Source organism: Actinoplanes sp. NPDC020271 (assembly GCF_044388125.1).
In the GTDB taxonomy this organism is placed as follows: Bacteria; Actinomycetota; Actinomycetes; order Mycobacteriales; family Micromonosporaceae; genus Actinoplanes.
The window spans coordinates 56,527-107,162 of sequence record NZ_JBIRWQ010000033.1 but is presented as its reverse complement, the minus strand read 5'-3'; the positions used below and the strand labels follow the sequence as shown (position 1 = coordinate 107,162).

Annotated in this window: 42 protein-coding genes and 3 riboswitches (1 of these 45 running past the window's edge); of the genes, 27 read left to right on the top strand and 15 right to left on the bottom strand. The window is 69.1% G+C overall.

The features are described 5' to 3' along the window. Nucleotides 1–179: 179 nt before the first annotated feature. A riboswitch (ZMP/ZTP riboswitch) is annotated at nucleotides 180–270 on the top strand. Nucleotides 271–290: 20 nt separating this feature from the next. Next, nucleotides 291–1,730 (top strand): glycine hydroxymethyltransferase, encoded by a 1,440-nt coding sequence (locus ACH442_RS42295; RefSeq protein ID WP_396343792.1) that lies wholly within the window; start codon nucleotides 291–293, stop codon nucleotides 1,728–1,730. Between the two features lie 198 nt (nucleotides 1,731–1,928). Here the strand turns inward: ACH442_RS42295 and ACH442_RS42290 are convergent, their stop codons facing one another. Beyond that, nucleotides 1,929–2,432, bottom strand: a complete 504-nt coding sequence (locus ACH442_RS42290; RefSeq protein ID WP_396343791.1) for a metallophosphoesterase family protein — start codon at nucleotides 2,430–2,432, stop codon at nucleotides 1,929–1,931. Nucleotides 2,433–2,821: 389 nt separating this feature from the next. Between ACH442_RS42290 and ACH442_RS42285 the strand changes: the two genes are divergently transcribed. Beyond that, nucleotides 2,822–4,978, top strand: a complete 2,157-nt coding sequence (locus ACH442_RS42285) for a discoidin domain-containing protein (protein ID WP_396343790.1) — start codon at nucleotides 2,822–2,824, stop codon at nucleotides 4,976–4,978. 53 nt (nucleotides 4,979–5,031) lie between these two features. Here ACH442_RS42285 and ACH442_RS42280 read toward each other — a convergent pair whose 3' ends face one another. After that, on the bottom strand, nucleotides 5,032–6,546 hold the full coding sequence (locus ACH442_RS42280) for a hypothetical protein (protein WP_396343789.1): 1,515 nt from the start codon (nucleotides 6,544–6,546) through the stop codon (nucleotides 5,032–5,034). Between the two features lie 352 nt (nucleotides 6,547–6,898). Between ACH442_RS42280 and ACH442_RS42275 the strand changes: the two genes are divergently transcribed. From ACH442_RS42275 to ACH442_RS42265, 3 genes are read left to right on the top strand one after another with little or no spacing between them, the layout of a single operon-like run. Further along, nucleotides 6,899–7,921 carry a sugar ABC transporter substrate-binding protein gene (locus ACH442_RS42275; protein ID WP_396343788.1) on the top strand — a complete coding sequence of 341 codons (1,023 nt, stop codon included), beginning with the start codon at nucleotides 6,899–6,901 and terminating at the stop codon, nucleotides 7,919–7,921. A 3-nt stretch (nucleotides 7,922–7,924) separates the two neighbouring features. After that, nucleotides 7,925–8,938: an ABC transporter permease gene (locus ACH442_RS42270; protein WP_396343787.1), complete on the top strand. Its 1,014-nt coding sequence runs from the start codon at nucleotides 7,925–7,927 to the stop codon at nucleotides 8,936–8,938. After that, on the top strand, nucleotides 8,935–9,717 hold the full coding sequence (locus tag ACH442_RS42265) for an ATP-binding cassette domain-containing protein (protein ID WP_396343786.1): 783 nt from the start codon (nucleotides 8,935–8,937) through the stop codon (nucleotides 9,715–9,717). Before ACH442_RS42270 ends, ACH442_RS42265 begins: the two co-directional genes overlap by 4 nt. A gap of 22 nt (nucleotides 9,718–9,739) precedes the next feature. Here the strand turns inward: ACH442_RS42265 and ACH442_RS42260 are convergent, their stop codons facing one another. Further along, complete coding sequence (locus ACH442_RS42260; protein ID WP_396343785.1) at nucleotides 9,740–10,882, bottom strand: hypothetical protein; 1,143 nt, start codon at nucleotides 10,880–10,882, stop codon at nucleotides 9,740–9,742. Between the two features lie 169 nt (nucleotides 10,883–11,051). Here ACH442_RS42260 and ACH442_RS42255 point away from each other — a divergent pair, with 169 nt between their 5' ends. The 5 genes from ACH442_RS42255 to ACH442_RS42235 are packed head-to-tail and all read left to right on the top strand — an operon-like array spanning nucleotide 11,052 to nucleotide 17,034. Continuing rightward, nucleotides 11,052–12,932 (top strand): putative bifunctional diguanylate cyclase/phosphodiesterase, encoded by a 1,881-nt coding sequence (locus ACH442_RS42255; protein WP_396343793.1) that lies wholly within the window; start codon nucleotides 11,052–11,054, stop codon nucleotides 12,930–12,932. Continuing rightward, nucleotides 12,929–13,834 carry an ABC transporter substrate-binding protein gene (locus ACH442_RS42250; RefSeq protein ID WP_396343784.1) on the top strand — a complete coding sequence of 302 codons (906 nt, stop codon included), beginning with the start codon at nucleotides 12,929–12,931 and terminating at the stop codon, nucleotides 13,832–13,834. The genes ACH442_RS42255 and ACH442_RS42250 overlap by 4 nt, the downstream gene beginning before the upstream one ends. Before the next feature lie 40 nt (nucleotides 13,835–13,874). Then, entirely contained in the window at nucleotides 13,875–14,489 is a 615-nt protein-coding gene (locus tag ACH442_RS42245; RefSeq protein ID WP_396343783.1) for a TetR family transcriptional regulator, read from the top strand. Next, nucleotides 14,486–15,466: an ATP-binding cassette domain-containing protein gene (locus ACH442_RS42240; RefSeq protein ID WP_396343782.1), complete on the top strand. Its 981-nt coding sequence runs from the start codon at nucleotides 14,486–14,488 to the stop codon at nucleotides 15,464–15,466. The genes ACH442_RS42245 and ACH442_RS42240 overlap by 4 nt, the downstream gene beginning before the upstream one ends. Continuing rightward, nucleotides 15,463–17,034, top strand: a complete 1,572-nt coding sequence (locus tag ACH442_RS42235) for an ABC transporter permease (protein ID WP_396343781.1) — start codon at nucleotides 15,463–15,465, stop codon at nucleotides 17,032–17,034. The genes ACH442_RS42240 and ACH442_RS42235 overlap by 4 nt, the downstream gene beginning before the upstream one ends. Before the next feature lie 95 nt (nucleotides 17,035–17,129). On the opposite strand, the gene ACH442_RS42230 is transcribed toward ACH442_RS42235, so the two are convergent. From ACH442_RS42230 to ACH442_RS42215, 4 genes are all read right to left on the bottom strand, one after another. Further along, nucleotides 17,130–18,788 (bottom strand): Na+/H+ antiporter, encoded by a 1,659-nt coding sequence (locus ACH442_RS42230; protein ID WP_396343780.1) that lies wholly within the window; start codon nucleotides 18,786–18,788, stop codon nucleotides 17,130–17,132. 71 nt (nucleotides 18,789–18,859) lie between these two features. Further along, on the bottom strand, nucleotides 18,860–19,366 hold the full coding sequence (locus tag ACH442_RS42225) for a DUF4142 domain-containing protein (RefSeq protein WP_396343779.1): 507 nt from the start codon (nucleotides 19,364–19,366) through the stop codon (nucleotides 18,860–18,862). A 77-nt stretch (nucleotides 19,367–19,443) separates the two neighbouring features. Continuing rightward, a complete protein-coding gene (gene ahcY / locus ACH442_RS42220; RefSeq protein WP_396343778.1) occupies nucleotides 19,444–20,904 on the bottom strand; it encodes an adenosylhomocysteinase in 1,461 nt (486 codons plus the stop codon). A gap of 18 nt (nucleotides 20,905–20,922) precedes the next feature. After that, nucleotides 20,923–21,002: riboswitch (S-adenosyl-L-homocysteine riboswitch) on the bottom strand. Nucleotides 21,003–21,033: 31 nt separating this feature from the next. Next, nucleotides 21,034–21,912: a hypothetical protein gene (locus tag ACH442_RS42215; RefSeq protein WP_396343777.1), complete on the bottom strand. Its 879-nt coding sequence runs from the start codon at nucleotides 21,910–21,912 to the stop codon at nucleotides 21,034–21,036. A gap of 97 nt (nucleotides 21,913–22,009) precedes the next feature. Between ACH442_RS42215 and ACH442_RS42210 the strand changes: the two genes are divergently transcribed. The 5 genes from ACH442_RS42210 (at nucleotide 22,010) to ACH442_RS42190 (ending at nucleotide 27,204) form a co-directional block, all read left to right on the top strand. Further along, nucleotides 22,010–22,618 (top strand): LacI family DNA-binding transcriptional regulator, encoded by a 609-nt coding sequence (locus ACH442_RS42210; protein WP_396343776.1) that lies wholly within the window; start codon nucleotides 22,010–22,012, stop codon nucleotides 22,616–22,618. A gap of 48 nt (nucleotides 22,619–22,666) precedes the next feature. After that, nucleotides 22,667–22,993: a YciI family protein gene (locus ACH442_RS42205; protein WP_396343775.1), complete on the top strand. Its 327-nt coding sequence runs from the start codon at nucleotides 22,667–22,669 to the stop codon at nucleotides 22,991–22,993. Next, on the top strand, nucleotides 22,986–24,161 hold the full coding sequence (locus ACH442_RS42200; RefSeq protein WP_396343774.1) for an RNA polymerase sigma factor: 1,176 nt from the start codon (nucleotides 22,986–22,988) through the stop codon (nucleotides 24,159–24,161). Before ACH442_RS42205 ends, ACH442_RS42200 begins: the two co-directional genes overlap by 8 nt. A 65-nt stretch (nucleotides 24,162–24,226) precedes the next feature. After that, a complete protein-coding gene (locus tag ACH442_RS42195) occupies nucleotides 24,227–26,209 on the top strand; it encodes a glycosyl hydrolase family 28-related protein (protein WP_396343773.1) in 1,983 nt (660 codons plus the stop codon). 107 nt (nucleotides 26,210–26,316) lie between these two features. Next, on the top strand, nucleotides 26,317–27,204 hold the full coding sequence (locus tag ACH442_RS42190; protein ID WP_396343772.1) for an NAD-dependent epimerase/dehydratase family protein: 888 nt from the start codon (nucleotides 26,317–26,319) through the stop codon (nucleotides 27,202–27,204). A 145-nt stretch (nucleotides 27,205–27,349) separates the two neighbouring features. Here ACH442_RS42190 and ACH442_RS42185 read toward each other — a convergent pair whose 3' ends face one another. Both ACH442_RS42185 and ACH442_RS42180 read right to left on the bottom strand, forming a co-directional pair. Then, a complete protein-coding gene (locus ACH442_RS42185) occupies nucleotides 27,350–27,793 on the bottom strand; it encodes a MarR family winged helix-turn-helix transcriptional regulator (RefSeq protein ID WP_396343771.1) in 444 nt (147 codons plus the stop codon). A gap of 3 nt (nucleotides 27,794–27,796) precedes the next feature. Beyond that, nucleotides 27,797–28,213: an SRPBCC family protein gene (locus ACH442_RS42180; protein WP_396343770.1), complete on the bottom strand. Its 417-nt coding sequence runs from the start codon at nucleotides 28,211–28,213 to the stop codon at nucleotides 27,797–27,799. 91 nt (nucleotides 28,214–28,304) lie between these two features. Between ACH442_RS42180 and ACH442_RS42175 the strand changes: the two genes are divergently transcribed. Then, nucleotides 28,305–29,804: a hypothetical protein gene (locus tag ACH442_RS42175; RefSeq protein WP_396343769.1), complete on the top strand. Its 1,500-nt coding sequence runs from the start codon at nucleotides 28,305–28,307 to the stop codon at nucleotides 29,802–29,804. A 65-nt stretch (nucleotides 29,805–29,869) separates the two neighbouring features. Here the strand turns inward: ACH442_RS42175 and ACH442_RS42170 are convergent, their stop codons facing one another. Continuing rightward, on the bottom strand, nucleotides 29,870–31,309 hold the full coding sequence (locus tag ACH442_RS42170; RefSeq protein WP_396343768.1) for an MFS transporter: 1,440 nt from the start codon (nucleotides 31,307–31,309) through the stop codon (nucleotides 29,870–29,872). Between the two features lie 126 nt (nucleotides 31,310–31,435). Here ACH442_RS42170 and ACH442_RS42165 point away from each other — a divergent pair, with 126 nt between their 5' ends. Continuing rightward, entirely contained in the window at nucleotides 31,436–32,539 is a 1,104-nt protein-coding gene (locus tag ACH442_RS42165; protein ID WP_396343767.1) for a Gfo/Idh/MocA family protein, read from the top strand. 34 nt (nucleotides 32,540–32,573) lie between these two features. Then, nucleotides 32,574–34,532, top strand: coding sequence for a hypothetical protein (locus ACH442_RS42160; RefSeq protein ID WP_396343766.1), 1,959 nt, complete (start codon nucleotides 32,574–32,576; stop codon nucleotides 34,530–34,532). Between the two features lie 108 nt (nucleotides 34,533–34,640). Here the strand turns inward: ACH442_RS42160 and ACH442_RS42155 are convergent, their stop codons facing one another. Next, nucleotides 34,641–36,260: a rhamnogalacturonan lyase B N-terminal domain-containing protein gene (locus ACH442_RS42155; protein WP_396343765.1), complete on the bottom strand. Its 1,620-nt coding sequence runs from the start codon at nucleotides 36,258–36,260 to the stop codon at nucleotides 34,641–34,643. Between the two features lie 226 nt (nucleotides 36,261–36,486). Here ACH442_RS42155 and ACH442_RS42150 point away from each other — a divergent pair, with 226 nt between their 5' ends. The 4 genes from ACH442_RS42150 to ACH442_RS42135 are packed head-to-tail and all read left to right on the top strand — an operon-like array spanning nucleotide 36,487 to nucleotide 39,503. Next, a complete protein-coding gene (locus ACH442_RS42150) occupies nucleotides 36,487–36,894 on the top strand; it encodes a molybdopterin-binding protein (RefSeq protein ID WP_396343764.1) in 408 nt (135 codons plus the stop codon). Further along, on the top strand, nucleotides 36,891–37,652 hold the full coding sequence (gene modA, locus ACH442_RS42145; RefSeq protein ID WP_396343763.1) for a molybdate ABC transporter substrate-binding protein: 762 nt from the start codon (nucleotides 36,891–36,893) through the stop codon (nucleotides 37,650–37,652). Before ACH442_RS42150 ends, modA begins: the two co-directional genes overlap by 4 nt. A gap of 13 nt (nucleotides 37,653–37,665) precedes the next feature. Next, nucleotides 37,666–38,454 (top strand): ABC transporter permease, encoded by a 789-nt coding sequence (locus ACH442_RS42140; protein ID WP_396343762.1) that lies wholly within the window; start codon nucleotides 37,666–37,668, stop codon nucleotides 38,452–38,454. Beyond that, a complete protein-coding gene (locus tag ACH442_RS42135; RefSeq protein ID WP_396343761.1) occupies nucleotides 38,451–39,503 on the top strand; it encodes an ABC transporter ATP-binding protein in 1,053 nt (350 codons plus the stop codon). Before ACH442_RS42140 ends, ACH442_RS42135 begins: the two co-directional genes overlap by 4 nt. Nucleotides 39,504–39,678: 175 nt before the next feature. Here ACH442_RS42135 and ACH442_RS42130 read toward each other — a convergent pair whose 3' ends face one another. From ACH442_RS42130 to ACH442_RS42115, 4 genes are all read right to left on the bottom strand, one after another. After that, nucleotides 39,679–40,764 (bottom strand): hypothetical protein, encoded by a 1,086-nt coding sequence (locus tag ACH442_RS42130; RefSeq protein WP_396343760.1) that lies wholly within the window; start codon nucleotides 40,762–40,764, stop codon nucleotides 39,679–39,681. Between the two features lie 119 nt (nucleotides 40,765–40,883). Further along, complete coding sequence (locus tag ACH442_RS42125) at nucleotides 40,884–42,080, bottom strand: serine/threonine-protein kinase (protein WP_396343759.1); 1,197 nt, start codon at nucleotides 42,078–42,080, stop codon at nucleotides 40,884–40,886. A 246-nt stretch (nucleotides 42,081–42,326) separates the two neighbouring features. Beyond that, a complete protein-coding gene (locus ACH442_RS42120; RefSeq protein WP_396343758.1) occupies nucleotides 42,327–42,980 on the bottom strand; it encodes a heme oxygenase (biliverdin-producing) in 654 nt (217 codons plus the stop codon). 456 nt (nucleotides 42,981–43,436) lie between these two features. Beyond that, the gene (locus ACH442_RS42115) at nucleotides 43,437–44,207 is read right to left on the bottom strand and encodes a S1 family peptidase (protein ID WP_396343757.1); all 771 of its coding nucleotides are present in this window, start codon (nucleotides 44,205–44,207) and stop codon (nucleotides 43,437–43,439) included. Nucleotides 44,208–44,436: 229 nt separating this feature from the next. On the opposite strand from ACH442_RS42115, the gene ACH442_RS42110 reads away from it, so the two are divergent. From ACH442_RS42110 to ACH442_RS42090, 5 genes are all read left to right on the top strand, one after another. Next, the gene (locus ACH442_RS42110) at nucleotides 44,437–45,189 is read left to right on the top strand and encodes a sugar isomerase domain-containing protein (protein ID WP_396343756.1); all 753 of its coding nucleotides are present in this window, start codon (nucleotides 44,437–44,439) and stop codon (nucleotides 45,187–45,189) included. A 70-nt stretch (nucleotides 45,190–45,259) separates the two neighbouring features. After that, nucleotides 45,260–46,438: a glycoside hydrolase family 16 protein gene (locus ACH442_RS42105; protein WP_396343755.1), complete on the top strand. Its 1,179-nt coding sequence runs from the start codon at nucleotides 45,260–45,262 to the stop codon at nucleotides 46,436–46,438. Between the two features lie 162 nt (nucleotides 46,439–46,600). Continuing rightward, the gene (locus ACH442_RS42100) at nucleotides 46,601–47,032 is read left to right on the top strand and encodes a hypothetical protein (RefSeq protein WP_396343754.1); all 432 of its coding nucleotides are present in this window, start codon (nucleotides 46,601–46,603) and stop codon (nucleotides 47,030–47,032) included. A gap of 68 nt (nucleotides 47,033–47,100) precedes the next feature. Continuing rightward, a riboswitch (cobalamin riboswitch) is annotated at nucleotides 47,101–47,318 on the top strand. Nucleotides 47,319–47,448: 130 nt separating this feature from the next. Then, nucleotides 47,449–49,911, top strand: a complete 2,463-nt coding sequence (locus ACH442_RS42095) for a ribonucleoside-diphosphate reductase subunit alpha (protein ID WP_396343753.1) — start codon at nucleotides 47,449–47,451, stop codon at nucleotides 49,909–49,911. Continuing rightward, a protein-coding gene (locus tag ACH442_RS42090; RefSeq protein ID WP_396343752.1) for a ribonucleotide-diphosphate reductase subunit beta crosses the window boundary here: on the top strand, nucleotides 49,911–50,636 show its 5' portion. The gene runs 270 nt beyond the window's last position; 726 of the gene's 996 nt are visible here — the first part of the coding sequence; it begins with the start codon at nucleotides 49,911–49,913; its stop codon lies off the right edge, out of view. Before ACH442_RS42095 ends, ACH442_RS42090 begins: the two co-directional genes overlap by 1 nt.

Sequence of the window (50,636 nt, the reverse complement as noted above, 5' to 3'; positions counted from 1 at the left end):
TGGTACTGCACTCGGGAGGGTGTGGGAGAGTAGGACGCCGCCGGACTCAACTTCGAGAAACGCCCACCCGGGTAACGGGTGGGCGTTTCTTTTTGTCTGAAATTCGGGGCCAATCGAGTGACGGTGGCCCCTGAGGCCGGCAACGAGTGTGACCGTCGCGTCCGAGGTCGGTATGCTGGGCGGCGGGCCGTGACTGGCGCGTTCGGATGGTTGACCATCGGGGAGCGGCCTCGTCGAGACGACGACATGCCGTGCGCCTGGGCCTCTTCACTACGTGATAGGGAGGTCCCATGTCTGAAGCTAACTCTGTTGAGCTGAATGCTGAATCCGTAGCTTTCCGTTCCGCCCTCGAGGTGGTCCGGTCCGTCGAGCCACGCATCGCCGACGCGATCACGAAGGAGCTGACGGACCAGCGGGAGTCGCTGAAGCTGATCGCCAGCGAGAACTACGCGTCGCCGGCCGTCCTGCTCGCCATGGGTAACTGGCTCTCTGACAAGTATGCTGAGGGCACCATCGGGCGCCGCTTCTACGCCGGCTGCCAGAACGTGGACACCGTCGAGTCGGTCGCCGTCGAGCACGCGAAGGCGCTGTTCGGCGCGCCGTATGCGTATGTGCAGCCGCACTCCGGCATCGACGCGAACCTGGTCGCCTACTGGGCCATCCTCGCCGACCGCGTCGAGGTGCCGTATCTGAAGAAGTTCGAGAAGCGGCAGATCAACGACCTGACCGACGCCGAGTGGGCCGAGCTGCGGCAGGCGTTCGGCAACCAGCGGCTGCTCGGCATGTCGCTGGACGCGGGCGGTCACCTCACCCACGGTTTCCGGCCGAACATCTCCGGAAAGATGTTCGACCAGCGGTCGTACGGGGTGGACCCGGCCACCGGGCAGATCGACTACAAGGCGCTGCTGGAGTCGGCCAAGGAGTTCAAGCCTGCGGTGATCGTGGGCGGCTACTCGGCGTACCCGCGGAAGGTCAATTTCGCGAAGATGCGCGAGATTGCCGATGAGGTGGGCGCGACCTTCATGGTCGACATGGCGCACTTCGCGGGTCTGGTCGCCGGTGGGGTCTTCACCGGGGACTACAACCCGATCCCGCACGCGCACATCGTCACCACCACCACGCACAAGAGCCTGCGTGGCCCGCGTGGTGGCGCCGTGTTCTGCCAGCCGGAGCTGTCGTCGCAGGTCGACCGCGGCTGCCCGATGGTGCTCGGTGGCCCGCTGCCGCACGTGATGGCGGCGAAGGCGATCGCGTTCGCGGAGGCGCGCCGGCCGGAGTTCGCGACGTACGCGCAGCAGATCGTCACCAACAGCCAGGCGCTGGCCGAGGGTCTGCTCAAGCGTGGGGTGCAGCTGGTTTCCGGTGGCACCGACAACCACCTGGTGCTGCTCGACGTGCACCCGTTCGGGCTGACCGGTCGTCAGGCCGAGCAGGCGCTGCTGGACAGTGGCATCGTCACCAACCGCAACGCGATCCCCTCCGACCCGAACGGTGCCTGGTACACGTCCGGCATCCGGGTCGGCACCCCGGCCCTGACCAGTCGTGGCCTCGGCGCCGCGGAGATGGACCAGATCGCCGAGCTGATCCACACGGTGCTCGCCGGCACCACTCCCGATCCGTCGTCGAAGGCGAAGTTCACGCTGGACGCGGGGCTGTCGGACCGGATCTCGAAGCAGGCGTCGGAGCTGCTCGCGCCGTTCCCGCTCTACCCGTCGGTCAGCCTCGGCTGATCCCCGTCACGCGCAACCGCCCCCGTGGGAGTCATCCTCGGGGGCGGTTTGCTGTGGGCTGAAGACCGCGGCACTCCGCTGTCCGTTGCGAAGCCGCTGCGGCGCGCGGTCGCTGCGGCGCTCGCCCCGCCCGGCCGGCTCCCAGGGTTGTTTCGGTCCTCTCGAAGGACTGCTGATGCCCATCCGGGCCGGCTGGGGTCATCCGCGGGATGAGAGGCGGTGGAGGGTGACCTCGGTCAGCCGGCCGGCGGTGACCTCGGCGGTCATGTAGGTGGCGTAGGGCTGGCGGCGCCGGTCGGTCGGTGATCCCGGGTTGAGCAGCCGCAGTCCGGTCTCGGCGGTGGTGTCCCACGGGATGTGGGAGTGGCCGAAGACCAGGACGTCCACGTCGGGGAAACGTGCGGAGCACCGTTTGTCGCGCCCGTCGGCGGAGCCGGTCTCGTGGACGATCGCGAAGCGCACACCTTCCAGCTCGACCCGGGCGATCTCGGGGAGGCGTTTACGTAGGTCACCGAAGTCGTTGTTGCCGTAGCAGCCGGCCAGGCGAGTCGCGCGTTCCTCGATTCGGTCGAGCAGGCTCACGTCCACCCAGTCGCCGGCGTGCAGGACGACGTCGGCCTCGTCGATGGCGGACCAGACCTCGGCCGGTAGATCGCGGGCGCGCTTCGGCACGTGGGTGTCGCTGATCAAGGTCAGTCGCATGGGTTCATCCTGCCGCTTGCCGACCGCGTGACCGGGAGGTGTGGCGGGGACCCGCCGACCGTTGTTCCGGTGGGAGCGAGACCATCGACTGGGATGAACATCCACATTCGTACTATATAAGTGTTTTCGCAAGGCTCGGCGGAACCGGTTTCGGAAGAGCTGTTATCGACGTTCGTGAAACACGTCATGACGATTGTTAAGAACGCATTGAGCTGCGCTTATGTCGCGGACGGCGGCGCGTGCGGGGTGAATCGAGGGTCACCCGGTACCGGTACCGGAACCTCGCAACATCCTGGACATCGATTGGTAACGACTCTTAGCGTCGTGGCACCGGGTGAGCGCTCTCCCAGTCCTGGTTCCCCCTCCCGTCCTCCCCCTAGGAGACCCCCATGAGACGCTCCCGCTGGCGGAGCAGCGCGATAGTCGGCCTCACGGCCGCAGTCGTCGCCGGTTACGCCGCCGTCACCATCTCCGGCGCGTCCGCCGCCGAGTCGCTGCTGTCCCAGGGCAAGCCCGCCACCGCGTCCTCCACCGAGGCGGCCGGCGCCTACCTCGCCTCGGAGGCCGTCGACGGCAATCTCGGCACGCGCTGGTCGTCCGCCTTCTCCGACCCGCAGTGGCTGCAGGTCGACCTGGGCAGCACCAGCACGATCTCCCGGGTCGAGCTGAACTGGGAGACCGCGGCCGCGAAGGCGTTCCAGATCCAGGTCTCGGACAACGCCTCCACGTGGACGTCGATCTACTCGACCACGACGTCGGCCGGCGGCAACCAGAGCCTGACCGTCACCGGCTCGGGCCGGTACGTCCGGATGTACGGCACTCAGCGCACCACCGCCTACGGCTACTCGCTCTACGAGTTCAAGGTCTACGGCGGCGGGACGACCACCACCATCCCGGGTGGGGGCAGCCTCGGCGCGAACGTGACCGTCTTCGACCCGAGCATGTCGAGCGCGTCGATCCAGGCCACGGCCGACGCGATCTTCAAGCAGCAGGAGACGAACCAGTTCGGCACCCAGCGCAACCTGATCGCGTTCAAGCCGGGCACCTACAACGGCCTGAACATCCAGGTCGGGTTCAACACCTCGGTGATCGGTCTCGGTCAGAACCCGCAGGACGTGCGGATCAACGGCGACATCACGGTCGACGCCGGCTGGTTCCAGGGCAACGCGACCCAGAACTTCTGGCGGTCGGTCGAGAACATCTCGCTCTACCCGGTCTCCGGCGCCGACCGCTGGGCCGTGTCGCAGGCCGCGCCGTTCCGCCGGATGGACGTGCACGGCGACCTGAACCTCGCGCCGAACGGCTACGGCTGGGCGTCCGGCGGCTACATCGCCGACTCGCGGATCAGTGGCTCCGAGGGCCAGTACTCGCAGCAGCAGTGGTTCACCCGGAACAGCCAGATCGGCTCCAACACCAACGCGGTCTGGAACCAGACGTTCGTGGGTGTGCAGGGTGCCCCGGCGAACAGCTTCCCGAACCCGCCGTACACCACGATCGGGCAGACCCCGGTGATCCGGGAGAAGCCGTACCTGTACCTCAACGGCAGCGACTACGCGGTCTTCGTGCCGAACCTGTCGACCAACTCGTCCGGTGTGAGCTGGGCGAACGGCAACACGCCTGGCACCAGCATCCCGCTGAGCCAGTTCTACGTGGCCAAGCCCGGTGACAGCGCGGCGACGATCAACCAGGCGCTTGCCCAGGGCCTCAACCTGATCTTCCAGCCGGGCGTCTACCACGTGAACCAGACGATCAACGTGACCCGGGCGAACACCGTGGTCATGGGCCTCGGCTACGCGACGATCATCCCGGACAACGGCGTCACGCCGCTGCAGACCGCCGACGTGGACGGCATCAAAATCGCCGGCCTGCTCTTCGACGCGGGCACCACCAACTCGGCGAACCTGCTGGTCATCGGCCCGACCGGGGCGTCGGCCAACCACGCCGCGAACCCGACCACGATCCAGGACGTGTTCTTCCGGATCGGCGGCTCCATCGCCGGCAAGGCCACCAACAGCCTGCTGGTGAACAGCAACAACACGATCATCGACCACATCTGGGCGTGGCGGGCCGACCACGGCAACGCCGGCACGTACGGCTGGACCGTCAACACGGCCGACAGCGGACTGATCGTGAACGGTCAGAACGTGACCGCGTACGGCCTGTTCGTCGAGCACTACCAGAAGTACGAGGTGATCTGGAACGGCAACGGCGGCCGCACGTACTTCCTGCAGAACGAGCAGCCGTACGACCCGCCGTCGCAGTCCGCGTGGCGCAGTGGGGCCAACGGGTACGCCGCGTACAAGGTGGCCGACTCGGTGACCAGCCACGAGGCGTGGGGCCTGGGCAGCTACTGCTACTTCAACGTGGACCCGAGCATCCACTCCAACAACGGTTTCGAGGTGCCGGTGAACTCCGGCGTCAAGCTGCACGACCTGCTCACCGTGTCGCTCGGTGGCAACGGCGTGATCGACCACGTCGTCAACAACACCGGGGCGGCGGCCCAGGGGACGGCGACCGTGCCGTCGTACCTGGTCAGCTTCCCGTAAGCAGGGCGGCACCGGCGGCGTGGGACCAGGCCCGGTCCCACGCCGCCGGCGTGTCAGGTGACCCGGAAGGTGGTGGCGACCGGTGCGCCGTCCGGAGACTTCACGCTGAGCTGGTAGGCGGCGATCTTCTTGCCGGCCTCCGGGAAGACCCAGCCGTACGGCAGGCTCTTGTCACCGATCCAGATGCCGGACACTCGCCCGCTGGTGCTGACCGTCAGGATGCGGCCGGACGGGTGCCGGAACGTCAGGTTGGCGTCGCCGACCTTGCCGGAGACCAGCTTCCAGGCCGGGTCGAGGTGCCAGTTCTGCGACCACTCCGGCACGTCGCCGAACGCGTCGGTCACGGCCAGGGCCGGGCGCTTCTGGTCGACCATGATCCGGCGGCGGTGCAGCGGGCCGTACACGTCGTCGGTCACCGCGAGGTTGTGCCGGGTCTTGCCGAACTCGGTGTCGATCGTGCTGGTGCGGCCGCCCTTGATGTGCGGGTCCGGCGGCGAGGCGACGTTCTGGCTGGACGGCTCGCGGCGGTAGTTGCAGAGCGGATCCGTGGTGTCGTAGCCGTAGCGGCCGAGCCCGACCAGCACTCGCGTGCCCGCGGCCGACCAGGTGAGGCCACCGGCCCGGTCCTCCTGGCCGTGCGCCCGGCGGTCCGGCCCGTAACGAACGGTGTAGAAGGTCGCGTCCGGATCGGTCCAGCTGGTGCGGCCGATCACCCAGCCGGTCTCGTCGTCCCGGAGCACCTGGGGGTCCTTCGGGCGCCCCGGCCGGCCCTTGAGCAGATCGGAGTCACCGACCTGCACGATCTTGCCGTCCGGCTCGGTCAGGTACTTCCAGACGCGATCCGCGTTCCGGGCCCTCTGCTGGATCTGCGCACCCTGATCGGCGTACCCCGGTAGCTCGGTCAGGATGTCCCCGGCGGTGCGCCAGAGGGACACGTTGACGTTCTGATACGACGACGACTGTTCGAACGTGACGCCCTTCGCCGAGAAGGCTTTCGGGGCCTCGGCCACGATCCGGTCGGCCGCGAAGCTGACCCACTCGGGCTTCTTCAGGATCTTGCCGGCGTTGATCATGTGGATGTTCGCCATCAGGCCGTGGTTGTGAACCGGCAACCGGGGCGGTCCGGCGTAGCGCTTCCCGGTCAGGACGGCGACGTCAGCGGTCATGCCCGGGATCAGCGCCGCCGAGTGGGTGAGCGCATAGAGGCAGTTCTCCGTCTGCAGGCGGCGCAGCGCGGTGCCCTCGTCCCAACCGGCCGAGTTGTCGCCCGGGTCCGGATTCGTGATGTGGAAGGTCACGGCCTGCCGGATCAGCGCGGTGAGCGAGGTGAACTGCCCGTCCTGGCCGGCGCGATAGGCCAGCGGGGCCACCCAGCGCAAACCCTGGAAGTTGAGCAGCCAGGCGGGGTCGGTGACCGGTGGCCGTCGCCAGGTCTCACCGGTGATCTCGCCGACGGTCATGGACGGCGCAGGCGGCAGGGTGACCTGGATCGGCCGGCCGTCGGGGACCCTCTCGTCGCCCGGCTTGTCGCACAGATTCTTGACGACGGGGTCTTCGGTGACCCTCACGGGCAGGGCCCGGACGACCGGCGACGGCACGAAGACCGGTTCGGCCTCGGCTCTCGTCAGCGGAACCGAAATGAATATGGCAGCGCACAGCACAGCGATCCCGGCTGCGAGCAGCCCGGTCCACCGCAATTTCGTCCCCGTGCGCGCCCCGATGTGCCGGCGCAACGAAATCTCCCCGTGATTTCCCGATGTGCGGCTGATCGTATTGATGATCTTGTCGTTATGGCCTCCCCCTTTCGGGCCAATGTGGTCGGTTGCGTGCCGTGATCATTGCGAAACCTTGTGTTGACATGGGTGAAGTTGGAGGCGTCTACTCCAAGACAACGGCGTCCCTCGATGTGGCGGAGGCGGCATGCGCAGGCTGACAGCGGTCGCGAGCTGCATGACGCTGGTGCTGGCCGGCTCCGCCTGTACGCGGGGCAACGGTGAGCCGGTGGCCGGACTGATCACCAAGACCGACACCAATCCGTTCTTCGTGACGATGAAGCACGGCGCGCAGAAGGCCGCCGAGGAACAGGGCATCGACCTGCAGACGTTCGCCGGCAAAGTGGACGGCGACAACGAGGCCCAGGTCCAGGCGATCGAGAACCTCATCTCGTTCGGCGCCAAGGGTTTCCTGATCACGCCGAACGACTCGAAGGCGATCGTGCCGTCGCTGGACCGCGCCCACAAAGCCGGCATGCTGGTGATCGCGCTCGACACGCCCGTGGATCCGCCGGACGCCGCCGACGCCACCTTCGCCACCGACAACTACCAGGCCGGAAAGCTGATCGGCGAGTGGGCGAAGGTGAAGTTCGCCAAGGACGGCAAACAGGCCAGGATCGCGATGCTCGACCTCAACCCGAACCAGGTGTCCGTGGACGTGAAGCGGGACCAGGGCTTCCTCGAGGGGTTCGGGATCCCGAACGGCGACCCCAACCGCATCGGCGACGAGAACGACCCGCGCATCGCCGGGCACGACGTCACCGACGGCAACGAGGAGGGCGGGCGCACCGCGATGGAGAACCTGCTCCAGAAGGATCCGTCGATCAACCTGGTCTACACGATCAACGAGCCCGCGGCGGCCGGCGCCTACCAGGCGTTGAAAGCGGCAGGGCGAGACAAGGACGTCACGATCGTCTCGATCGACGGCGGGTGCCCGGGCGTGGACAACGTGGCGAACGGGGTCATCGGGGCCACCTCGATGCAGTTTCCGATCAAGATGGCCGAGCTCGGTGTCGAGGCGATCGCCGAGTACGCCAAGAACGGCACGAAACCGCAGAACACCGCCGGCAAGGATTTCGTCGACACCGGCGTCCAGCTGATCACCGACGACCCGCAGGCCGGCGTGGAGGCGAAGGACTCCGCGTGGGGCAAGCAGAACTGCTGGGGGTAAGGCATGGCCACGACGGCGACCGATTTCGACGTACGACGACACGACTCTTTCGGCCTGCGACTGCAGCACACCCTGCACGGCAACCCGGTCCTCGGGCCGCTGGCCGTGCTGATCCTGGCGATCGTCGCCTTCTCGATCGTCAACACCCGCTTCTTCGCCGCGGCCAACCTGTCGCTGGTGCTCGTCCAGGTGACCGTGATCGCCACGCTCGCGCTCGGGCAGACGCTGATCATCCTGACCGCTGGGATCGACCTGTCGGCCGGTGCGATCGCGGTCTTCTCCTCGGTGCTGATGGCGCAGTTCTGCGTCAAGGCCGGGCTGCCCGCGGTGCTCGCACTGCTGCTCGGGCTGGCCTGCGGGACGGCGATGGGCGCGATCAACGGAGTGCTCGTCACGAAGATCAAGCTGCCGCCGTTCATCGTCACGCTCGGCACGCTGACCATCTTCTTCTCACTGAACTCCGTGGTCAGCAACAGCGAGACGGTACGTGGATCGGACATGCCGCACCTGATGACGTGGACCGGGGACGCCATGTCGATCGGGAGCTTCCAGTTGACGTACGGCTCAATCTTGATGCTCTTGCTCTTCGGGTTCTTCTATTACGCCCTGGGCCGGACCGCGTGGGGGCGCCACGTCTACGCCACCGGGGACGACGCGGAGGCGGCGCGACTGGCCGGGATCCGGACGAGTCGGGTGTTGTTCTCGGTCTACACGGTGGCCGGGCTGCTCTACGCGATCGGCGGCTGGATCCTGATCGGACGGCTCGCCTCGGCCAGCCCGAACGTCGGCACGGAGTACAACCTGGACTCGATCACCGCCGTGGTGCTCGGCGGGACCAGCCTCTTCGGCGGACGCGGTGGGGTGATCGGGACGCTGATCGGCGCGCTGATCGTCGGCGTCTTCCGCAACGGGCTGCAGTTGGCCGGCGTCGAGGTGGTCTGGCAGGGCTTCGCGATCGGCCTGCTGGTGTTGATCGCGGTCTCGCTGGACCAGTGGATCAGGAAGGTCAAGTCGTGACCCAGCCGGTTCTAGAGGCAAAAGGGCTTGTCAAGCGGTACGGGCGGGTGGTCGCGATCGACGGCAGCGACCTCGAACTGCTGCCGGGCGAGATCCTCGCCGTGATCGGCGACAACGGTGCCGGCAAGTCGAGCCTGATCAAGGCCCTGTCCGGCGCCCTGATCCCGGACAGCGGCGAGATCCGGCTCGACGGCGTCCCGGTGCAGTTCCGCAATCCGATGGAGGCCCGTGCGGCCGGGATCGAGACCGTCTACCAGACCCTCGCCGTCGCGCCCGGCCTGGACATCGCCGACAACCTGTTCCTCGGCCGGGAGGAACGTCGGCCCGGCCCGCTGGGATCGATCTTCCGGATGCTGGACCGCAAGCACATGCGGGACGAGGCCGCCCGGCACATGAGCGAGCTCGGCGTCGCCACCCTGCAGAACATCGGGCAGGCCGTCGAGTCGCTCTCCGGTGGACAGCGGCAGGCCGTCGCGGTGGCACGGGCCGCGGCGTTCGGCAGCAAGGTGGTGATCCTCGACGAACCGACCGCGGCGCTCGGCGTGAAGGAGGGCAACCGGGTGCTGCAGCTGATCCGCGACGTCCGGGACCGGGGGTTGCCGGTGATCCTGATCAGTCACAACATGCCGCACGTGTTCGAGGTGGCGGACCGGATCCACATTCAGCGGCTGGGCCGGCGGATTGCGGTGATCAACCCGTCGTCGCACTCGATGTCGGACGCCGTAGCCATCATGACCGGCGCCGCCCCGCCGCCGTCCACAGCTCTATCCACAGGCTGAGGGGAGTTATCCACAGGCTGTGTCAGTCGAAGGTGGCGATGCGGTGGTGGGGGGCGCCGCCGATCATGGTGAAGTCGCCGCCGACCGCGATCACGCCCAGGGCGCGGCTGACCGTGATCGCACGGACGCCGTGGATGCCGTTGGCCTGGGGGGCCCAGTCGGTCAGGTCGCCGTCGGCGTCGATCGCGGCGAGCTTGATCCGGGACTGGGAGTCGTCGGCGCAGTCGCCGAAGCTGTCGATGTCGGCGCTGGTGCAGGCGCGGTCGAAGTGCCCACCGACGTACGCCGTGCCGTCCAGCGCGCCGACCGCCTGGACGTCCCCGTCGAACGTGTGTGACCAGCGCAGCTCTCCGTCGGTGGTCCACGACTGGGCGTGGCCACCGAGACCACCCAGGCCCGCGTAGACGCCGGTGGTGTCGGCGGCCACCGCGTAGACGGCCGCGGCCGGGTTCGGGAGGAAGGTTCGGTCCAGTTCGCCGCTGCCGGCGTCGACCGCGGTCAGGCGACGGGTGGAGCGGACGTTGTTCGTACGGTGGAAGCTTCCGCCCAGGTAGATGCGGTCACCCGCGGTGGCCAGCGCGTACACCGGCGCGTCGGCGGTCGGCGTCCAGTCCGGGTCGAGATCGCCGTCGTCGATCGTGAAAGCGGCCAGCCGGGAACGGGTCTCGCCGTCCACCTCGGTGAAGTCCCCGGCGGCGTAGAGGCGGCCGTGCGTGACGGCCAGCGCGCGGGGAGTGCCCTGCACCTCGTGCTCGAACTGGCCCACCTCGCCGGTGTCGCCGTCGACCTCGGCCACCGCGTCCCGCTCCTGGCCGGAGACGGTGCTGAAGTCGCCGGCCGCGAAGACTGCGTCGCCGCTGACGGCGAGGGCGCGTACCGTCCGGTCGGCGGTCGGCTTCCAGTCCAGCAGCTCACCGGTGCCGGCGTCGAAGGCGGCCAGCCGGGACCGGGCGACCCGGTGCCCGTGCGTGATCGCCGCCGTGAAGTCCCCGCCGACGTAGACCGTGTCGTCCCGGAACGCGACGGCATGGACCGAGCCGTTGAACGCCGGCAGGTCGCCGTGCGCCGACGAACCGGCCGAGGCGTGGGCGGGGGAACAGCTCAGCACGCTCACGGCCGCGATGACCACGGTCAGGGCGAACCGCAGCCGAGGTGAGATACGCATGCCGGGTCAAACGGTGTGGCCTGTGCCGGGGATGCGGTGAAACTCTCAGCCCGTACCGCCGGGCGTCGATCAGTCCCGCATGGGGTTGCGCCGGTCTCGTCGGCGGACAGGCGCTCGGACCAGCCGGCGTCTGTTCGCGACCTATGCTGCCGCCAGCCTGGTGCCGGTGATGGTGCTGGGCACGGTGATGTGGCAGGGCTATCGCCGGGACGCGTCCGAGCAGGGTCGTCGCCAGGGGCTGGCCCAGGCCCGGGTGATCGCCGAGATGGCGGTCGCTCCGTCGCTGGACGGCGCGAACCTGGAGGACGGGCTGACCACCAGCCAGCTCGAAGGTCTGCGCCGGGCGACCGGGCTGGCCGTCTACCACGGCTCGGTGCTGCGGCTGCGGGTGCGCGGGTTCGCCGGCCAGGTGGTCTTCTCCGACGACGGCTCGACCGGTGGCGGGCTGCCGGTATCGGATCCGGACTTCCGGGCCGCGACGACCGGCGCGTCCCGGGTCAAGGTCATCGGCAGTTCCGGGCACGAGGTGATCCGGGTGGTGCAGCCGCTGGTGGCCGGCGCCTCCGGGCAGGCGCTCGGGGTGCTCGAGCTGTACCTGCCGTTCCAGGAGATCGCCGCGCAGATGCGCGAGCAGCTCAACGGCGTGACCGAGCGGATCGCCCTCGGGCTGGCCGCGCTCTACCTGGTGCTGGCGTTGCTGGCGTGGTGGACGACCCGGTCGCTGAGCCGGTACGCGGCCCGCCAGGAGTACAACGCCACCCACGACATGCTGACCGGGCTGCCGAACCGCGCCGAGTACCGCAACCGGGCCGAGGCGGTGCTCGCGACGGCCGGCCGCGACGGCGGGCACGGCGCCGTGGTGCTGCTCGACCTCAACCGGTTCAAGGAGGTCAACGACACTCTCGGCCACCACGCCGGCGACGAACTGCTGCGGGTGGTGTCGGCCCGGATGCGGGACGGCCTGGACGAGGGCGACATGCTGGCCCGCTTCGGCGGCGACGAGTTCGCGATGCTGCTGCCCGGGCGCGACGCCGTGCAGGCGGTGGCGGTGCTGGAACGGGTCCGCGCGGCGGTCGCCGAGGAACTGGTGCTCGACGGAGTGCCGCTGAGCATGGAGGCGAGCTTCGGCATCGCGCTCTACCCCGAGCACGGTCTCGATCTGCAGACGCTCAAACTACGTGCCGATGCCGCGATGTACCAGGGCAAACGTGGCACCGAGGACATCGTGGTGTTCACCGGCGGGACGGCCGGGCACCCGCACCAGTGGCTGAAGATCCAGGCCGAGCTGCGGCACGCCCTGGAGCGCGACGAGCTGGTGCTCCGGTACCAGCCGAAGGTCGGGCTGCCGGGCGCCGGGATCAGCGGCGTGGAGGCGCTGGTCCGCTGGCAGCACCCGGAGCGCGGACTGCTGCCGCCCGGCGAGTTCCTGCCGGCGGCCGAGCATTCCGGGCTGATCGCGCCGCTCACCGAGTGGGTGCTGCGCCGCGCGCTGGCCGATCAGGCCGGCTGGACGGCGACCGGTCAGGACTGGACGCTTTCGGTCAACGTGTCGGCCCGCAACCTGGACGCGCCCGGTTTCGTCGGTTACGTCGCGGCGCTGCTGGCCGAGACCGGCACCCGGCCGGACCGGCTGATCCTGGAGGTCACCGAGACGGCCCTGGCCGGTGACGCCGCCACCGCGGTCCGGGTGGTCAAGGAGCTGGGCGCGCTGGGCGTGGGCATCTCGGTCGACGACTTCGGCACCGGCTACACCAGCCTGTCGCACCTGCGCGGGCTGCCGATCAGCGAGATCAAGATCGACCGGGCGTTCGTCGCCGACGTCGACGGCGACCCGCAGAGCCAGGCGATCGTCCGCTCGGTGATCGAGCTGGCGCACGGGCTGGGCAGCCGGGTCACCGCCGAGGGCGTGGAGACCGTGGAGATCCACCGCTGGCTCGTCGACGCCGGGTGCGACGAGGCGCAGGGCTACCTGTACGGCCGCCCGGTGCCGTGGCCGCAGGTCACCGTCGAGCCGATCGCCGAACCGATCACCGAGAGGATCGCCCGATGAACGTCTTCCGTCGTGTCGTGACCGTCGCCGGCGTGCTGGCCGTGCTGGCGGCCGGCGGCTGCGCCGGGTCGGCGGCCGAGTCCACCGCGAGCGCCGGCCTTGACCTGACCGGCGCGGTGACCGCCGACGAGAGCCTGCGCGCGATGCTGCCGCAGAGCGCCCGGGACCGCGGTTTCGTGCGGCTGGTGACCGACGCCAGTTACGCGCCGATGGAGTACTTCGCGGCGGACGGGCGGACCATCATCGGTTTCGAACCGGACCTGGCCGCGGCGCTCGGGGCGGTCCTCGGCATCCGGGTCGAGATGGTGTTCGGGGACTTCGCCACGGCGCTGGACGAGGTCGGCAAGGGGACCTACGACGGCGCGCTCTCGTCGATGACCGACACCGCCGACCGGGAGGAGAGGGCCGACTTCGTCAACTACTTCAGCACCGGCTCGGCGGTCCTGGTACAGCGCGGGAACCCGCAGCGGATCACCGGGCTGGCCGGCCTGTGCGGGCAGAGGGTGGCGGTCGAGGACGGCACCGTCCAGGAGGACATGCTCCGGCGGGACCAGGCGACATGCGGTGACCGGCCGATGATCCTGGACGTCGGCCGGACCGGTGCGGACGCGCTGCTGCGGTTGCGGACCGGGCGGACGGTGGCGTTGCTGCTCGACTACCCGCCGGCGGTCGCGCTGGTGAGCGACTCGCTGACCGACGCGTACTACCAGCTCGCCTCGGACCAGCAGTACGAGCCCGGGCTCTACGGCCTCGCGGTGGCCAAGGAGAACACCGCGCTGCGGGACGCGCTGCAGGCGGCGCTGACGCGACTGATCAGCACCGGTACCTACGGCGAACTGCTCCAGCGCTGGAAGCTGACCAGTGGCGCGGTGACCGAGGCGAGCATCAACGGCGGAGATTGACGGGTATTGTGGCTACACGCTTGTGCAGTAGTCTACACATGTGAGTAGTGACAGCGACCTGACCGCGCGAGCCCGGATCCGTGACGCCGCCATCGAGCTCTTCGCCGAGAAGGGCGTCGCCGGCGCGACGATCCGGGACATCGCGCAGGCCGCCGGGGTCTCCTCCGGTCTGCTCCGGCACCACTTCGGGTCGAAGGAGGGGCTGCGTGACGCCTGCGACGAGTGGGCCACCAGCCGCGTCGCCGAGCTGCAGATCCGGTTCGCCGAGACCCAGCTGATCGGGGCGCTCCCGCCGGACACGATGATCCTCCAGCGCTATCTGGTGCGATCGCTGATGGACGGCTCGCCGACCGGAGCGAAACTGTTCGCCCGATCGATCGGCCACGGTGGGTTCTGGCTGGAGAAAACCGGCATCGACAGTGCCGACCCGCAGGCGTTCGTCGCCGTGATCGCCGCCATGAAGATGGGCATGTTCCTCATGCACGAGCAGCTTTCCGCCGTGCTCGGCGAGGATGTGCGCGTCATGCCCGGCTGGTTGCGGATGAACCGTGCCGCGGTGGAGATCTTCCGGCAGCCGCTGCTCACCCCGGAACAGGCCGACCAGGCCATGAAGGCGCTGGATCGGCTCGCACTCCACGAAGGGGAGAGCACATGAGCGAGCTTGCGAGCGAATCGGCTAGCTCCGTCACGACAGGCGGCCCGGCGCCGGAGCGAAGCGGAGGTGACGGCACGCCGGCAATTGATGCCGAGGGTCTCATCAAGCGATTCGGGAAGGTCACGGCCCTCGACGGGCTCGACCTGACGGTCCGGACCGGGGAGGTGCACGGCTTCCTCGGCCCCAACGGCGCCGGCAAGACCACCACGATCCGCATCCTGCTCGGGCTGATGCGCAACGACGGCGGCCGGGTGCGCCTGCTCGGCGGCGACCCCTGGGCCGACGCGACAAAACTGCACAGGCGATTGGCGTACGTGCCCGGCGACGTCACGTTCTGGCCCAACCTCACCGGTGGCGAGGTGATCGACCTGCTCGGACGGTTGCGGGGCGGCCTCGATCCGCGCCGCCGCGACGACCTGATCGAGCGGTTCGAGCTGGATCCACGGAAGAAGGGCCGTACGTACTCGAAGGGAAATCGTCAGAAGGTCGCGCTGATCGCCGCCCTCGCCTCCGACGTCGAGCTGCTGATGCTGGACGAGCCGACCTCCGGGCTGGACCCGCTGATGGAGGAGGTGTTCCGCGAGGTCATCCTGCAGGAGAAGGCCCGCGGCGACCGGACCGTGCTGCTCTCCAGCCACATCCTCGCCGAGGTCGAGGCGCTCTGCGACCGGCTGACGATCATCCGGGACGGGCGCTCGGTGGAGACCGGCACGCTCGACGACCTGCGGCACCTGACCCGGACCACGATCCGCGCCGAGCTGACCGGCCCGGTCAACGGCCTGGCCGGCATCGCCGGGGTGCACGACCTGACCAGCGCGGACGGGCGGGTGGCGTTCGACGTGGACGCCGAGGCGCTCGAGCCGGCGCTGCAGTCGCTGGTCGCGGCCGGGGTGCGCAGCCTGGTCAGCCAGCCGCCGTCGCTGGAGGAGCTGTTCCTGCGGCACTACGCCCGCACCGAGGCGGGGAGTCCGCGATGACCGGCACCGGCCGGCTGGTGCGGCTGATCCTGCGGCGGGACCGGGTGATCCTGCCGATCTGGGTGCTCCTGCTGGGCCTGCTGCCGCAGGTCTACCTCGCGGGCTTCCAGAAATTGTTCACCACCGACGTCGAGCGACTGGAGTATGCGCACGTCAGCGCGGCGAACGCGGGTTTCGCCGGGCTCTACGGGCCGCTCTCCGGCGACAGCCTGGGCGAGCTGGTCGTCTGGCGGGCCGGTTTCGTCCCGGTGATGATCGGCCTGGCCGCGCTGCTCACCGTCATCCGGCACACCCGGGCCGAGGAGGAGGCCGGGCGCAGCGACCTGATCCTGGCCACGGTCGTCGGTCGCTGGGCGCAGCTGGCCGCCGCGCTGCTCGTCACCCTGCTCAGCGGCCTGGTGATCGGCCTGCTGGTGACCGGTTCGATGATCGGGGCCGGCGAGCCGCGGGAGGGTTCGGTCGCCTTCGGCGTGCTGTTCACGCTCAGCGCCTGGCTCTTCGCCGGGGTCGGCGCGATCGCCGCCCAGCTGACCAGCAGCGCCCGGGGCGCCCGGATGACCGCGGTGCTGGTGCTCGGGGTCTCCTTCGTGCTCCGGATGGGCGGGGACATCTCGGCGATCGGGGACGGGCGTTTCGCCTGGCTGGCCTGGTTGTCGCCGCTCGGCTGGGTGCAGAAGATCATCCCGTACGGCGCGGACGACTGGGCCCCCGCGATCGTCGCGCTGCTGGGCACGGCGGTGTGCGTGGTCGCGGCCGTTGCCCTGCTCACCCGTCGGGACCTGGGTGCCGGCCTGATCGCCCCACGACTGGGCCCGGCGCATGCCGGTGCCGGTCTCTCCTCGCCGCTCGGCCTGGCCTGGCGGCTGCACCGGGGGTTGCTGCTCGGCTGGACCGCCGGGTTCGCCGCGCTCGGTGTCGTCTTCGGCGGGGTCGGCACGAGCGTGGTGCAGCTCGCCGAGACCAGCAGCAGCGTGGCCGACACGTTCAGCAAGATCGGCGGTTCCGGGTCGATCACCGACGCCTACTTCGCGTCGACGACCGGGACCTGCGCGTTGATCATCTCGCTCTACGCGATCCAGGCGGCGCTCCGGATGCGCGACGAGGAGCAGAACGGGCACGCCGAGTTGATTCTCGGAACTGCCGTCGGGCGTACCTCGTGGGCCGCGAGCCACCTGCTCTTCGTGCTGCTCGGCCCGGCCGTGGCGATGGCCGCGCAGGGCGCGCTGGCCGGCATGACCTTCGGCGACTCAGGGCCCGTGCTGGGGGCCGCGATGGCGCAACTGCCGGCGGTCTGGGTGCTGGGCGCGGTGGCCGTGCTGCTGGTCGGGGCGTTGCCACGGTTCGCCGCGGTGGCGTGGGCGACGGTGGCCTTGAGTCTGCTGATCCTGCTGGTCGGGCCACTGCTGGAGTTTCCGCAGTGGGCGATGGACGTGTCGCCCTTCACGCACGTGCCGCAGTTGCCGGCGGCGAGCTTCTCGGCCGTACCGGAAATTGTGTTGATCTTGATTGCGCTCTTGATCGGCGCGGCGGGACTGACCGCCCTGCGGCGTCGCGACATCCCCGCGTGACGCGCATCGGCTGGTTCGCACCGTGGTTTCAAGGCACGAACAACCACGGTGCGAACCAGCCGTCCGGCGGCGTTGCCGCAGGCCGGATCGACAGGTCAGTGCGACAACTTGCCGCGTTTCGGCAGGACCAGTTCCTCATGGTCCAACTCGCGGTTGAGCACCCGCAGGTTCTCGTCGTCGAGTCGGCCGGCGTCGCGCCAGCGCAGCAGTTCCTCGCGCTCGGCGTCGATCACGGCCTGGCGGACCATCAGCGCCGCCTCGTACTGCGGTGACGGCGGCAACTCCGGGGTGTCGACCTGTTCCAGCAGGTCGAGCCGGTGCCGGTAGCGGTCGAGGCGGATCTGGAGCTGCTTGCGCATGGTCTCCATCGCCTCGTCCTCGACGTTGTCGTGCTGCTCGCCCTGGATGTCGTCGAGCCGGTTCAGCGCGGCCCGCACCGCGGCCGAGCGGGCCTCGTTGCGCAGCCGCGCCTTGTCGGTCTGGTTCGCCCGCAGGCCCAGCCACTTGACCAGCGGCGCGAACGTCAGGCCCTGGCCGATCAGCGTGACCAGCACCACCGCGAACGCGCAGAACGCCAGCAGACCGCGGTTCGGGATGTTGGTGTTCAAGCTGTAGACCGCGGCGAGCGTGATCACGCCGCGGGTGCCGGCCCAGCTCAGCGCGACCGACTCCCGCCCGCCGAGCGATTTCTCCCGGCGCTTGGCCTTCGGCAGGTCCTCCAGTTCGTCGTCCTCGTCCTCGCCGCCCAGCCGGGTGTGCAGCGAGCGCGGCAACAATTGGGTGAGCAGCAGCCAGATCGGGCGCAGCAGCAGGACCACGGCGAGCGTGACACTGACCGCGATCACGATCGTGCTGGTCTTGTACTCGTGGAGCTCGTCCAGCACCTTGCGCATCTGGACGCCGATCAGCAGGAAGACCGCGCCCTCGAGCAGGAAGTCGATCAGTCGCCAGACAGCGGCGGTCTGCAGCCGGCTGGCGCCGGTCGCGTACCGCGGGGTGTCGTGCCCGATGATCAGGCCGGCCACCACGACCGCCAGCACACCGGAGAGGTGGAAGTGCTCGGCCGCCAGGAACGCGGCCATCGGGGTGATCAGCGAGATCGCGTTGGCGGTCAGCGGGTCGGCGCGCAGCACCCGCAGGAACCGGACGAGATAGGCGACCGCGACGCCGACGACCACGCCGCCCGCCGCCATCACCAGGAACTTCCCGGCCGTGTTGGAGAAGGTGAACTCCTCCTTGCCGACGGCGACCTGCTGGGCCACCAGCAGGATGGTCAGCGCGGTCGCGTCGTTGAGCAGGCCCTCGCCCTGGATCAGGGTGATCAGCCGCGGCGGCAGGCCGGCCTTGCGGCCGACGGCCAGCGCGGCGACCGGATCGGGAGGCGCCACGGCCGCGCCCAGGGCGATCCCGGCGGCCAGGGTGACGCCGCCGACCACGAGCGAGAGCCCGAGGCCGACCAGGAACGCGGTGACGATCACCAGGGCGACCGAAAGGCTGATCACGGTGCGTAGATTGCGGCGGATGTCGATAAGTGAAGAATCCAGCGCCGCGTTGTAGAGCAGCGGCGGCAGGAGGAACGTGAAGATCACGTCGGGTTCGATCTCGAAATTCTGGCCGGGCAGGAACGCGTAAATGATGCCGGCAACAGTCAGCAGGACGGCGGCGGGCAGGCCGGTCTTCCCGGTGATCCAGTGGACCAGCACGATGATCGCGATGGCCCCCAGACCGAAAAGAAGGGTCTCCTCGTGGCTCATCTCCCTATTCTTCGCTATTCCCGGTCACACAGTTGTGGCAGGTGGATGACGTGATCGGGATTACCGGCGGATTACTGACCGAAATGACCCAGCGAGGCACGGTGCCCCCGGACGACGGCCAGCGCGCGGCGGGCGAGCTGACGCACGGCGGCCTCGTCACCGTCGGTGAGTTCCGCGCGGACCACCCGGGCCGCCCGTTCGTGCAGCATGGTCTGGCTGGAGACGAAGAGCTGGTCGAACTCGGCGTCCGGGGTGGAGCGGTAGACCATCACGCTCTGCGCAACGGTGCTGTTCGGCTCCGGGTCCAGCGGGACGTCCAGGCGCTGCGCGGTCGCCCGGACAGCCTGGTCGAGGCGGGCGCTGTCGGCGGCGAAACGGGCGCCGAGCCGCCGCAGAGCCGGGCTGGTGGCCTTACGGGCGGTGATCCGGCCGAGCGCGATCTGGGCGAGATTGCCCTGGTGGGCGGTGCGCAGGAAGGCGGCGTCCGGATCCAGGCGGCGGACCGCCGTGGCGGCCGTGGCCGGTGCGACCAGCGCTGCGACCACGGTGAGGACTGTCGCGAGACGTCGAAGTGTCATAGCAAAACCCCCTATGTCGGTAGGAGCAGGCTAGCTGCGCCTAATCCGACATAGGGGGACTATTTACTGCTTATACCTCAGTAGCGGTAGTGCTCCGGCTTGAACGGACCCTCGACGTCCACGCCCAGGTACTCCGCCTGCTTCTTGGTCAGCGTGGTCAGCTTCACGCCCAGCGCGTCCAGGTGCAGGCGCGCGACCTTCTCGTCCAGGTGCTTCGGGAGAACGAAGACCTGCTTCTCGTACTCACCCGGCTTGGTCCACAGCTCGATCTGGGCCATCACCTGGTTGGTGAACGACGCCGACATCACGAAGCTGGGGTGACCCGTGGCGTTGCCCAGGTTCATCAGGCGACCCTCGGAGAGCACGATCACCGAGTGCCCGTCCGGGAAGCGCCACTCGTGCACCTGCGGCTTGATCTCGATCTTCTCGATGCCCGCGACCTTGTTCAGCCCGGCCATGTCGATCTCGTCGTCGAAGTGACCGACGTTGCCGACGATCGCGTTGTGCTTCATCGCCGACAGGTGCTCGACCGTGATGATGTCGGTGCCACCGGTCGTGGTCACGAAGATGTCGGCCTCGCCGACCACGTCCTCGATCCGCGCGACCTGCAGACCGTCCATCGCCGCCTGCAGCGCGCAGATCGGGTCGACCTCGGTCACCACGACGCGGGCGCCCTGGCCACGCAGCGTCTCCGCCGCGCCCTTGCCGACGTCACCGTAACCACAGACCAGCGCGAGCTTGCCGCCCAGCATCACGTCGGTCGCGCGGTTCAGGCCGTCGACCAGGGAGTGCCGGATACCGTACTTGTTGTCGAACTTGCTCTTGGTGACCGCGTCGTTGACGTTGATCGCCGGGAAGAGCAGCGTGCCCTCCTTGGCCAGCTTGTAGAGCCGGGCCACACCGGTGGTGGTCTCCTCGGTCACGCCGCGGATCTCCGACGCGATCTTGGTGAACCGCTGCGGGTCCTCGGCCAGGCTGGCCCGCAGGGTGTCCAGAATGATCGAGTACTCGTGGCTGTCGTTCTCCGTCGTCGACGGGACCGCGCCGGCCGCCTCGAACTCGACACCCTTGTGCACCAGCAGGGTGGCGTCGCCGCCGTCGTCCAGGATCATGTTCGGACCCTGGCCGTTGCCGAAGTCGAAGAGCTGGGTGGTGGCCCACCAGTACTCCTCCAGGGACTCGCCCTTCCAGGCGAAGACCGGGACGCCGGCCGGGGCGTCGACGGTGCCCTCACGGCCGACGACGACCGCGGCGGCCGCCTCGTCCTGCGTGGAGAAGATGTTGCAGGACACCCAGCGGACCTCGGCGCCGAGCGCGACCAGCGTCTCGATCAGGACCGCGGTCTGCACGGTCATGTGCAGCGAACCGGCGATCCGGGCGCCGGTCAGCGGCTTCGAGTCGCCGAACTCCTCGCGCAGCGACATCAGGCCCGGCATCTCGTGCTCGGCCAGCCGCAGCTGGTGACGGCCGGCCTCGGCCAGGTTGATGTCGGCGATCGCGAAGTCGAGACCGTTGACGGATCGAAGTTTGTCGCTCATGAAAAGAGGGCTCCTCCCTCTCAGGAGGCGCCCTTACGTCAACACACCGCACCCGAGCGTGGCGGACTCCGTTGTCCGTTGCAGCGCCTCTCGGATAGGCGTAACTACTTTATCTTCTTCGGCGCTTGATCACATGCGCCTGAGGGTTCCGTCGGTATCAGTGACGACGAAGGTGCCGTCCCCCAGCGGCTGCAGGTCGTTCTCGTCGATCGTGACGATGCCCAGGTCACCCAGCACCTCGCCGGTGCGGGTGCCGACCCGGTAGTGCCGCCACCACGGGCCGTCCGATTCCTCGTCCTCGCCGTAGACGACCACGATGGCGGTCTCCGCGTCGAGGTAACCACCGGTCCACTCGATCACGCCGACCTCGGGATCCTCGCCGAAGTCCGCGACCGTGAGCCGGGTGAGCACCTCGCCGCCGGGGAACGCGTGCAGCGCCACGTCGGCCTGGCCGTCGTGGTCGATCGTCATGAACTGGCGCTCGTCCGGTGAGACGTCGATCAGCACCCGGTCCGACCATCCGTAGTCGTGCGGCTCGCCCTCCGGCCCGGCGAGGAAGATCAGCGAGCCGTCCTGACCCTCGCCGACGTCGAGCAGCATGCGGCCGTCGCGGAGCGGGAAGTGCTCCGCGCCCTGTCCCGCGGCCGCCAGCGATCGCCGGCTCTCGACCTCGCCGGTGGTCGCGTCGAGCACGATCCAGGCGTCGTGCCCCGGCATCCCGTCCGGCGCGTAGACCCAGACCTTCGCGTCGTCGGCGGAGAACTGGACCGCGATCATGGCCGCCTGGCCGTTCGACGCCTCGGTGCCGAGATCGAGACGCCACTGCTCGCGGCCGTCCGGATCGATCCGGATCACCGCCGAGTCCCCGGTCGCGTAGACCAGGGCATCCCTGGTCGAGGGGGCCGACCAGCCCCAGAAACCGGGCGGCACGGGGAAGACCCGGGAGGACTCCAGATCTTCGGAGAACACTTCGATGCCGGCGTCGGTCCGGCGGGAGATCACGCGCACCCCGGGAGCCTAGCGACGGTTCCACCGGTCACGTGATGGGATGAGAAAACATCAAAGACCTTCCATGCCACCTCAAGAACCCATCATCCTGTACGTCGTGAAGCACCCCCACCCGATCCGGGAGATCGCCACGCGAGCCGGCCTGAGCCCGGCCACCGTCGACCGGGTGCTGCACCAGCGTGGTGGTGTCCGGGAGAGCACGGCTCGCCAGGTGCACCAGGCGATCGCGGCCCTGGACCGCGAGTTCGTGGCGATCGGCCCGGCGAAACGGGCGGCACTCGATGGCGAGGCCGGGCAGACCGCGGCCTATCTGGTCGAGCAGTGGCTGCACGACCGGGCCGGAGACGTGCTGGTGGTCGCGGGAACGGGCACCGAGCAGCGGATCGACGGCTTCCGCAAGGTGCTCGGCCCGGCCCGGCGGCTGCATCAGGTGACCGGTCCGGATCAGGTGCGGGGCACGCTGGCCGGGACACGGGCGGTACGGGCCGTCTACGTGCCGCGCAGCGGTGGCTGTGCCGAGGTGGTCGCGGCGTTCGAGGCCGAGAACCGCAATTACGACGTGTTCGTGGCGCACGGCCTGGACGGGGAGAATCTGCCGCTGCTCCGGGCGCACCGGATCAACGCGGTGCTGCACGAGGATCCCGGGCCGGCGTTTCCACGGGCTGCCGTAAAAATAATCACGCCTTTCAACATCCCGGTGTCCTGAAACGGTGTGGCCGTTCGTCATCGGGATGAGACCAACGAAAGGGACACCATGAAGTACATGATGTTCGTCTGCACCGACACCGAGCCGGAGACCGAACTGGAGGCTCCCGACATCTTCGAGTGGGTGGCCGAGAACGACGCCAACGGCCGCCGGGTGCTGGGCAATCAGCTGGTCAGTCCGGAGGCGGCGACCACGGTCCGGGTTCGTGGCGGCGAGCTGCTGCTCACCGACGGCCCGTTCGCCGAGACCAAAGAGGTGATCGTGGGCTTCGACATCCTGGAGTGCGCCGACCTCGACGAGGCGATCGAGGTGGCCCGCAGGCACCCGATGGCCTGGTCCGGGCGGCTGGAGCTGCGGCCGTACCACGGTGAATGAGCCCGTCTTCCGGGAGGCGTACGGCAAGGTCGTCGCGACGCTGATCCGGCTCACCGGTGACTGGCAGCTCGCCGAGGACTGCGCGATGGACGCGGTCGAGTCGGCGCTGGCCCGGTGGCCGCGCGACGGGATGCCGGCGAATCCGGGCGGCTGGCTGATGACGGCCGCCCGGAATCGCGCGATCGATCAGCTCCGGCGGGCCGCGATGGCCGACCGGAAGTTGCGGGATCTGGCCCTGTTGCAGGATCACGAGCCCCCGCCGCAGGGCGACGACCGGCTGCGGCTGATCTTCACGTGCTGCCATCCGGCGCTGGCGATGGAGTCCCGGGTGGCCCTCACCCTCCGTACTGTCGCGGGTGTTGAAACCGCTGAGATCGCGCGCCTTTTCCTGGTCGGTGAGTCGGCGATGGCGCGGCGGCTGAGCCGGGCGAAGGCCAAGATCGCGCAGGCGAGGATCCCGTATCGGGTGCCGTCCGGGCCGGCGCTGGCCGAGCGGCTCCCGTCCGTCCTGGCCGTCCTCTATCTGCTCTTCACCCGGGGGTACGACGGTGAGCCGGACCTGGCCGGGGAGGCGATCCGGCTGGCCCGGCTGCTGCCGGCCGAACCGGAGGCGACGGCGCTGCTGGCGCTCTGCCTGCTGCAGCACTCGAGGCGGGCGACCCGGGCCGACGAGGCCGGTGACCTGGTCACGCTGGAGCAGCAGGACCGCTCCCGGTGGGATCACGCCGCGATCGACGAGGCGGTCGGGCTGCTCGGCGCGAGTCCGGTGACCGGGCCGTACGCGATTCAGGCGCACATCGCCGCCTGCCACGCGACCGCGCCGAGCTTCGAGGCCACCGACTGGCCGACCGTGGCCGGCTGGTACGACCAGCTCGCCCGCGTCCACCCGTCCCCGGTCGTCGAGGTGAACCGGGCGGTCGCGCACGGTTACGCGCACGGTCCCCGGCCCGGGTTGAAGTTGCTCGCCGCGGTCGGGGACGCCCTCGACGGGTACGCCCCGGCGGCGGCTGCCGCGGCCGACCTGACCGAGCGCGCCGGTGATCGGGGTGCCGCCGCCGAGCTGTTCCGGCAGGCGGCCGACCTGGCCGGCTCGGACGCGGAACGTCGTGCGTTGCGGAAGAGAGCTGACGCGATCAGCAAGCAGCAACCTATGCGTTGCAAAAACTAAGCAGAATCTCGGCAAAACAGGACCGACCCTTGTGGAGCAGATCACAGAACTTCTATGGTCGCGGCATGTTCGCTCCGCCCCGCTGGGCCGCTCTCCTGGCCACGCCGCTGGTCACCCTCGGCGTGGCGATCGGCCCGGCCGACGCTGCCGCAGCACATCCGTCCTCCACCGCCACCACACCCGCGGCCACTCGCGCCGCTCTCGATCCGGCCCTGGTCGCCGGGCGCGGCGCAGGAGTCGCGTTCGCCGAGCAAGAGGCCGAGCACGCCGTCACCACCGGCGACGTGCTCAGCCCGAGCCGGGCCGCGTACACGCTCGCCGCCGAGGCCTCCGGACGGTCCGCCGTCTCGCTCGACCCGGGGGAGTACGTCGAGTTCACCCTGCCCAAGGCCGCCAACGCGATCACCGTGCGCTACAGCCTCCCGGACGCGCCGACCGGCGGCGGGATCACCACGCCGCTGACCGTCGGCACGCCCGGCGGCACCCGCACGATGACGCTGACCTCGCAGTACTCGTGGCTCTACAACCAGTACCCGTTCAGCAACGACCCGCGGGCCGGACTGCTGCACCCGGACTGGTGGATCACCGAGTGCTCCTGCGTGCCGGCGGCCACCACGCCGGCTCCCCAGGTGAGCACACCGTTCCGGCCGATGCACTTCTACGACGAGCAGCGCCTGCTGCTCGGCCGCACCTACCGCGCCGGGGAGAAGATCCGGCTCACCGCGCGCCAGGTGACGACCACGATCGACCTGCTCGACTCGGAACTGGTCGGGGCGCCGAAGGTCGACCTCGCCGGCGTCGACGTGCTGCTGTTCGGCGCCGACCCGACCGGGCGGCGGGACGCGGCACCGGCGATCGAGCGGGCCATCGCGTACGCGAAGAAGGTCCATCGCCGTGTCTACCTGCCGCCGGGCGTCTTCCAGGTCAACCGGCACCTCGTCGTCGACGACGTGACGATCACCGGGGCCGGCAACTGGTACACCACGGTCAAGGGTCACGAGGTGGCGCTGGCCACGCCGGCACCGGACGGGTCCGTACACACCGGGGTCGGTTTCTACGGCAAGGACGGTGGCAGCCGGAACGTGCACCTCGCCGACTTCGCGATCGAGGGTGACGTCCGCGAGCGCATCGACACCGACCAGGTCAACGGCATCGGCGGCGCGATGAGCGACTCGACGATCACCGGGCTGCACCTGCGGCACACCAAGGTCGGGCTCTGGTTCGACGGTCCGATGTCGAACGTCGAGGTCAGCGGCAACATCATCGTCGACCAGATCGCCGACGGGCTGAACTTCCACACCGGCGTCACCGGGTCGGTCGTGCGGAACAACTTCATCCGCAACACCGGCGACGACGGGCTGGCGATGTGGTCGGAGAAGATCGCGGACAGCGGCAACACGTTCGACCGGAACACGATCCAGACGCCGACCCTGGCCAACGGCATCGCGATCTACGGCGGCGCCGACAACACCGTGTCACGGAACCTGATCGCCGACCCGATCCGGGAGGGCAGCGGCCTCCATGTCGGCTCCCGCTTCGGCGCCGAGCCGTTCACCGGCCACCTCAAGATCAAGGACAACACGACGGTACGGGCCGGGACGTACGAGCTGACCTGGAACATCGGTCTCGGCGCGATCTGGTTCTACGCGCTCGACTCCAGCATCGACGCGGACATCCGGGTCACCGGGGATCACTACCTGGACAGTACGTACAACGCGATCATGCTGGTCTCCGACTGGCCGGTGAAAGACCTCTACTCGATCAACGGGGTGCACTTCTCCGACGTACGGGTCGACGGCACCGGAACCAGCGTGATCAGCGCCCGGACAGCCGGCAGCGCCACGTTCGAGAACGTCGACGCGCGCAACGTCGGAGCGGTCGGCGTGAACAACTGCGGCTCGTTCCACTTCACACCCAGCGGGTCCGAGTTCACCCTCAGTGATCTCGGCGGTAACGACGGTGGTTGGCTCGGCCCGTTCGTCCCGAACGTGATCACCTGCGACGACCGTCCGCCAGTCGTCACCCCACCTGCGCCTTCTCGCTGGTGACCTCCATGAGGTGAAGTATCGCGGCCGTACCCGACGAGTTCGGGTACGGCCGCTTCGCTTGGTAGCCTTGTCGGCGCACTCGCCGCGGCTGAAGGTTGGGAACTACGTTGAGTCAAACTCTGCTGGTCACCGGTGGTGCCGGATTCGTCGGTACCGCGCTGATCACGTCCCTGCTGACCGAGTTCCCGGACGCCACGATCGTCTCGCTGGACAACTACTTCACCGGGTCGTCGGAGAATCACGTCCACGACCCCCGGGTGACCTACCTCGAAGGCTCGACCACCGAGATCGCCAAGATCTGGGCCGGTCACGGGCTGCCGGCCCCGTCGCTGGTCTTCCACCTCGGGGAGTACTCGCGGATCGTGCAGTCCTTCGAGGACCACGACCTGACCTGGGACTTCAACCTCCTGGGGACCAAGGAGGTGGTGAAGTTCACCGCCGCCGCCAGGGCGAAGCTGATCTACGCCGGCTCCAGCTCCAAGTTCGGCAACGACGGCGACGACGAGAACCTCAACCCGTACGCCTGGACCAAGGCGAAGAACATCGAGTACATCAAGAACTACTCGAGCTGGTTCGGGCTGGACTACGCCATCGCGTACTTCTACAACGTCTACGGCCCCGGCCAGATCTCCAACGGGAAGTACGCGACCGTCATCGGCATCTTCGAGCGGCAGTACCTGGCCGGTCAGCCGCTCACCGTCGTCTCGCCCGGCACCCAGACCCGCGACTTCACCCACATCGACGACATCGTCCGCGGGCTGATCCTGGTCGCCCGCAGCGGCGAAGGCGACGGATACCTGCTCGGCACCGGGCGGGAATGGCCGCTCGCCGAAGTCGCCGGGCTCTTCGGCACGGAGATCACACTGATCCCGGCGCTGCCCGGCGAGCGGGTGCGCGGCAAGGCCGACCTGACCAAGGCGGCCGGGCTCGGCTGGCAGCCCCGGAAGCAGCTCAACGACTACATCGCCGAGTTCGTCGCAGCCCATAGTGCTTGATTGCTGTGTTTGATTGCTCCGCTTCGCTTCGCGGCAAAACGCCTTGTAACCGGTGAGGAGGCAGCTGGTTTTCCGCCACCCGCACACCCCGCGGGCGTCGGAAAACCAGCTGTCTCCTCACCGGCGGCGTTTTGCGACCTCGGAGTCAGCCTGTGACGGGAGGTGGGGGGTTGGCCAGGGGGCGCAGGATTGCCAGGAGTGCCTTCGGGTCGGCGACGGAGCCGAAGAAGGCGGCGTCGGTGGCTTCCACTGCCGTGATCGCCCGCTGAGCGACAGCGGCGCCGTGGTCGGTGACCCGCAGGAGTTTGGCGCGGGTGTCGGCGGCGTCGACCTCGCGCTCGATCAGTGACTTGGCCTCCAGCTTGCGGATCACCTGCGAGGTCATCTTCACGTCGGTGCCGGCCTGCCGGGCCACGGTCAGCTGGTTCGGCGGCTCGCCGCGGGTGTTCAGCCACCACGTGGTGGCCAGCAGCACGAACTGAACATGGGTCAGGTCCAGGGGGGCCAGCGCCGCCGCGATCTCACGCTGCCAGCGGAGCGTGACGTGCCACATCAGGAAGCCGGGGCTGTCGCCGGGGTCGAGTGCCATGCCTCAGCTTTCCGCCCGCCGGACCAGCGCCGCGACGACATCCGGGAAATCGGCGGTGATGGCCGGCCCGATCTGCGGCCCGACCTGGTCGGCGGCGGGACCGCTGATCTCGGTGCGGTAGACCACCCGGGTCCGGCCGCCGTCCACCGGCTCCAGCGAGTGCACGGTGCGGACGACGAAATCCCCGGCGTCCAGCTCGTCGGTGAACAGCTTGCCGGGCACGACCTCGGTCAGCCGCATCCGCAGTGGCTCCTCGCCGGGCGGCGTCATGGTGAACACCGAGCCGGCGGCGAACGGGCCGTCGATCTCGATCGTCGCCACCCCGTCGTTCCACTCCGGCCACTGATCCACCGCCGACCAGTGCCGCCACAGAGCCTCGGGCGTCGCGGTGGTCTCGGCGCTGTGCTGGTACTCCCACATGGTGTCGCTCCCTCATCCGTTTGGTGTGCGTGAAGATTATCTACGCGCAGACTATCTGTCAACGCGGGCTCGGGTGAGCTAGCCTCTCGCGATGACGACGGTGTCACCTGCAGTCGGAGACGTCGCGGTGATGCGGCTGCCGATCAGCGGATACGGGGCCTGCCAGGTCGCCGGGACCGACGGGAACGGCGTCACCGCCTACGCGCTGGCGTGGGAGTCCGCCGACATCCCGGCGTTGCCACAGCTGGCCGGTGTGCCACCACTGACGCTGGATCATCACGCCCATCCACGCGGGCCGGCCCGGATCGGCATCGCTGGTGACCAGTTGCCCCCACCCGGATGGAGGTGGCTCGGCAACCTGCCCGTCCCGGCCGCGATGTCGGGCGAGATCAACAGCTACTCGAGTTGGTCGTGGCTGACGATCCAGATAACCGAGCAACGACGATGGGACCGGTATCTGCCCGCCGCAGCCAAGGAGGCGTACCGGAGGGGTGCGACCCGTGGCCAGGTCGACATCGACCTCGGGCTGGGGCCGGTGACGCTCGGCGCGGCAACCGGGCACCTGGACCTGACCGGTGCCGGGCCGCTCAGCCCGCCACCGACCGGACCGGTGCGCTGGGCGGCCCTGGGCCTGCTCGCGCGCTGCACGTCGCTCACCTGGACCGGCCCTGACCGAGGGCTCGTCGCGGCGCTCACCGATCATCCGATCGTTCACGACCTGACCTGGACCGATGCCCCGCGTCACCTTGACCTGCGCGGTACCGGACTGACCAGCCTGTCCGTCCGGGGCACCATCGACCTGCTTCAGCTGCCCGACCACCTGACCGCGCTGCACCTGATGGCCGGCGCCCGGATCGGGACGGTTTCCGCTGCCGGCGACGGCCGGTGGCTGAGGATGACCGTCATCGACCCCGGGCCTGGCGAGCGGCTGCCGGCCGGGCTGGGTCAGGTACGGGACCTGCGTCAGGTCGGCCGGGGAACGATCAGCGCCGCGCCGCTGTCCGAGTTGCGGCAGCTGGAGGAGCTGTGGCTGTCCTGGCGTGGAGGCCCCGGCGAACTCGACGATGCTGCCGCATTGGGTGAACTGACCCGGCTGGCTCACCTGACCATGAACGACGCCTACGGGATCGACGCCGGCACGCTGCCCGAGCTGCCCGCGCTGAGTGCGCTGACGGTCCACGGCCTGCGCCGTACGGTGGCGGCCGCCCTCAAGGCCCGCTATCGGGGCACCGGGGTCCGGGTGGACGTCACCGGGGCCAAGAACGACACCTGGCTGGCGGCGAACCTTACGAACCCGTTCCGGGACTGGGCCGACGATGATCCGCGCGGCGGGGCGGCCGCGTGCAAGGCGTATGCGGCGGCGGTGCGGTCGGTTGACGCCCTGGCGAAGCAGGCGCCGGACCACGGCGGTGGGGCCGAGGCGGTCCTGCGGCGCCTCGTCGAGCAGCTCAACCGGATCGACGCACGGTACCGGATCATCGACACCGTGCGGCGCGAGGAGGCGGGCGACGCTTTCGCCGGGCTCGCAGTGCGCGCCGGTGTGTCCGACGGGCAGGCGGACGACTGGTTCGACGAGTGGCGCGATTTCTGACCGGCGGACAAAGGCCGATTCCCCGTACGGGAAATCGGCCTTCGATCTTGATCTTCGGGGTTGGGTCAGCCGGTGGCTCGGGGGCGGCTGGTGACGGCGGAGAGCGGAGTGGCGACGTCTTCCAAGGACTTGCCCTCGGCGTCGACGCCCAGGAAGATCTCGACGACACCGCCGATGGCCATGACCGCGGCGCCGATGAGGTATCCGATGAAGAGTTTGCCCGGGTCCTCGCCCTCGCCGATCAGCCAGCCGTAGAAGACCGGGCCGATCGCGCCGAAGCACTGCGCGATGGCGAAGAAGACCGCGATGGCCTGCGCGCGGATCTCCAGCGGGAAGATCTCGCTGACCGTCAGGTAGGCCGAGCTGGCGCCTGCCGAGGCGAAGAAGAAGATGATGCACCAGGCGATGGTCTGGGTCATCGCGTTCAGGATGCCGGCGTTGAACATCACCGCGCTGATGGCCAGGAGCACCGCGGAGAGCAGGTACGTTCCAGAGATCATCTTGCGTCGCCCGACCACGTCGAAGAAGTGTCCGAGGACGAGTGGCCCGGCCAGGTTCCCGACCGCGAAGGCGATTAGGTAGAGCGGCGCCTTCGTCTCGTCGACGTTGTAGAAGTTGGTCAGCACCAGCGTGTACGTGAAGAAGATCGCGTTGTAGAGGAACGACTGCGTGATCATCAGCGTGGCGCCGAGGACGGACCGCTGTGGCAACTGTTTGAAGAGCACCCGGAGCAGCGACAGGTAGCCGTGCGACTCGGTCGGCCGGATGTCGATCGTCTTGGACTCGTCGACCGGGGCGAGGGTCTGCCCGGACGCCTCGACGGCTTCCTCGATCTGCCGGATGTTCTCCTCGGCCTCCGCCTCCCGGCCGTGCATGATCAGCCAGCGTGGGCTCTCCGGCAGGTGCCGGCGCAGGTTCCAGATGCAGAGACCGATGACCGGGCCGATCAAGAAGCCGAGCCGCCAGCCGAGGTTCAGGTCCATGTGGTCGAGCAGGATGAACGTGCCGAGCGTGCCCAGGATCGCGCCGCCCCAGTACGTGCCGTTGACCCCGATGTCGACCCGGCCGCGGTACTTCGCCGGCATCATCTCGTCGATCGCGGAGTTGATCGCGGCGTACTCACCGCCGATGCCCGCCCCGGCTATGAATCTCGTCAAATACAGGAAGGTGATCGCCAGAGCATCGTTTCCCCAGGTCAACGCGGTCAGCGCGTTACCGGCCAGGTACACGCCGAGGGTCACGACGAACAGGTTCTTGCGGCCGAGCTTGTCGGAGAGGCGGCCGAAGAACAGCGCCCCGAAGACCTCGCCGAGCAGGTAGACCGTGGCGATCGCGCCCACGGCGGTGCTGCTCAGATGGAGGGTCTCCTCCTCCTTCAGGACCGGGCCGATCGCGCTGGCGATGGTGATCTCCAGGCCGTCGAGCACCCATGCGGTGCCGAGCGCCAGGATCATTCGAGTGTGGAACGGCGACCAGCTGAGCCGGTCGATGCGCGCCGGGATCAAGCTCCGGATGGTTCCCGAATCGGAGGCCGGGGCTGGAGAACCGAGGCTTTGGGCCATAGGAACACCTCCAGTAATGCCGTGATGTGATTCACGGGTTACCCAACGTTCCGATTACCATGCACCGTTATGGATTCGATCGGTGTCGCCGTGGTCGGGTTCGGCTGGATGGGCCGGGTGCACACCCAGGCGTATGCCCGGGCTCGCCACCACTACCCCGATCTGCCGGTCCCCGAACTGGTGACAGTGGCCGACGACGTTCCCGGCCGGGCCGCCGAGGCCGCCGCCCGATTCGGATTCGCCGGCGCGGCCACCGACTGGCGGGAACTGCTCGACGACCCGCGGATCGGTGCGGTCAGCATCACCGCGCCGAACTTCCTGCACCGGGAGATCGGCGCGGCGTTCGCGGCGACCGGACGGCACATCTGGGTCGAGAAACCGGTCGGGCTCAGCGCGGACGACGCCCGGGCGCTGATCGGGAACGGACAGGCCTGCGTCGGCTTCAACTACCGGCACGCGCCGGCCGTGCAACGGGCCCGGACGATCCTGCGATCCGGCGGGATCGGTGCGGTGACCCACGCCCGGTTCCAGTTCCTCAGCGACTACGCGGCCGACCCGGCCGGTGCCCTGACCTGGCGATTCCAGCGCGCCCGCGGCGGCAACGGGGTACTCGGCGACCTCGGCGCGCACGCCGTCGACCTGGCCCGCTACCTGCTCGGCGAGATCGATCAGGTGGTCGCGGCCGACACGGCGATCTTCATCCCCCGGCGTCCGGCGCCGGGCGGGGCGACCACCGGGCACGAACGCGGTACCGGGCCGTTGGGGACGGTCGAGAACGAGGACTGGTTCGCGGCGCTGCTGCGAGCCGGTGACGCCCGGGTGACCATCGAGGCCAGTCGCGTCGCGAGCGGCGAACAGAACAACTACGGCTTCGCCATTCACGGTACGGACGGTGTCCTGACCTGGGATTTCCGGCGAATGGGGGAGCTGCGGGTCAACGGGCTTACCACCCTGGCCGGGCCCGGCGACGGCGAGTTCGTGGCGTTCCAGCCCGGTCCCGGCAACGCGATGAGCTACGACGACCTGAAGGTGATCGAGGCCGCGCTGTTCCTGCGCTCGATCATCTCCGGGACGCCGCACGGCGCGACCCTGCACGATGCGATCCGCGCCGCCGAGGTGCTGGATGAGATCTCACGTCAGGCCGATCTCGTATCGTCCCGTCCTACCCTCTAAGGTTTCCTCGACATCGAATACGAGGGACTTCCATATGCGAATATCACGGGCCGCGCTTGGCAGCGTGCTCCTTGCCGGGCTGTTCATCAGTGTGCCGACCGCGGCGTACGCTGCCGATCCGGTCGTTGTGACCGTGCCCGCCTCCGCCGGCCACCCGATGTCCGACGTGAGCTCCATCGAGGAAGTCATCGTCGATGCGACGCGTCGCCGCGTGCTGGTCACCGACCCGCAGGCCGGACGACTGTTGTCGGTGAGCTACGACGGCACGACCGCGGCCGAGGTCACCGGCCTGACGGATGTGCATGGAGTGGTGCTCTCGGCCGACTCGTCGATCGTCTACGTCGCGGTCACCGGCGCCGACAAGATCGTTGCGCTGAACGCGGCTGACCTCAGCGAGGTCACGACCTACCCGACCCAGGGCGCATCCCCGCGCGGGCTCGCCCTGGCCGGCGGCAGGCTGTGGTTCACGAGCAGGAGCTACGGCTTCGGCGTTCTCGACCCGGCCACCGGTGCGGTCCGGACCCACACGTCCCCGACCGGCAATCTGTGGTACGGCAGCGATCCGATGATCGCGAAGAGTCCGGTCGATCCGGATGTGATCGCCGTCGGCGGCTACTACGGGCCGGTCGCGCTCTACGACGTCTCGGGCGACGTCGAACAGGAGATCGCCCTCCGAAGTCTCTCCACGGACGTCCACTCCTTCAACGACATGAGTTTCTCCGCGGACGGCAGCCGAATCTCGCTCGGTGGCGACAACGGCATCCTGCACCTGTCGACGGCCGACCTCACGACTGTCGGCACCACCGCACTGAACGAATCGACGGGTCTCGCCCGGGCCTCGAACGGCTGGCTGGCGACGATCCGGCCGTACATGGGCTACGGTGACCTGCTCCTCCTTCCGGCCGGATCGACTGAGGTCACCCGCGAGGTTCGACTGCCCAACTCGTCGATCGACGGCGGTGTCGCGGACCTCGCGTGGGAGCCGGGCGGGAGTCGCCTGATCGCCATCACGAGTCACCCCATCAGCGGCGCCGAGACGCTGTGGGTGGTCGAGCAGCCGACCGTGACCAGCACCGCTGTCCAGGTGACCGCCCCGGCCACCGCAACCCGAGGCACCGCTCTCACCGTCACCGGCAAGGTCACCGGCATCCCGGCCGGCACCGGGCTCACGGTGACCCGGACCGACGTGGCCTCCCCGACCGGGGTCGCACTCCCCGCGGTAACCGTCACCGACGCCGGCACATTCGCCCTCACGGACGCGCCGCCGGTCGGCGGGACCGTCACATACACGGTTTCCTACCCGGGTGCCGACGGCATCAGCGCGGCTAGCGGCAACGCGGCGGTCGCGGTCAGCCGCACCACTCCGGTGCTGACCCTGACCCCGAACAAGACGGTCAACGGGTACGGCGCGACTGTCACACTTACTGCGCACCTCGGGGCCACGTACACCAACCGGACCGTGCAGATCTGGGCCGACCCCAACGGTACCGACCAGGCGAATCGTCTGCTGAAGACGGCTACGGTGAACAGTGTCGGCAACGTGTCGGTGGCCCTAAAGCTGACCCGCAGCACGGTGATCCGCGCGGTCTTCAACGGGGACGACCAGTATGAGCCCCGAACCGTGACGAACGCTCTCTACACGAAGGTCAACGTGTCGACCGCGATGGCGAAGGCGTACAAGACCGGCAAGATCGGTTCTACGTCGTACTACTTCGTCCGTAAGTCCGTGAACCCGATCTTCACCACCACGATGACCTACAGCGCCGGGCGCAAGCAGAAGCTGTCCGTCGAGTACTACTCGGGTGGGAAGTGGAAGACCTTCAAGAGCGCGCTGCTCCCGCTGAACAAGGCCGGTAAGTCGGTCTACACGCTGACCGGTTCCCACAAGACCGGTGTCCGGTACCGCGTCCGGGCGGCCTACCTGCCGGGGACCTCCCGGGACAGCTTCAACTACACGACGTACGGCTCCTGGAAGTACTTCACCTTCAAGTAGCGAGCAGCCGGTCGGCACTCATGGCTGGTCTCGAAGATCAGGAACAGCCATGAGTGCCACCTGCGGCCGCGGGGATCGCGCGGCCACGGCCGGTACCGGCGATGGGGCCTAGGCGGGGTCGAGAGCGAGCGCGTCGAAGATGAAGTTGGGGCTGAGGAACGTCGTGCCGCTGCTGCCACTGATCGTGGAGATCGACAGCGTGTTCGTGCCGGTCTTCAGCGCGCTCGCCGGGATGGTGAACGTGTAGGTGGTGTTGATGCCCCGCCACGTGCCCCGGGTGATGTTGCGCGAGTCGAGGTTCGTCGGCGCGGGGGAGGCCGAGGACGGCGACGAGTAGCTGCCGACGGTGACCGCGGGACGGCCGCCGGCGAAGCTCGACGTGGTGCCGATGCGCAGCTTGACGCCGTTGGACGGCACCGAGGAGAGGCTGAAGTTCAGCGCCATCGGCGAGTTGACCGACTTGAACTCGGCCATCGGGAACTTCGCGGCGTCGGTCGCGCTGTAGCTGCTCGCCGTCCACGACGACATCCGGGTGTCGGACGGGTGCTGAGTCTCGATCTTGTCGGCGTTGAGGAAGCCGGCCGGGGTGCCGTCGAACTTGCCGAGCTGGAAGAGCGTGCCGGCCGCCGGGACGCTGCCGGTCATCGCGAGCGACGTGGTCGCGCCGGCGGTCACGGTGATCGACTTGGTGGCGCCGACGGCGAGCTCACCGGCGTAGAGCGTGGCGGTGTACGTGCCCGGCTTGACGTGCCCGATCACGAACTGACCGGATTTGACCTGTCCCCAATACTGCCCGTTGGCGCCGGCCAGCCCGACGGTCGCGGACAGGCCGTTCCAGCTGCCGCTCGCCGTGCCGCTGACGCCACCGCGCTGCGCGTTGGAGAGCAGACCGGGGATGTAGGAGCTGAGGAAGTCCATGCTGTGCAGGGTCGGTGACGTGCCGTCGGTCAGGGCCAGCGCGTACGGCCCGTGCAGCCCCAGCCGCAGCGCCTCGGTCTGCTGGTGGCCGCTGAACATGTAGTGCGTGATGTTGACGGCGGTCCCGGTGTCGTTGACCTCGATGTCCCGGAAGAACGGGCCGCCCGAGGTCATGTCGTTGTTACCCGGGATCAGGTACGCTCCGTGACCGTTTCCGCTCGCCCCGAACGGCTGCTGCGTGATCAGCCGCTGGGAGCTGAAGAACTTCGACGCGGTCTGCCCGTCGGCGAACGCGAACACGTCCGAACCCTCGACCGTCGACGACGTGCCGGCGGTCCGCGCGGCCACCGGGGACGTGGTCAGCAGCGAACTCTTCAGCCGGGTGATGAACCGCGCCTCGCCCGGGTTCAGCGCCTTGGTGATGTTCGTGGCCATGTAGATCGTGTTGTCGTTCTTGCGCGCGAAGTAGTACTGCGTCACGCCGATCGACGAGTTGGTCGCGCTGACCAGGATCGAGCTGCCGCTGTTGAATGTCTGGCCGGTGACCGTGGCCGACGACCAGCCGGACTCGAACTGCCCGGCCGCCTGACCGGAAGCGGTCAGCTCGGTGCCGTTGTGCGTCAGCGACGTCATGTTGCCGTTCGTGGAGTTGACCACGAACGTCACGCCGGTGCCGGTGTCGAACGTGATGTTGGACGCGGCACTGGCCCAGGGCTGGCCGCCGAGCAGGCCGATGCCGGCCAGCACGGCGACCGAGGCGAGGCCGCCGGCGAGAGCCTTGCGACGTTTCCGAGTGGGGGTGGGGGTCATGCGTGGTGGTGTTCCGCCGGCGCCGGAAGGTTGCCCGCCGCGGCGATCTTTTTCCGGGCCACCGCCGCGGTGCCGGCCCGCACCATGCCGGGTTCACCGGGCCCGGGCGGCCGCCGAAGCGGACGGGAGCGTGCGGCAGTTGCGGGCATGATGGGTCAGCTGGAGCCGAGGATGCGGGCGAGAAACGCTATACCGACTGGCAACTGCGAATGAGTAGGGTGAGGCCATGACGGTATTCCAGATCGGCGAGGCGGCCGAGTTGCTCGGGGTCAGCCCGGACACGGTGCGCCGCTGGGTCGATGCCGGCCGGCTCGCCGCATCCCGGGACGAGCAGGGGCATCGGGTGATCGACGGAGTGGACCTGGCCGGTTTCGTCCGGGCTCAGGCCGCCGACCCGGACGATCGCTCGGATTCCTCGTCGGCCCGCAACCGCCTGCGCGGGATCGTGACCGCCGTGGTCAAGGACACCGTCATGGCTCAGGTCGACATCCAGGCCGGTCCGTTCCGGGTGGTGTCGCTGATGAGCCGGGAGGCCGTCGACGAGTTGGACCTGCGGGTCGGCTCGGTGGCGGTGGCGGTGATCAAGTCGACCACCGTCGTGGTGGAAAGATCCACTTTGGGGAGGACCGGTTGAGGCTCAAATTCGCGGCGGTCGCGCTCGTTCTGAGCCTGGCCGGCTGTGGTGGGACTTCCGACACCCCGGCCGCGAGCAACAGTTCGGGGGGCGTGACCGGCCCGGTCGACGTCTTCGCGGCGGCGTCGCTGACCGAGTCGTTCACCACGCTCGGCAAGCACTTCGAGGCCGCGCACCCGGGCGCCACGGTGAAGTTCAACTTCGCCGGCAGCTCCGCGCTGGCCACCCAGATCAATCAGGGCGCGCCGGCCGACGTGTTCGCCTCGGCCGCGCCGAAGAACATGCAAGCGGTCACCGATGCGGTGGCGCCGACCACGTTCGTGAGGAATCAGCTGGTGATCGCGGTGGCGAAGGGCAACCCGAAGCAGATCGCCGGGCTGTCCGACCTGACCGGGCCCGGCCTCAAGGTGGCACTCTGCGCCGAGGCGGTGCCGTGCGGCGCGGCGGCCACGACCGCGCTGGACGCATCCGGGGTCAAGCTCACCCCGGTCACGCTGGAGCAGGACGTGAAGGCGGCACTCTCCAAGGTCAAACTCGGTGAGGTGGACGCGGCCCTGGTCTACCGCACCGACGCGAAGGCGTCCGCGGCCGATGTGGACGCGATCGAGTTCCCGGAGTCGGCGAGGGCGACCAACGAGTACCCGATCGCGGTGCTGAAGGAGGCGACGAATGCGGCCGGTGCGCAGGCCTTCGTCGACTACGTGCTCTCCGCCGACGGCATCAAGGTCCTGACCGACGCCGGTTTCCAGGCCCCGTGATGAAAGAAGCACCGTGACCAGAGGACGGGTTCCGGTGGCGCTGCTGGTGCCCGCGATCGGTGGACTGATCTTCCTGGTCCTGCCGCTCGCGGGCCTGCTGTGGCGTACCCCGTGGGCCGGCCTCCCCCAGCGGCTGACCGAGCCGCAGGTGATCGAGGCCCTCAAGCTGTCCCTGCTCACGGCGAGCCTGGCCACCGTGCTGTGCCTGGTCCTCGGCGTGCCGCTGGCCTGGATGCTGGCCCGGGTCGAGTTCCCCGGCCGGCGTCTGGTCCGGGCGCTGATCACCGTCCCGCTGGTGCTGCCGCCGGTCGTGGGCGGCATCGCGCTGCTGCTCGCCCTGGGGCGGCGTGGGCTGCTCGGCAGCTGGCTGGAGTCGACGTTCGGGGTGAGCTTGGCGTTCACCACGGCCGGGGTGGTGGTCGCCGAGGCGTTCGTGGCGCTGCCGTTCCTGGTGATCTCCGTCGAGGGGGCGTTGCGCGGCGCCGACACGCGTTTCGAGGAGGCGGCCGCGACGCTCGGCGCCAGCCGCTGGACGACGTTCACGCACGTGACGTTGCCTCTGGTGGCTCCCGGGATCGCGGCCGGCGGGGTGCTTTGCTGGGCGCGGGCGCTGGGCGAGTTCGGGGCGACGATCACGTTCGCCGGGAACTATCCGGGGATCACACAGACCATGCCGCTCGCGGTCTACCAGACGATGGAGAGCGGCGACCTGGACGGAGCGGTGGTGCTGAGCCTGATCCTGCTGGCCGTCTCGGTGACGATTCTGGCCGCCCTCCGCGACCGCTGGCTGACCGCCCCATGACCGTTTCTGATCCTCTTCTCGATGCGCGGCTCGTCGTTCGGCGCGGCGAGTTCCGGCTCGACATCGAGCTGGCCATCGCCCGCGGCGAGACGGTCGCTCTGCTCGGCCCGAACGGCGCCGGCAAGACCACCGCCCTGCGCGCGCTCGCCGGGCTGACCCCGCTCACCGACGGGTTCCTGCGGGTCGACGGACGTGACCTCGCGAACACCCCGCCCGAGCACCGCCGGGTCGGCGTCGTCTTCCAGGACTATCTGCTGTTCCCGCACCTCAGCGCGCGCGACAACGTGGCGTTCGGCCCGCGTCGGCAGGGTGTCGACCGCAAGGCCGCGCACGCGACCGCCGACCGCTGGCTGGAACGTGTCGGGCTGACCGATGTCGCCCGTCGCAAACCGCGGCACCTCTCCGGTGGGCAGGCGCAGCGGGTGGCGCTGGCCCGGGCGCTCGCCGTCGACCCGGTGCTGTTGCTGCTGGACGAGCCGCTGGCCGCGCTGGACGCGCGCACCCGGCTGGAGACCCGCGCCGAGCTGCACCGTCACCTCTCCGCTCATCCGGGCGCGACGCTGCTGGTCACGCACGATCCGCTGGACGCACTGGTGCTCGCCGACCGCCTCGTCGTGATCGAGGGTGGTCGCGTGGTCCAGGAGGGTGACGCCGCGACGATCACCGCCCGGCCCCGTACGGACTACGTCGCCCAACTCGTCGGCCTCAACCTGTTCCGGGGGCGGGGGGACGGTCACGCCGTACACCTGGAAAGCGGTTTTGTCCTGACCGCGACCGACAGCGTGCACGGGGACGCGTTCGTCGCCTTTCCTCCGGCGGCGGTCGCGTTGCACCCGGCCCGTCCGGACGGCAGCCCGCGCAACACCTGGCCGGCCGTGCTCACCGACATCCAGCGGCACGGCGACAACCTGCGGGTGCGGCTCGACGGCCCGATCGTGGTGGCCGCGGACATCACCCCGGCCGCGGCGGCCCATCTCGACCTGGTCCCGGGCCGCGAGTTGTGGGCCGCGGTCAAAGCCACCGAGACCCGGGCGTATCCGGCGGGCTGACGCTATGACCGATCCGGCATGAAAGAATTCATAGACTCCGATGTTCTGCTGCGTGCCTCGCCCCGACGAGCTGATCAGTCGAGGAACCCGGCGGCGGCTTCCCGCCCGGCGGTCCGCCGCCCACGGCATCACCGTCCCCCAGCGCATCCTGACACCCCGGGAAGCCGGCGGACCCTCACGAGGTGAAGGTGAAGTACTTCCAGGCGCCGTACGTCGTGTAGTTGAGGCTGTCGCCGGAGGTCCCGGGAAGATAGGCGGTGCGGACGCGATACCGGACGCCGGTCTTGTTCGTGCCGGTCAGAGTGTAGATCGACTTGCCGGCCTTACTGAGCGGGAACAGCCCGCTCCGCCACGACTTCCACTTGCCGCCGGAGTAATACTCGAACGTCAGCTTCTGCTTGCGCCCGGCATTCCAGGTCATCGAGGTGGTGAAGACCGGGTGCACCGACTTGCGCACGTACTGGTAGGGCGTCGAGCCGATCTTCGCGGTCTTGTAGCTCTTCGTGATCGCCGTGGACGCCAAGACCTTGACACGAATGGCCGTCGACGCCGTCCGAGGCGCATACCGAGTGTCGCCGGCGAACTTCACGGTGACCGTGGTGTTGCGGCTCAGCTTCACATTCGTGCCGAAGATGCCGTACTCGTTCACCGTGCCGGCCGCGGCCAGGCGGGCCGGCTGGTCGGCGCCGACCGGATCCGTCCAGATCTCCACCCGCCGGTTGCTGAACGTCTTGCCGAGGGCGCCAGAGAAGCCCACCTGGTCACCGGCGGTGTAGATCACGCCGGACGGGCGCACCGAGAGCGTGGTGGAGGCGAACGGCAGAACGATGCTGACCTGCGCGGACACGCTGGGATAGCGGGGGGTGGCCCGGGTCGTCCCGGTGTAGGTGGCCACGCCCCCGACGAACGTCGACCCGTCCGTCATGTCGAAAGTACCGTCCGGCCGGGTCTCCAGGGGTGGCATGGCCACCCCGGTCGGGGACTCGGCGTCGGTCCGGACGAAGTCGACCCAGACGCTGTCCGGCGCACCGGTGACCGCGCCGCTGATGACCGGCCACCGGCCCCCGTCCTCCGATGGCACCGCGGTCATGGTGAAGGTGGGCGCAGCCGTGCTTGCCTCGGTGCTCGCGCTGGGCTCAGCAACAGCGCCGGCCTCTACGGCGGGTACGTCGTCGGCGGACGCGGTGCCGGCCGCCGTGACGGCGAGGGCCCCCGCGCCGGCGAGAAGAGCGGCGGCGAGCGCGATTCTGGTCGAGCGCATAGCGGTTCCCGTCACCTGGCGGAGATCAAGTACGCGGCAGTGTAGTCACCGATCTCCGTTCCGGCCAAGGCCGGAACGGGTCCGCATCGTCGCTGCGCGGAGGAGAGGGGAGGGGTCGTTCAGGAGAAGAGTTGAAGGACGGATGCGCCGCCGCAGACCAGGACCAGCAGGCCAGCCGCAACGAGACCGAGAATGATCAGAGGCTGGCCGGATCTGGCGCGCCAGGCGTCGAGCCGGCCAGGGTGAGCCGGCTGCTGACCCGGCGGCCTGGTCACCGGCCGCGCCGCCCCGGCGAACCGCGGATCCGACCCGGTCGTCGTCGCCCGCGCTGCCCCGGTGAGCCCGCTGGGCCGTGCCGCGCCGGCGAAGCGGGAGGACTCACCGGGCGCCCGCGCGACGCCTGCGGCAGGCCGGCTGGAGGCGACCTTCGCTCCGGGTAGGTGCGCGCCGGGCAGGCCGGCCGGCCGGACCGGAAGGTGGCTGAGCAGCCGGGTCGGCGTGGTCCCGTCGGTGCTGCGCAGGTGGCGGCACATGTCGATGATGTCGTCGGGAGACGGCCGGTCGGCCGGGTGGTTCGCGACGCACGCGCGGATCACCGCGGCGAGCGCCGGGTCGACGCCGTCGACGTCGATCTGTTCGCGCATCAGCCGCAGGTAGATGGCCTGGAAGGATCCGTGCCCGTACGGCCGTCGCCCGGTCGCCGCGTACGCCATCGTCGCGCCGAGCGCGAACACGTCGGTCGCCGGGGTGAGGTCGTCGCCGTCCACCATTTCCGGCGCGATGTACCCGGGCGTGCCCATCGACACCCCGGTGAGCGTGAACCCGCTCGCCCCGGCCGAGCGGGCGAGACCGAAATCGATCAGCTGTGGCCCGGTGGCGGAGAGGATCACGTTCTGCGGTTTGAGGTCGCGGTGACAGATCCCGTGCCGATGGATGTCGGCCAGCCCTTCGGCGATCGCGGCCATCACCTCGGCGCACCGGCTCGGGAGCATCGGCCCGTCCGCCTTGACCGCCGAGGACAGGGTCGGCCCGGGGATGTACTCGGTCGCCATCCAGAACGGCGCCGCGTTCAGCTCGTAGTCGATCAGCGCGGCCGTGTACGCGCTGCGCACCGTCCCGACCGTCGCGACCTCGCGCCGGAACCGGGCCACCGCCTCCGGGTGCTCCAGGTAATCCGGGCTGATCACCTTCACCGCGGCGGGGCGTCCACCGGGCGACCGTCCGAGGTAGACGGTTCCCATTCCACCGGCGCCGAGGGTGGCTTCGATCTCGTACCGGCCGACCCGGAGTGGTTCGCCGGGTAGAAGTGGCCGCATAGGTGCGCCATCCCTTCGGCCGTTGATCAGCAAGAGGCACGCACATGGTCGCAGATGAATGGAAAACCTTCCGCACCGGACGACAGTCGCCTTCCGGACGATTGGCCGTTCACCCCATTTGCGGCGCGATACGTCTTAGCTTCCCGTCACCGCCTCCGCGAGGTCGAACGGCCGGTATGTCCACATGCTCCCGCGAGGCCGGCGCATCAAGCCGGCGTGGACGGTCGCCGGCCGGCGACGATCGCGTCATGCCGCGGCGACGAGATCTTCCGGGTACGCCGTGCCCAGCTCCTGGAACACCGCCGCGTTCAGCGTGAACGCCAGCTGTGACTCGGCGACCAGCGTGTCCCGTTCGCTGTCGGGCAGGTCGAGCGCGTCCAGCCGGGCGCGGTAGACCGTTTTGTACGCCTTCGGGTCGCTGATCTGCTCGAATCGGTAGAAAGCGGTCCCCCGCGCGCCCAGTCCGTAGGTTGCGGCGACCTTGCGGCCGACGAGCTGCCCGCCGGACAGGTCGCCCAGGTAGCGCACGTAGTGGTGGGCCACGAAGTGGGCCGGTGAGGTGTAGCAGAACTCGCGCAGCCGCTCGGCGTACCGCCGGGTGGCCTCGGTCGGCTCGGCGTGCTCCGCCCAGTCCGGGCCGTAGAGGCAGGCCAGGTCGGATTCGAGGGCGGCGACGCGGGACAGGGCCGGGTCGGCGAAGTCGCCGGCGACCGGGTCGTCCCGCATGGCGAGCGCGGCGGTTTCCAACTCGCGGTAAACGATCAGGTACTGCGCGGTGAGTGCGGCGAACCCGGCGGCCGGGACCGTCCCGCTCATCAGCCGGGCGATGAAGCTCCGGGTCTCGGCGTCGCGATGCTCGGACATGGTGGCCTTGCGGAGACGGGCGGCGAATCCGGTCATCTGGTCGGCTCGTCCTTCCTGGTGGCGATGGGGAGGAAGCACGATGAGCGCATACCTGATCATGCGGCGGGGGCGGGGACGGTGTCCAGGGCGACGCCGGCGCGGAGTCAGAACGAGCAGAAGTACAGCGCCGGAGCACCACGTACGACCATGGTGCTCCTTACGATGGGTGCGGGCCGGCCGGGAATCGTTGCGGAATTCCCGGCCGGTTCCTCGTCCGGGAAGAGCCCGTGGCCTCGGGCGAGCGCCCGGGTGACGGACCGACCGCGGCGCTCGGCCTGCGACACCAGGGGCTGGGGCTGAGGACGGCCCGGGACCGGGCGAGGGCCGGCGCGGCGGTGGGCGTGGTCCTGCACGATCCGGGGCTGGCCGCGGCGTACGCGAATCGGGTCTTGATCCTCGCCGGACGGCCTGAATCCGGGCCAGGACGCCACGTCCCGGCCCGGATCGCCGACCTCAGCCGCCCAGGGAGGAAGCGGCTGTGGCGATGGCCGAGGAGAAGTAGCTGACCTGGGTGTAGACGCCCGGCTTGTTCGGGCGGGCGCACCCGTCACCCCAGCTGACGATGCCGACCTGGACCCACGCGTTGGCGGCGTCGCGGCGGAACATCGGGCCACCCGAGTCGCCCTGGCAGGTGTCCGTGCCACCGGCGGCGTATCCGGCGCAGATCTCGTTGCTGGCGATGATCTCGCCGTTGTACATCGACGCGGAGTTGCACGTGGTGTCGCTGACGAACGGAACCGTGGCCTTCAGCAGGTAGCGCTGCTGTGATCCGCCCTCGCTGGCCGCGCCCCAGCCGGCGATCGTGAACGTGCCGGTGTCGTAGGCGGTGGTCGACGCGGTCGGCAGCGTGGCCAGGCCGGTGGCCGGGCTGGCGAGCCGGATCAACGCCCAGTCCTTGCCGTTGCCGTTGTAGCCGGGCGCCCGGTACACGTAGTTCGACTTCCGGGTGATCTTGCTGGTGGAGTTCAGGTCGACCACGCCGAGGGTGGCCGTGATCGAGGTGTTCGTGCCGGTGGCGCCGACACAGTGAGCCGCGGTGAGTACCAGGTTCGGGCTGTAGAGCGCGCCGCCGCAGCCCATCGACAACCGCACCATGAACGGGAATTCGCCCTGCGTGGCCCGGGTGCCGCCGACCACGCTGGTGTCGGCCTGCGCCGCTCCGGGGACGGCCAGTGCGGTGACCAGTGCGGCGAATGTGGCCAGAAGGGTTCGCCATCTGCGCATCTTCGGTTCTCCTCGTCGCGGGGGACGCGCCCGGTGGGGCGTTGAGACGAGGGTGCCATGAGCATCGAAAGATGTGGATATCCCAAACCGCTCATACCGCCGGCCCGAGCCGCGGCGATCGACGAACGGGAATTTCTTATTGACTTGGTGTCGTCACGGTCGTAATTTTCATCAACAACAGATGACGGTGAAAACGATGATCGCAGGTTCGGGCCGCGAAAGGACAACCGTGAGCGTCACCAGCGAGGACTTCCTGCAGCACATCCGCGCCGTCATCGAGGTCGTCGGCACGGGCCAGGCGGCCGAGAAGCGCAAGGCCGCCGAGCTGCTGGCCACGACCGTGCGCAACGGGGGCGTGATCCAGGCCTTCGGCTGCGGCCACTCCGAGGCGCTCGCCATGGAGATCGCCGGTCGCGCCGGGGGCCTGGTTCCGGCGAATCGGATCGCGTTGCGTGACGTCGTCCTCTACGGCGGTGACCCGCTCGACGTGCTGGCCGACCCGATGGTGGAGCGCGACCCGGCAATCGCCCACCGGCTCTACGAGCTGGCCCCGGTCAAGCCGGACGACGCGTTCGTGATCGCCTCGAACTCCGGGATCAACGGCGCTGTCGTCGAGATGGCGCTGCTGGTCAAGGAGCGTGGGCACGCGCTGATCGCGATCACGTCGGCGCAGCACTCGGCCGGCGTGGAGTCCCGGCACCCGGGCGGGCGCAAACTCGGCGAGATCGCGGACGTGGTGCTGGACAACGGTGCGCCCTACGGTGACGCGGCCCTGGCGCTGCCGGGCGGTGGTGCGGTCGGCGCGGTCTCGTCGATCACCGCGGCGCTGCTGGCCCAGCAGATCGTCACCGAGGTGGTCGCGCAGTTGCTCGCGGACGGGATCACGCCGCCGGTCTACCACTCCGACAACGTTCCCGGTGGCAAGGAACACAATGCCGAGCTGGAGGCTCGGTACGCCGGCCGGATCCGGCGCATCGCCTGATCGGCACCTGAAGCGTCTCCCGGGCTCTCCGGGAAGACCGCAGTAACCCCCGTATGGGAGGAGTGCACCCATGTTCATCGATAGGCGTCGATTCACTGGTATCGCCGTGGCCGTGCTGGCCGCCTCGGGCATCGTCGCCCTCAGCTCCGGCACCCCCGCCTCCGCCGCCGACTGCGGTTACCTCTTCGACGACTTCCACTACAACACCTCCGCGGACACTGCCCTGACCGCGAACGGCTGGACGCCACGCAGCTACCAGGGCGGGCCGGGCGTCGCCGGAGCGAACTGGTCACCGGCGAACGTCACGTTCCCGACCGCCAACGGGGACAAGGTCGCGCAGCTCACCGCGTACACCGACGGCACCGCGGCCGGAACCGGGCACGCCGAGCTCTACTCGACACAGAAGCGGTACCTCGAAGGCACCTACGCCAGCCGGATCAAGTTCACCGACACCCCGGCGTCCGGCCCGGACGGCGACCACATCAACGAGACGTTCTTCACGATCAGCCCGCTCAACTCCGACCTCGACCCGACCTACAGCGAACTGGACATCTCCGAATACCTGCCGAACGGAGGCTGGGGCGAAACCGGGCCGATCAACTATCAGACGACCTGGTACACGTACCAGAACGAGCCCTGGTACGCCGACAACCTGCACTCCTCGCAACGCTCCAGCCTCGACGGATGGCACGACCTGGTCGCGCAGGTCGCCGACGGGCACGTCGTCTACTGGATCGACGGGGTGCAGGTCGGGGACCACGGCGGAAAATACTTCCCACGCCAGACGATGACGATCAACTGGAACCTGTGGTTCATCGACCTGGCGGCACATGCGGGCGGGAAGAGCACGTACGTCCAGCAGGTCGACTGGGTGCTCTTCGCCAAGAACCAGGTGCTGTCGCCGGCCCAGGCGACCTCACAGGCGGCCGGGTACCGCACCGGCGGGACCGCGTTCCTGGACACCGTCGCGTCGAGCGGCACGTGCTCCAACCCGTCGACCCCGCCGTCCTCGCCGCCGTCGTCCCCGCCCACCTCGCAACCACCGGCGACCGGGTGCTCGGACGCGCCGGAATGGGCGTTCGGCAACGTCTACCTGGGTGGGGCGCTGGCCAAGCACGAGAAGAGCAAGTACGGCGACCCGTCCGGGCCGGCCTCGGGGCAGGGCAAGCACCTGTGGAAGGCGCGGTACTGGACACAGGGCTCCGAACCGGGCTGGACCGAGCAGTGGCAGGACCTCGGCCCCTGCTGAGGCATCACTCATAGCGGCGGGGCGCCTCTACCGGGGCCCCGCCGTTCCGGTCTGCCGGCCACCCACGCTGTTCCGCGACGCGGGCGGCCGCTTCTGTCGTACCCCCGTGGTCCGATCGCCCCCGTCGATCTCTGGTGAGGAGTGTGCAGTGGGTGCTTCGGGGTGGGACTACCGCGTCCTCATCAGGCCGATCTCGACGCGGGGCTGCGGGAGGCCCATCGGCGGGAGCTGGCCCACGACAGTGCTTACTGGTGGAAGCAGATCCGGGACGGGAGTGCCGAGCCGATCCCGGATCGGCCGCCCACCATCGGTGAGCTGTTCGAGTCGGAGTACATGCAGGAGACCGGAACGCACTCGATCCTCGACATGGACGAGGTGCTGCCGCCGGGCTCGGCGTTCCGTTTCGGCGGGGTGCTGCCGCTCACCGAGGCCGAGGCGATCGAGGAGACCGGGGTGGCCACGTTGACCGTCGAGCACATCCCGATGCTGGCGCGAGTGCTCCCCGAGCAGCGTTGGGGCGGGCGGTGCGCGGTGCTGCACGATGATGCCGGTAATCCGTCCGAGATCTACTTCTGGGGCGTTTCGGGGGACTGACGCGTGTTGTCCTGATGACCTTGTGCGACACACCATGTGGCGTTGCGGAGCGAGAGCCGCACCCATATATAGTGGCCAACGCGGCTGGTTCGGCGGGCTTCGCAAGGGGTGCGCCGAGGTAAGAGGGAATCCGGTGTGATACCGGGACTGCCCCGCAGCGGTGAGTGGGAACGACCGCCGTCACACGGCACTGGGCCGCGAGGCCTGGGAAGCGACGGTCAGTAGGAAGCCTCGCGAGAGGCTACGCCCGCGAGTCCGAAGACCTGCCAGCGCGCCGCACGCAACCGTGTGCGGCGGTCGAAGGCCGCGTGGGACGGCCGACGCCCTGACTGCCCCGGTGCGCGTGCGCCCGGGGTAAGAGTGGTGTCTTCCTGCGCGTGGTCAGCGGCCGTGTTGACTCGCGAGGGAAGAGGGCCATGACGCTCACGCCGGAGAAGAGCCTGGAGACGGCTGCTGTGCCGGAGCAGCGCCGTCACGTCATGCAGGTGCGCAAGCGCAACGGCGAACTGGAGCCCGTCGACGTCAACAAGATCGTCGTCGCGGTCGAGCGGTGGATCGCCGGCCTGGACGAGGTCGACCCGCTTCGCGTCGCGACGAAGACGATCAGTGGGCTGTACGACGGCGCCACCACCGAGGAGCTGGACAAGCTCTCGATCCAGACGGCCGCCGAGCTGATCGGCGAGGAGCCGCAGTATTCGCGGCTGGCCGCCCGCCTGCTGGTCGACCTGGTCGAGCAGGAGGTCGGTGAGCAGGGCGTCACCACGTTCAGCGAGTCGATTGCGCTGGGTCACGCCGAAGGCCTGATCGGCGACACCACCCTGGACTTCGTCATGAAAAACCGGGACAAGTTGGATGCGGCGATCGATCGTGACGCCGACCTGCGCTTCGAGTACTTCGGGCTGCGCACCGTCGCTGACCGTTACCTGCTGCGCCACCCGACCAAGCGGATCCCGATCGAAACCCCGCAGTACTGGCTGCTGCGCGTTGCTTGTGGGCTGTCGCAGACAGTCGACGAGGCGATCGGCTTCTACCGCTTGATGGCGAGCCTGGCTTATCTTCCCAGCTCACCGACCCTGTTCAACTCCGGCACCAAGCACACCCAGATGTCGAGCTGCTTCCTCGTCGACTCGCCGAAGGACGAGCTGGACTCGATCTACGAGCGTTACCACCAGGTCGCGAAGCTGTCGAAGTTCTCCGGCGGCATCGGCATCGCCTGGTCCCGCGTGCGGGGTCGCGGCGCGCTGATCCGGGGCACGAACGGCAAGTCGAACGGCATCGTCCCGTTCCTGAAGACCCTCGACGCGGGCGTGGCCGCGGTCAACCAGGGCGGCCGGCGCAAGGGCGCCGCCTGCGTCTACCTGGAGCCGTGGCACCCGGACATCGAGGAGTTCCTGGAGCTGCGGGACAACACCGGCGAGGAGTCCCGCCGCACCCACAACCTGAACCTGGCCAACTGGATCCCGGACGAGTTCATGCGCCGGGTCGAGGCCGACGAGGACTGGTCGCTGGTCGACCCGTCGGATGCGCCTGAGCTGCCGGATCTCTTCGGCGACGCGTGGACCGAGGCGTACCGGATCGCGGAGAAGAAGGCGGTCAAGACCGTCAAGGCCCGCGACCTGTACGGCCGGATGATGCGCACCCTGGCGCAGACCGGCAACGGCTGGATGACGTTCAAGGACCGCTCGAACGCGCTGTCGAACCAGACCGGCGCGCCCGGCAACACGATCCACCTGTCGAACCTGTGCACCGAGATCCTCGAGGTCAACAGCGACGACGAGACCGCGGTCTGCAACCTGGGCTCGATCAACCTGGGCGCGCACACCGGCGCCGACGGGGTGGACTGGGAGCGGTTGCGCTCCACCGTCCGTACCGCGGTGGTGTTCCTGGACCGGGTGATCGACATCAACTACTACCCGTCGCAGCAGGCGGCCGCGTCCAACCCGCGGTGGCGCCCGGTCGGGCTGGGGCTGATGGGCCTGCAGGACGCGTTCTTCACGCTGGGTCTGCCGTTCGACTCGGCCGAGGCGAAGGAGCTGTCGACCCGCGTCCAGGAGGAGATCTTCCTGACCGCGCTCGAAGCCTCCGCCGGTCTCGCCGAGCAGTTCGGACCCCATCCGGCGTACGCCGAGACGCGAGCGGCCAAGGGCCGGCTGCACCCGGACCTGTGGGGCGCCTCGGTGTCGCAGACCGCGCGCTGGGACGCGCTGCGCGCCACGATCGCCGAGCACGGCCTGCGCAACTCGCTGCTGATCGCGATCGCGCCGACCGCGACCATCGCGTCGATCGCCGGTTGCTACGAGTGCATCGAGCCGCAGGTGTCGAACCTGTTCAAGCGCGAGACGATGTCCGGCGAGTTCCTGCAGATCAACACGTACCTGGTCCGGGAGTTGAAGTCCCGCGGCCTGTGGACCGCCCCGATCCGGGAGGCGATCAAGCGCGCCGAGGGTTCCGTCCAGGCCATCGCCGAGCTTCCTTCGGACATCAAGGAGCTTTTCCGTACGGCGTGGGAGCTGCCCCAGCGCGCCCTGGTCGACCTGGCCGCGGCCCGTGCGCCGTTCATCGACCAGTCGCAGTCGCTGAACCTGTTCATGGCCGCGCCGACGATCGGCAAGCTGTCGTCGATGTACCTCTACGCCTGGAAGTCCGGGCTGAAGACCTCGTACTACCTGCGCTCGCGCCCCGCGACGCGGATCCAGCAGGCCACCACGGCCGTCGCCCCGGCGACCCCGGCGGTGGTCCCCGCGCCGACGACCACGATGGTCGCCAACCCGTCCGGTCCCGGGCAGGTCGCCACGCTCAGCCTGAACCTGCTCGGCGACACCGGTGGTGCGCTCGCCGCGTCCCTTGAGAACCCCGACATCTGTGAGGCTTGCCAGTAATGCTGCTCGACCCCGGTATGGACCTGACCCTGCGGCCGATGAAGTACCCGCACTTCTTCGACCGTTACAAGGACGCCATCAAGAACACCTGGACGGTCGAGGAGGTCGATCTCCACTCCGACCTCGCCGACCTGGCTCGCCTGTCGCCGGCCGAGCAGCACCTGGTGTCACGGCTGGTCGCGTTCTTCGCCACCGGTGACACGATCGTGGCCAACAACCTGGTGCTCAACCTGTACCAGCACGTGAACAGCCCGGAGGGCCGGCTCTACCTGTCGCGGCAGCTGTTCGAGGAGGCCGTGCACGTCCAGTTCTATCTGAACCTGCTGGACACGTACGTGCCGGACGAGCAGGAGCGGTTCGAGGCGTTCGCGGCGATCGACAACATCCCGTCGATCGCCCGCAAGGCCGAATTCTGCTTCAAGTGGATCGACTCCGTCTTCGACCTGCGCAAGCTGGAGACGAAGGCGGACCGGCGAGCATTCCTGCTCAACGTGATCTGCTTCGCGGCCTGCATCGAGGGGTTGTTCTTCTACGGCGCTTTCGCGTACGTGTACTTCCTGCGCTCCCGCGGTGTGCTCCAGGGCCTGGCGTCCGGGACGAACTGGGTGTTCCGCGACGAGTCGATGCACATGGCGTTCGCGTTCGACGTGGTCGACACCGTCCGCCAGGAGGAGCCGGACCTGTTCGACGCGGAGATGGAGCAGCAGGTCCGCGACATGCTCGCC

Excerpts from the sequence above, each read along its gene's own strand:
- ACH442_RS42295 (WP_396343792.1), top strand. The coding sequence starts at position 291 with ATGTCTGAAGCTAACTCTGTTGAGCTGAATGCTGAATCCGTAGCTTTC.
- ACH442_RS42290 (WP_396343791.1), bottom strand. The coding sequence starts at position 2,432 with ATGCGACTGACCTTGATCAGCGACACCCACGTGCCGAAGCGCGCCCGC.
- ACH442_RS42285 (WP_396343790.1), top strand. The coding sequence starts at position 2,822 with ATGAGACGCTCCCGCTGGCGGAGCAGCGCGATAGTCGGCCTCACGGCC.
- ACH442_RS42275 (WP_396343788.1), top strand. The coding sequence starts at position 6,899 with ATGCGCAGGCTGACAGCGGTCGCGAGCTGCATGACGCTGGTGCTGGCC.
- ACH442_RS42270 (WP_396343787.1), top strand. The coding sequence starts at position 7,925 with ATGGCCACGACGGCGACCGATTTCGACGTACGACGACACGACTCTTTC.
- ACH442_RS42260 (WP_396343785.1), bottom strand. The coding sequence starts at position 10,882 with ATGCGTATCTCACCTCGGCTGCGGTTCGCCCTGACCGTGGTCATCGCG.
- ACH442_RS42255 (WP_396343793.1), top strand. The coding sequence starts at position 11,052 with ATGGTGCTGGGCACGGTGATGTGGCAGGGCTATCGCCGGGACGCGTCC.
- ACH442_RS42250 (WP_396343784.1), top strand. The coding sequence starts at position 12,929 with ATGAACGTCTTCCGTCGTGTCGTGACCGTCGCCGGCGTGCTGGCCGTG.
- ACH442_RS42240 (WP_396343782.1), top strand. The coding sequence starts at position 14,486 with ATGAGCGAGCTTGCGAGCGAATCGGCTAGCTCCGTCACGACAGGCGGC.
- ACH442_RS42235 (WP_396343781.1), top strand. The coding sequence starts at position 15,463 with ATGACCGGCACCGGCCGGCTGGTGCGGCTGATCCTGCGGCGGGACCGG.
- ACH442_RS42230 (WP_396343780.1), bottom strand. The coding sequence starts at position 18,788 with ATGAGCCACGAGGAGACCCTTCTTTTCGGTCTGGGGGCCATCGCGATC.
- ACH442_RS42225 (WP_396343779.1), bottom strand. The coding sequence starts at position 19,366 with ATGACACTTCGACGTCTCGCGACAGTCCTCACCGTGGTCGCAGCGCTG.
- ahcY (WP_396343778.1), bottom strand. The coding sequence starts at position 20,904 with ATGAGCGACAAACTTCGATCCGTCAACGGTCTCGACTTCGCGATCGCC.
- ACH442_RS42205 (WP_396343775.1), top strand. The coding sequence starts at position 22,667 with ATGAAGTACATGATGTTCGTCTGCACCGACACCGAGCCGGAGACCGAA.
- ACH442_RS42195 (WP_396343773.1), top strand. The coding sequence starts at position 24,227 with ATGTTCGCTCCGCCCCGCTGGGCCGCTCTCCTGGCCACGCCGCTGGTC.
- ACH442_RS42185 (WP_396343771.1), bottom strand. The coding sequence starts at position 27,793 with ATGGCACTCGACCCCGGCGACAGCCCCGGCTTCCTGATGTGGCACGTC.
- ACH442_RS42180 (WP_396343770.1), bottom strand. The coding sequence starts at position 28,213 with ATGTGGGAGTACCAGCACAGCGCCGAGACCACCGCGACGCCCGAGGCT.
- ACH442_RS42175 (WP_396343769.1), top strand. The coding sequence starts at position 28,305 with ATGACGACGGTGTCACCTGCAGTCGGAGACGTCGCGGTGATGCGGCTG.
- ACH442_RS42165 (WP_396343767.1), top strand. The coding sequence starts at position 31,436 with ATGGATTCGATCGGTGTCGCCGTGGTCGGGTTCGGCTGGATGGGCCGG.
- ACH442_RS42160 (WP_396343766.1), top strand. The coding sequence starts at position 32,574 with ATGCGAATATCACGGGCCGCGCTTGGCAGCGTGCTCCTTGCCGGGCTG.
- ACH442_RS42155 (WP_396343765.1), bottom strand. The coding sequence starts at position 36,260 with ATGACCCCCACCCCCACTCGGAAACGTCGCAAGGCTCTCGCCGGCGGC.
- ACH442_RS42150 (WP_396343764.1), top strand. The coding sequence starts at position 36,487 with ATGACGGTATTCCAGATCGGCGAGGCGGCCGAGTTGCTCGGGGTCAGC.
- ACH442_RS42135 (WP_396343761.1), top strand. The coding sequence starts at position 38,451 with ATGACCGTTTCTGATCCTCTTCTCGATGCGCGGCTCGTCGTTCGGCGC.
- ACH442_RS42130 (WP_396343760.1), bottom strand. The coding sequence starts at position 40,764 with ATGCGCTCGACCAGAATCGCGCTCGCCGCCGCTCTTCTCGCCGGCGCG.
- ACH442_RS42125 (WP_396343759.1), bottom strand. The coding sequence starts at position 42,080 with ATGCGGCCACTTCTACCCGGCGAACCACTCCGGGTCGGCCGGTACGAG.
- ACH442_RS42120 (WP_396343758.1), bottom strand. The coding sequence starts at position 42,980 with ATGACCGGATTCGCCGCCCGTCTCCGCAAGGCCACCATGTCCGAGCAT.
- ACH442_RS42115 (WP_396343757.1), bottom strand. The coding sequence starts at position 44,207 with ATGCGCAGATGGCGAACCCTTCTGGCCACATTCGCCGCACTGGTCACC.
- ACH442_RS42105 (WP_396343755.1), top strand. The coding sequence starts at position 45,260 with ATGTTCATCGATAGGCGTCGATTCACTGGTATCGCCGTGGCCGTGCTG.
- ACH442_RS42095 (WP_396343753.1), top strand. The coding sequence starts at position 47,449 with ATGACGCTCACGCCGGAGAAGAGCCTGGAGACGGCTGCTGTGCCGGAG.